The 57,091-nt window shown below is 45.0% G+C and carries 56 protein-coding genes (2 of these 56 only partly in view); 45 read left to right on the forward strand and 11 right to left on the reverse strand.

All coding sequences use genetic code 11. The features are described from left to right. The 9 genes from ACVFI8_RS12215 to ACVFI8_RS12255 form a co-directional block, all read left to right on the forward strand. On the forward strand, positions 1-607 hold the end of the coding sequence (locus ACVFI8_RS12215; protein ID WP_457871485.1) for a WcaI family glycosyltransferase. It extends 656 nt beyond the left edge of the window; the window shows 607 of its 1,263 coding nt (coding positions 657-1,263); its start codon lies beyond the left edge, outside the window; it ends in the stop codon at positions 605-607. A gap of 4 nt (positions 608-611) precedes the next feature. Beyond that, positions 612-1,739 (forward strand): GDP-mannose 4,6-dehydratase, encoded by a 1,128-nt coding sequence (gmd, locus tag ACVFI8_RS12220; protein WP_457871486.1) that lies wholly within the window; start codon positions 612-614, stop codon positions 1,737-1,739. A gap of 10 nt (positions 1,740-1,749) precedes the next feature. Next, positions 1,750-2,709, forward strand: a complete 960-nt coding sequence (gene fcl / locus ACVFI8_RS12225; RefSeq protein WP_248713202.1) for a GDP-L-fucose synthase — start codon at positions 1,750-1,752, stop codon at positions 2,707-2,709. Beyond that, positions 2,706-3,179: a GDP-mannose mannosyl hydrolase gene (locus ACVFI8_RS12230; protein WP_248713201.1), complete on the forward strand. Its 474-nt coding sequence runs from the start codon at positions 2,706-2,708 to the stop codon at positions 3,177-3,179. Before fcl ends, ACVFI8_RS12230 begins: the two co-directional genes overlap by 4 nt. Before the next feature lie 107 nt (positions 3,180-3,286). After that, a complete protein-coding gene (locus ACVFI8_RS12235; protein WP_457871487.1) occupies positions 3,287-4,045 on the forward strand; it encodes a hypothetical protein in 759 nt (252 codons plus the stop codon). A 3-nt stretch (positions 4,046-4,048) separates the two neighbouring features. Then, a complete protein-coding gene (locus tag ACVFI8_RS12240; RefSeq protein WP_457871488.1) occupies positions 4,049-4,465 on the forward strand; it encodes a VanZ family protein in 417 nt (138 codons plus the stop codon). Next, the gene (locus ACVFI8_RS12245; RefSeq protein WP_457871489.1) at positions 4,452-5,249 is read left to right on the forward strand and encodes a tyrosine-protein phosphatase; all 798 of its coding nucleotides are present in this window, start codon (positions 4,452-4,454) and stop codon (positions 5,247-5,249) included. The genes ACVFI8_RS12240 and ACVFI8_RS12245 overlap by 14 nt, the downstream gene beginning before the upstream one ends. A 3-nt stretch (positions 5,250-5,252) precedes the next feature. After that, on the forward strand, positions 5,253-6,659 hold the full coding sequence (locus ACVFI8_RS12250) for an O-antigen ligase family protein (protein ID WP_457871490.1): 1,407 nt from the start codon (positions 5,253-5,255) through the stop codon (positions 6,657-6,659). Positions 6,660-7,125: 466 nt separating this feature from the next. Continuing rightward, positions 7,126-7,356, forward strand: a complete 231-nt coding sequence (locus tag ACVFI8_RS12255; protein WP_248713196.1) for a hypothetical protein — start codon at positions 7,126-7,128, stop codon at positions 7,354-7,356. Between the two features lie 176 nt (positions 7,357-7,532). On the opposite strand, the gene pckA is transcribed toward ACVFI8_RS12255, so the two are convergent. The 3 genes from pckA to hslR form a co-directional block, all read right to left on the reverse strand. Beyond that, positions 7,533-9,158, reverse strand: coding sequence for a phosphoenolpyruvate carboxykinase (ATP) (pckA, locus tag ACVFI8_RS12260; RefSeq protein WP_248713195.1), 1,626 nt, complete (start codon positions 9,156-9,158; stop codon positions 7,533-7,535). A 178-nt stretch (positions 9,159-9,336) separates the two neighbouring features. Continuing rightward, positions 9,337-10,218, reverse strand: coding sequence for an Hsp33 family molecular chaperone HslO (gene hslO / locus ACVFI8_RS12265; protein ID WP_457871491.1), 882 nt, complete (start codon positions 10,216-10,218; stop codon positions 9,337-9,339). Positions 10,219-10,230: 12 nt separating this feature from the next. Continuing rightward, complete coding sequence (hslR, locus tag ACVFI8_RS12270; RefSeq protein WP_248713193.1) at positions 10,231-10,626, reverse strand: ribosome-associated heat shock protein Hsp15; 396 nt, start codon at positions 10,624-10,626, stop codon at positions 10,231-10,233. A 256-nt stretch (positions 10,627-10,882) separates the two neighbouring features. On the opposite strand from hslR, the gene gspC reads away from it, so the two are divergent. From gspC to ACVFI8_RS12330, 12 genes are all read left to right on the forward strand, one after another. Continuing rightward, positions 10,883-11,773 (forward strand): type II secretion system protein GspC, encoded by an 891-nt coding sequence (gspC, locus tag ACVFI8_RS12275; RefSeq protein WP_248713192.1) that lies wholly within the window; start codon positions 10,883-10,885, stop codon positions 11,771-11,773. A 19-nt stretch (positions 11,774-11,792) separates the two neighbouring features. Next, a complete protein-coding gene (gene gspD, locus ACVFI8_RS12280; RefSeq protein WP_248713191.1) occupies positions 11,793-13,892 on the forward strand; it encodes a type II secretion system secretin GspD in 2,100 nt (699 codons plus the stop codon). 65 nt (positions 13,893-13,957) lie between these two features. Next, positions 13,958-15,430 (forward strand): type II secretion system ATPase GspE, encoded by a 1,473-nt coding sequence (gene gspE, locus ACVFI8_RS12285; RefSeq protein WP_248715666.1) that lies wholly within the window; start codon positions 13,958-13,960, stop codon positions 15,428-15,430. A gap of 8 nt (positions 15,431-15,438) precedes the next feature. Continuing rightward, complete coding sequence (gspF, locus tag ACVFI8_RS12290) at positions 15,439-16,659, forward strand: type II secretion system inner membrane protein GspF (protein WP_248713190.1); 1,221 nt, start codon at positions 15,439-15,441, stop codon at positions 16,657-16,659. Positions 16,660-16,686: 27 nt separating this feature from the next. Beyond that, positions 16,687-17,127, forward strand: coding sequence for a type II secretion system major pseudopilin GspG (gene gspG / locus ACVFI8_RS12295; protein WP_248713189.1), 441 nt, complete (start codon positions 16,687-16,689; stop codon positions 17,125-17,127). Position 17,128: 1 nt separating this feature from the next. Further along, on the forward strand, positions 17,129-17,719 hold the full coding sequence (gene gspH, locus ACVFI8_RS12300) for a type II secretion system minor pseudopilin GspH (RefSeq protein ID WP_256469292.1): 591 nt from the start codon (positions 17,129-17,131) through the stop codon (positions 17,717-17,719). Continuing rightward, complete coding sequence (gspI, locus tag ACVFI8_RS12305; protein WP_248713188.1) at positions 17,716-18,078, forward strand: type II secretion system minor pseudopilin GspI; 363 nt, start codon at positions 17,716-17,718, stop codon at positions 18,076-18,078. Before gspH ends, gspI begins: the two co-directional genes overlap by 4 nt. Then, positions 18,078-18,797, forward strand: coding sequence for a type II secretion system minor pseudopilin GspJ (gspJ, locus tag ACVFI8_RS12310; RefSeq protein ID WP_457871492.1), 720 nt, complete (start codon positions 18,078-18,080; stop codon positions 18,795-18,797). Before gspI ends, gspJ begins: the two co-directional genes overlap by 1 nt. Further along, a complete protein-coding gene (gene gspK / locus ACVFI8_RS12315; protein ID WP_248713186.1) occupies positions 18,797-19,786 on the forward strand; it encodes a type II secretion system minor pseudopilin GspK in 990 nt (329 codons plus the stop codon). The genes gspJ and gspK overlap by 1 nt, the downstream gene beginning before the upstream one ends. Beyond that, a complete protein-coding gene (gspL, locus tag ACVFI8_RS12320; protein ID WP_457871493.1) occupies positions 19,783-20,985 on the forward strand; it encodes a type II secretion system protein GspL in 1,203 nt (400 codons plus the stop codon). The genes gspK and gspL overlap by 4 nt, the downstream gene beginning before the upstream one ends. After that, positions 20,982-21,452: a type II secretion system protein GspM gene (gspM, locus tag ACVFI8_RS12325; RefSeq protein ID WP_457871494.1), complete on the forward strand. Its 471-nt coding sequence runs from the start codon at positions 20,982-20,984 to the stop codon at positions 21,450-21,452. Before gspL ends, gspM begins: the two co-directional genes overlap by 4 nt. Then, positions 21,449-22,204 (forward strand): type II secretion system protein N, encoded by a 756-nt coding sequence (locus ACVFI8_RS12330; RefSeq protein ID WP_457871495.1) that lies wholly within the window; start codon positions 21,449-21,451, stop codon positions 22,202-22,204. Before gspM ends, ACVFI8_RS12330 begins: the two co-directional genes overlap by 4 nt. A 44-nt stretch (positions 22,205-22,248) precedes the next feature. Here ACVFI8_RS12330 and yrfG read toward each other — a convergent pair whose 3' ends face one another. Continuing rightward, positions 22,249-22,911, reverse strand: a complete 663-nt coding sequence (gene yrfG / locus ACVFI8_RS12335; RefSeq protein WP_457871496.1) for a GMP/IMP nucleotidase — start codon at positions 22,909-22,911, stop codon at positions 22,249-22,251. Between the two features lie 75 nt (positions 22,912-22,986). Here yrfG and nudE point away from each other — a divergent pair, with 75 nt between their 5' ends. The 3 genes from nudE to ACVFI8_RS12350 all read left to right on the forward strand — a co-directional run bounded on the left by nudE (position 22,987) and on the right by ACVFI8_RS12350 (position 24,914). After that, positions 22,987-23,553, forward strand: coding sequence for an ADP compounds hydrolase NudE (gene nudE, locus ACVFI8_RS12340; protein ID WP_457871497.1), 567 nt, complete (start codon positions 22,987-22,989; stop codon positions 23,551-23,553). A 1-nt stretch (position 23,554) separates the two neighbouring features. Further along, the gene (gene cysQ / locus ACVFI8_RS12345) at positions 23,555-24,370 is read left to right on the forward strand and encodes a 3'(2'),5'-bisphosphate nucleotidase CysQ (protein WP_457871498.1); all 816 of its coding nucleotides are present in this window, start codon (positions 23,555-23,557) and stop codon (positions 24,368-24,370) included. Positions 24,371-24,506: 136 nt separating this feature from the next. Beyond that, positions 24,507-24,914, forward strand: coding sequence for a c-type cytochrome (locus ACVFI8_RS12350; protein ID WP_248713179.1), 408 nt, complete (start codon positions 24,507-24,509; stop codon positions 24,912-24,914). A 78-nt stretch (positions 24,915-24,992) separates the two neighbouring features. Here ACVFI8_RS12350 and ylqF read toward each other — a convergent pair whose 3' ends face one another. Further along, a complete protein-coding gene (gene ylqF / locus ACVFI8_RS12355) occupies positions 24,993-25,937 on the reverse strand; it encodes a ribosome biogenesis GTPase YlqF (protein WP_248713178.1) in 945 nt (314 codons plus the stop codon). Between the two features lie 237 nt (positions 25,938-26,174). Here ylqF and ACVFI8_RS12360 point away from each other — a divergent pair, with 237 nt between their 5' ends. The 3 genes from ACVFI8_RS12360 (at position 26,175) to ACVFI8_RS12370 (ending at position 29,191) form a co-directional block, all read left to right on the forward strand. After that, positions 26,175-26,861, forward strand: coding sequence for a hypothetical protein (locus ACVFI8_RS12360; RefSeq protein WP_248713177.1), 687 nt, complete (start codon positions 26,175-26,177; stop codon positions 26,859-26,861). 129 nt (positions 26,862-26,990) lie between these two features. Beyond that, a complete protein-coding gene (locus ACVFI8_RS12365) occupies positions 26,991-28,115 on the forward strand; it encodes a M14 family metallopeptidase (RefSeq protein ID WP_248713176.1) in 1,125 nt (374 codons plus the stop codon). Positions 28,116-28,411: 296 nt separating this feature from the next. Beyond that, a complete protein-coding gene (locus ACVFI8_RS12370) occupies positions 28,412-29,191 on the forward strand; it encodes a PEP-CTERM sorting domain-containing protein (protein ID WP_457871499.1) in 780 nt (259 codons plus the stop codon). 60 nt (positions 29,192-29,251) lie between these two features. Here the strand turns inward: ACVFI8_RS12370 and gltS are convergent, their stop codons facing one another. From gltS to ACVFI8_RS12385, 3 genes are all read right to left on the reverse strand, one after another. Beyond that, complete coding sequence (gltS, locus tag ACVFI8_RS12375; RefSeq protein WP_248713174.1) at positions 29,252-30,475, reverse strand: sodium/glutamate symporter; 1,224 nt, start codon at positions 30,473-30,475, stop codon at positions 29,252-29,254. 219 nt (positions 30,476-30,694) lie between these two features. Beyond that, a complete protein-coding gene (gorA, locus tag ACVFI8_RS12380) occupies positions 30,695-32,044 on the reverse strand; it encodes a glutathione-disulfide reductase (protein WP_248713173.1) in 1,350 nt (449 codons plus the stop codon). Between the two features lie 64 nt (positions 32,045-32,108). Beyond that, positions 32,109-34,112 carry an ATP-binding protein gene (locus ACVFI8_RS12385; RefSeq protein WP_248713172.1) on the reverse strand — a complete coding sequence of 668 codons (2,004 nt, stop codon included), beginning with the start codon at positions 34,110-34,112 and terminating at the stop codon, positions 32,109-32,111. A 187-nt stretch (positions 34,113-34,299) separates the two neighbouring features. Here ACVFI8_RS12385 and prlC point away from each other — a divergent pair, with 187 nt between their 5' ends. The 10 genes from prlC to glpG all read left to right on the forward strand — a co-directional run bounded on the left by prlC (position 34,300) and on the right by glpG (position 46,104). Beyond that, complete coding sequence (gene prlC, locus ACVFI8_RS12390) at positions 34,300-36,333, forward strand: oligopeptidase A (protein WP_457871500.1); 2,034 nt, start codon at positions 34,300-34,302, stop codon at positions 36,331-36,333. 67 nt (positions 36,334-36,400) lie between these two features. Next, complete coding sequence (locus tag ACVFI8_RS12395; protein WP_248713170.1) at positions 36,401-37,486, forward strand: mechanosensitive ion channel family protein; 1,086 nt, start codon at positions 36,401-36,403, stop codon at positions 37,484-37,486. Positions 37,487-37,886: 400 nt separating this feature from the next. Further along, positions 37,887-39,302, forward strand: coding sequence for a DUF4397 domain-containing protein (locus ACVFI8_RS12400; protein ID WP_248713169.1), 1,416 nt, complete (start codon positions 37,887-37,889; stop codon positions 39,300-39,302). A gap of 610 nt (positions 39,303-39,912) precedes the next feature. Beyond that, complete coding sequence (locus ACVFI8_RS12405) at positions 39,913-41,031, forward strand: branched-chain amino acid ABC transporter substrate-binding protein (RefSeq protein WP_248713168.1); 1,119 nt, start codon at positions 39,913-39,915, stop codon at positions 41,029-41,031. A gap of 97 nt (positions 41,032-41,128) precedes the next feature. Continuing rightward, positions 41,129-42,055 (forward strand): high-affinity branched-chain amino acid ABC transporter permease LivH, encoded by a 927-nt coding sequence (livH, locus tag ACVFI8_RS12410; protein ID WP_248713167.1) that lies wholly within the window; start codon positions 41,129-41,131, stop codon positions 42,053-42,055. After that, on the forward strand, positions 42,052-43,323 hold the full coding sequence (locus ACVFI8_RS12415; protein ID WP_457871501.1) for a high-affinity branched-chain amino acid ABC transporter permease LivM: 1,272 nt from the start codon (positions 42,052-42,054) through the stop codon (positions 43,321-43,323). Before livH ends, ACVFI8_RS12415 begins: the two co-directional genes overlap by 4 nt. Continuing rightward, complete coding sequence (gene livG / locus ACVFI8_RS12420; protein WP_248713165.1) at positions 43,320-44,084, forward strand: high-affinity branched-chain amino acid ABC transporter ATP-binding protein LivG; 765 nt, start codon at positions 43,320-43,322, stop codon at positions 44,082-44,084. The genes ACVFI8_RS12415 and livG overlap by 4 nt, the downstream gene beginning before the upstream one ends. Positions 44,085-44,104: 20 nt before the next feature. After that, positions 44,105-44,806, forward strand: a complete 702-nt coding sequence (locus ACVFI8_RS12425; protein ID WP_248713164.1) for an ATP-binding cassette domain-containing protein — start codon at positions 44,105-44,107, stop codon at positions 44,804-44,806. A gap of 129 nt (positions 44,807-44,935) precedes the next feature. Continuing rightward, complete coding sequence (gene glpE, locus ACVFI8_RS12430) at positions 44,936-45,262, forward strand: thiosulfate sulfurtransferase GlpE (RefSeq protein ID WP_248713163.1); 327 nt, start codon at positions 44,936-44,938, stop codon at positions 45,260-45,262. Beyond that, positions 45,259-46,104 carry a rhomboid family intramembrane serine protease GlpG gene (gene glpG / locus ACVFI8_RS12435; RefSeq protein WP_248713162.1) on the forward strand — a complete coding sequence of 282 codons (846 nt, stop codon included), beginning with the start codon at positions 45,259-45,261 and terminating at the stop codon, positions 46,102-46,104. The genes glpE and glpG overlap by 4 nt, the downstream gene beginning before the upstream one ends. Here the strand turns inward: glpG and ACVFI8_RS12440 are convergent. Further along, positions 46,082-46,483: a flagellar basal body-associated protein FliL gene (locus tag ACVFI8_RS12440; RefSeq protein ID WP_248713161.1), complete on the reverse strand. Its 402-nt coding sequence runs from the start codon at positions 46,481-46,483 to the stop codon at positions 46,082-46,084. The two genes, glpG and ACVFI8_RS12440, sit on opposite strands and share 23 nt — an antisense overlap. Before the next feature lie 243 nt (positions 46,484-46,726). Here ACVFI8_RS12440 and ACVFI8_RS12445 point away from each other — a divergent pair, with 243 nt between their 5' ends. Together ACVFI8_RS12445 and ubiA are read left to right on the forward strand one after the other, a co-directional pair. Continuing rightward, positions 46,727-47,272: a chorismate--pyruvate lyase family protein gene (locus ACVFI8_RS12445; RefSeq protein WP_248713160.1), complete on the forward strand. Its 546-nt coding sequence runs from the start codon at positions 46,727-46,729 to the stop codon at positions 47,270-47,272. Between the two features lie 21 nt (positions 47,273-47,293). After that, complete coding sequence (ubiA, locus tag ACVFI8_RS12450) at positions 47,294-48,148, forward strand: 4-hydroxybenzoate octaprenyltransferase (RefSeq protein WP_248713159.1); 855 nt, start codon at positions 47,294-47,296, stop codon at positions 48,146-48,148. A gap of 26 nt (positions 48,149-48,174) precedes the next feature. Here ubiA and plsB read toward each other — a convergent pair whose 3' ends face one another. After that, complete coding sequence (gene plsB, locus ACVFI8_RS12455) at positions 48,175-50,568, reverse strand: glycerol-3-phosphate 1-O-acyltransferase PlsB (RefSeq protein ID WP_248713158.1); 2,394 nt, start codon at positions 50,566-50,568, stop codon at positions 48,175-48,177. A gap of 208 nt (positions 50,569-50,776) precedes the next feature. Next, a complete protein-coding gene (locus ACVFI8_RS12460) occupies positions 50,777-51,466 on the reverse strand; it encodes a GntR family transcriptional regulator (RefSeq protein WP_248713157.1) in 690 nt (229 codons plus the stop codon). Positions 51,467-51,821: 355 nt separating this feature from the next. Between ACVFI8_RS12460 and ACVFI8_RS12465 the strand changes: the two genes are divergently transcribed. The 6 genes from ACVFI8_RS12465 to ACVFI8_RS12490 form a co-directional block, all read left to right on the forward strand. Then, positions 51,822-53,009, forward strand: coding sequence for an ABC transporter substrate-binding protein (locus ACVFI8_RS12465; RefSeq protein WP_248713156.1), 1,188 nt, complete (start codon positions 51,822-51,824; stop codon positions 53,007-53,009). Positions 53,010-53,107: 98 nt separating this feature from the next. Continuing rightward, complete coding sequence (locus ACVFI8_RS12470; protein WP_248713155.1) at positions 53,108-53,977, forward strand: branched-chain amino acid ABC transporter permease; 870 nt, start codon at positions 53,108-53,110, stop codon at positions 53,975-53,977. Positions 53,978-53,981: 4 nt separating this feature from the next. Next, the gene (locus tag ACVFI8_RS12475; protein WP_248713154.1) at positions 53,982-54,953 is read left to right on the forward strand and encodes a branched-chain amino acid ABC transporter permease; all 972 of its coding nucleotides are present in this window, start codon (positions 53,982-53,984) and stop codon (positions 54,951-54,953) included. Next, the gene (locus tag ACVFI8_RS12480) at positions 54,950-55,732 is read left to right on the forward strand and encodes an ABC transporter ATP-binding protein (RefSeq protein ID WP_248713153.1); all 783 of its coding nucleotides are present in this window, start codon (positions 54,950-54,952) and stop codon (positions 55,730-55,732) included. The genes ACVFI8_RS12475 and ACVFI8_RS12480 overlap by 4 nt, the downstream gene beginning before the upstream one ends. 3 nt (positions 55,733-55,735) lie before the next feature. After that, positions 55,736-56,458 (forward strand): ABC transporter ATP-binding protein, encoded by a 723-nt coding sequence (locus ACVFI8_RS12485; protein WP_248713152.1) that lies wholly within the window; start codon positions 55,736-55,738, stop codon positions 56,456-56,458. 6 nt (positions 56,459-56,464) lie between these two features. Next, a protein-coding gene (locus ACVFI8_RS12490) for an aspartate/glutamate racemase family protein (protein WP_248713151.1) crosses the window boundary here: on the forward strand, positions 56,465-57,091 show its 5' portion. It continues 69 nt past the right edge of the window; 627 of the gene's 696 nt are visible here — the first part of the coding sequence; the start codon lies at positions 56,465-56,467; the stop codon falls past the right edge of the window.

The following is a 57,091-nucleotide window of genomic DNA, read 5'->3' on the forward strand; positions in this document are numbered from 1 at the left end:
AGAAAAATTTGGTGTGGCAGACGACCAAGTGCTAGTGCTTTACTCAGGCAATATGGGCCTAAAGCAAGGCTTAGAAATGGTTATTGAAGCGGCAAAAGTCACCCAGAATAACCCTAAAATCAAATACCTTATGGTAGGCGAGGGGGCCGCCAAACCAGCCCTTGAGCAATTGGTTATGCAATACGGTTTAACTAATGTGCAGTTTCACCCCTTACAAGCCTATGCGCAACTGCCTCAATTGTTGGCCTGCGCTGATATTCATTTAGTGGTGCAACGCCTTGGCGCGGCAGACGTGGTGTTGCCCTCTAAGCTTACCAATATTTTATCTTGTGGTGGCCATGCGTTGATCACCGCTGAAGCCGATACCGAGTTAGGATTGCTTTGCCAACATTACCCAGGTATTGCTACGCGCATAGAGCCAGAGCAACCTGCACGTTTTGTTGAAGCAGTGCTTTCACTCGCAAACGACCCCAAGATTAAACGCGTAAATCAATTTGCGCGTGAATACGCAGTAAATAATTTGGAAAAAACCTGTGTTTTACAACGCTTTGAGCAACAGCTGGATGAGCTGCTTGCAGGTAGTAATCACGCTTTACTAAAGGACTAGAATAATGGCTAAGAAAGTAGCATTAATTACCGGGGTAACCGGACAAGACGGATCTTATTTAGCAGAGCTTTTGCTAGAAAAAGGCTATGAAGTTCATGGTATTAAACGCCGTTCTTCGTCATTTAATACCGAGCGGGTCGATCATATTTATGAAGATCGTTTACAAGCCGAAAACCCAAGCTTTTTCTTGCATTATGGTGACTTAAGTGACACTTCTAACCTAACCCGTATATTGCGTCAGGTGGTGCCAGATGAAGTCTATAATTTGGGCGCTCAATCTCATGTTGCTGTGTCGTTTGAAGCGCCAGAATATACTGCCGATGTAGATGCCATGGGCACACTGCGTTTACTTGAAGCCATTCGCTTTTTGGGATTAGAAAAGAAAACCCGCTTCTATCAGGCTTCAACTTCTGAGCTTTATGGCTTGGTACAAGAAATTCCGCAATCTGAGACTACACCGTTTCACCCTCGGTCGCCTTATGCAGTGGCCAAAATGTACGCCTACTGGATAACCGTTAACTACCGAGAAGCCTACGGAATGTATGCGTGTAACGGTATATTGTTTAACCATGAATCGCCACGTCGCGGCGAAACCTTTGTTACCCGAAAAATCACCCGTGCCTTAAGCAATATTGCTCTTGGTTTAGAGCAGTGTTTATACCTAGGTAATATGGATGCGCTGCGAGATTGGGGGCATGCTAAAGATTATGTGCGTATGCAATGGATGATGTTACAGCAAGATCAGCCAGACGATTTTGTTATTGCCACCGGCAAGCAAATCTCGGTGCGAGAGTTTGTTACCTTAAGTGCTAAAGAACTCGGTATCGAGCTAGCTTTTTCAGGCGAAGGCGTTGATGAAGTTGCCACCGTGGCAGCTATTCATGGCGATAAAGCGTCAGCCCTTAAGGTTGGCGATGTCATTGTTAAGGTTGATCCGCGCTACTTCCGCCCGGCAGAGGTAGAAACACTGTTAGGTAATCCAGCTAAAGCCAAGGCTAAGTTAGGCTGGACACCCGAGATCACCGTTGAGCAAATGTGTGCTGAAATGGTGACGAACGATTACGATAAAGCCAAGCGCCATGCGCTGCTCAAATCTCACGGCTTTGATGTCAGCATGGCAGTGGAAAATTAAGGAGCGCCTTATGGTCAGAGTATTTGTAGCTGGACATCGGGGAATGGTGGGATCTGCCATTGTGCGCCAGCTTGAACAGCGCGACGATGTTGAGTTGTTGCTACGTAGCCGTAACGAGTTAGATTTACTCGACCCACAGGCCGTGCAGGCTTTTTTCAACGATAATGCCGTTGACCAAGTATATTTAGCGGCCGCCAAGGTAGGCGGTATTATTGCCAATAATACTTACCCGGCTGAGTTTATTTATGAAAACTTGATGATAGAGTGCAATATTATCAATGCCGCTCATTTAGCTGGCGTAGAACACTTGTTATTTTTGGGCTCGTCGTGCATTTATCCTAAATTGGCTAGCCAACCTATGGCTGAGAGCGCGCTGTTAACCGGTACTTTAGAGCCGACCAATGAGCCCTATGCCATAGCCAAAATTGCCGGTATCAAGTTATGTGAAAGCTATAACCGTCAGTATGGGCGTGATTACCGCAGTGTTATGCCTACCAACCTTTATGGCCCATTTGATAACTTTCATCCCCAAAATAGCCATGTGATTCCCGCTTTATTACGTCGTTTTCACGAGGCAAAACAAAATGGTGACGCCGAGGTACTTGCGTGGGGTAGCGGTAAGCCAATGCGAGAATTTTTGCATGTAGATGACATGGCCGCAGCGTGTGTGCATGTTATGGAGCTGGATAGCGCCATTTATCAGAGCAATACCCAGCCAATGCTAAGCCACATTAACGTGGGAACAGGCGTTGATTGTACTATTCGTGAGTTGGTTGAAACTGTAGCCAAAGTGGTGGGGTACAGCGGCAGTATCAGCTTTGATAGCAGTAAACCTGATGGCGCACCCCGTAAGTTAATGGATGTGAGCCGCTTGGCCGATTTAGGCTGGAGATATCAAATAGAGCTAGAGCAAGGGTTAGCCACTACTTATCAATGGTTTTTAGACAATCAACAGGCCTACAGACAATGAGCTTTTTAAGTCAACAAGCGTTTAGCCAAGTTATTGCTAATACGCCGCTGGTATCAATAGATTTGATTATTGAAAACCCTCAGGGGCAAGTATTACTGGGCCAGCGTTTAAATCGCCCTGCTCAAGGCTTTTGGTTTGTGCCGGGTGGGCGGATCATGAAAGACGAGAGTATGCGCGATGCGCTTACACGGTTAGCAAGGCAAGAGCTTGGGCTTGAGTTGACATTAGACAATGGCGAGTTTCTAGGTAGTTTTGAGCATTTTTATCACGACAATGTGTTTTATCAAGATACCGATCCTCAAAGCCAGTTTTCTACTCACTACGTTGTGCTGGCGTATCGGTACCGTTTACGTATTGATTTAGCTCTATTACCAGAGCAGCAGCACGGGCAGTATCGCTGGTTTTCAGCCGCCGAGTTACTGAGTAGTGACGAAGTTCATCAACATACTAAATGGTATTTAGAAAACTAACTGTAACGCTGGCTCGGTACCACTTAGCGGAAGTGAGGTGAATATTGAGCGTTTGTGCTGATATGAACGATGTAATGGAATGAGCAGACCAAGGGATAAATAAAAGTATGGACGCTTCTATGGATATTCCGCATTCACCCAGTGCGGTGAGCAAACAGTATGTATGGGTGCGCTACCTTGCGTTAGCGACAGTAGCTGGGCTGGCCATTTGGGTACTTGTGTCGGCCTCACAATTAGGACTCGCTAATGTGTATTCTTATGCGCTTAGAAGTTGGCACGAACGCTGGCAACAAGATTACAGCAGCCAGTTAAACCAAGATACGGTACAAATAGCAGACCAAGTAGGTTTGCAGATGCTTGAATACCGTAATAGCGACCCTTTATATCAAACCTTAATGGCCAAACAAGTTGAGTGGCGTAATTTTTATCAATTGGTTATCGCTACTGGTGAAAATAAGTCACAGCTTCAGCTAGAAAACTTGGATGAAGCCTTTGTTCACTATTTACAAGCCATAGAGCAAAGGCCTACTTGGCCAAATACCTATGTGGATATCGCGAGTAATCGCTTAAAAAGTGGTGAGTCTGCTGATTTATGGTTTGGTTATTTGGAGCAAGGTTTGCGCATAGCGCCCGCTACGCGGGCAAGTTTAGTGGGGGTGGTTAACCTTGGTATTAGTAATTGGGAGCAACTTAACCCAGATCAACAAGCCTTAGTAACACGCTCGCTAAAAACGCTTGTTGATACCCAAAGTATGAAGGCTGAGTTAGCTAGGGACTTTGGTTCTGAAATGGTCCGGCTGCGGGTATGTTATTTATTAAATTTTGAAGGTCACCCTGCGCAGCCTAATTTCTGTAAGAGTGGTTAGCTTATGTGGCATAAAGGCTTAACAGGATTAACCGTATTTATCTGGCTTTGTGTACTAGCGGCTAGTGTATCTAAAACCTTGGGTTTATTTCCTGATACTTTAAGCGCAGTTGAAACCGCAATGGGGGGTGATAAACGACTACATTTAGCATTGGCTTATGTTTGCTCACTCAGCGTGTTTTTTGTGTTTTGCCAAGGGGCCGACAGAAAGTGGCAAGCTATTTTGTCATGGGTTTTAATCTTACTTATCCTATTTACTTTAGATGAAGGCCTACAAATGATTTTTCCATTAAGGCAGTTTTCTTGGGAAGATTTAGCGGCTAATTACCTAGGTTTGGCCTTAGCGTTAATCACTTGGTTCGCCTTTAAAAAGCTAATTAGTACAAGAAATCTAAAGGAGCAGCTTAATGGGGTTCGTTGATATTCACTGTCATATTTTGCCTGGCATTGATGATGGGGCAAAAGATCTAGCCCAAAGCTTGGCGATGTTAGACAAGGCGATAAGCTGTGGCACTCAGGTAATGCTGGCTACTCCGCATATATTGCCCGGAATATTTGATAACACCGCTGAAACCATAGAGCGTAGCTATCTTACACTGATGAATGCGCTGCAGCAGCGCAATATGCCCTTGCGTATTTATCATGCGGCCGAGGTGCACCTTAGCCCTGAGATTATGTTGTGGCACGGTCAAAATAAATTGCCTTTGTTAGGTCGCTACCAAGATAAAGATGTGTTGTTGCTAGAGTTGCCACATGGTCATGTGCCGCAAGGCCTTAATAGCCTAATAAAGTGGCTCACCGCGCGAAACATTACCCCTTTGATTGCCCACCCTGAAAGAAATCGCGGGATATGGAAAGAACAATACTTGCTGCAACAATGGCGACGTTTAGGGTGTTTATTTCAGGTCACTGCCGGCGCTTTGCTGGGGGAGTTTCGCGAGCAAGCGCAACAAGTGAGTGAGCACATGCTACAACAAGACTTAATCGATGTTGTGGCCAGTGATTGCCATGGTTTGGAAAAGCGTAGCCCCGATTTAAGCAAGGCCTTTGCTAAGGTACAGGCGCTTGCGGGTGAACCGCGAGCCCAACGCCTATTTGTTGATACCCCCGGCACTATTGCCGCTAGTTGTTCAGGAAGAATGGAACCAACCTTAACGGCGGTTAATGGTCAACGCGAACGCCTAAATGTAGACAAGGAAGCCTAAAATATGATGGAACTTTCATCGCCTAGAGTTGAGCGTACAGCGTTTGGCTTAATGTTATTTTTAATCGTTTGGCTGCCCATCCCCCTAGCCAGCAATAGGCCTTGGGCCTGGTCTATTATGGAAGTGCTAATAGCAACTCAGTCTTTAATGCTGGTTTACTGCTGTAGAGGCGGGATCCCTTGGCAGTGGCTAAAAGCTTGCCGAATTTTACTGTTTGGCTTACTGCTGTTTCAGCTATTTACGGTTATTCAGTTAGTGCCCTTATCGCAGGGGGTGTTAGCTTGGTTAAGCGAAGCAGCATTAAATTTTCGTTTGTTGGGCATACCCGGCTCAAGTCATTACCCTATTTCTTTAGACCCCAATCAAACAATTGTTAATCTGGTGAAAGGCTGTAGCTATTTGCTGTTAGCGATAAATGCTTGTTTGTTGTTTAATCATCCAGATCGAATTCGCATGGTGATGTTGGCCTTTGTTATTAGTGGTACTTTTCAGGCTTTTTATGGCTCGTTACTGATTTTGAGTAATATTACTCACTCACCGATTTTTGATATGGCGGTGGGCGGAAATGCCACCGGTTCATTTGTCTATAAAAACCATTTTGCTAACTATCTCATCTTGTGTTTAAGCATGGGCTTGGCCTTAGTGGTGGCAGATCTTAACGCCACAAGTGCAAGCAGTTGGCGTCATCGTATTCAGCAAATTATTGAGGCTTTATTAAGCGGTAAAATGCTGGTAAGGCTGTGCATGATCATTATGGTGATTGGTTTGGTGATGTCTCACTCACGTATGGGGAACAGTGCATTTTTTGCTATTACTATATTGGGCGCGGTGATGGCCTTGTTGCTATTTCGCCAGCGGCCACGTTCGTTAACTCTGTTGTTTTCTAGCGTGTTGCTGATTGATGTGGTAATCGTGAGTTCCTTTTTTGGGCTAGACCAAGTGAGAGAGCGCCTAAGTGCAACGGTTTTGGTAGAAGAAGGCCGAGCAGACATAGTGGGGTGGTCATGGCCTATTGTAGAAGATTTTTATATGACTGGTTCAGGAGCAGGAAGCTTTTACACCATCTTCCAAAACTATGCGCCCGAACCATTAAACCGTTTTTATGATCATGCCCATAATGACTATTTGCAGTTTGTGATTGAGTCAGGGTTACTTGCAACCCTAATATTGGGTGGGGCAGTGCTGTGGGTGTTAGTTCAAGCGACGCTGGCAATGCGTAAACGACGAGACCCTTTATTACGCGCAACCTCACTGGGTTGTGCAATGGCAATTATTGGTATGCTAATTCATATTAGCGTTGATTTTAACTTACAGGCGCCAGCCAATGCCGCCAGCTTTATTATTATTTTATGCTTGGCTATGGTTGCAGCAAAAATGCCCAGAAAAGGCTACGTACCCGATAAGTATTAGCGGGTGTTTACCTTGGGTGTGCAATATTGGTGAGTAGTTGCACCGTAATAACCTTAGCTGTTTTGCGAGACAGAAATTTATACATAATTGCCTTAAAGTCTTAAATGCGTGAAATGGTCCATTTACTAGTGTTTATGTGTGTAAAAGTGCTATTGAGTGGCTTGTTATTAAGTGATTATGCTGCGATTGCTTGATGTTGTAGAAAGTGGTCGTAGCGGCTGAGCTTTAAGACCAAAAATAGATGTCGAAATATTTTACATGGCTCACATAAATAGATTTGACGTTTTTATAACTTGTTGTTTTTATTGGGTTTGTATAGTTGGTTCTTTATTTGCATATATTATGAGCAGTAACAAATGCAAGTTTGATTTTGTGTTGAAGTTGGCATTATTCCATTTGTCGGTGGGTGTGCTTTAGCAACAATACATATAATTTTACTTATGCCACGGTAGTTCAAGGAGGACTTATGAGGCAAAAACGGTTAACAAAGTGGGTACTAATTTTACTCTCGGCTGGGCAAATGGCGCTGGCGAGTATGACAATGGCTGCTGACCTACCTGCACCTTTTTTCCCTGCGGGTCTTAGCGCTCCTGCGGGCTTGTTATTACCGCCTCCACCACCTCCACCAGCTCCTGGAGTAGGCAGTGGCGGAAGTGGTTCTGGCGGTGGTGGTACTATATTCGCTTCACCGAGCTAAGCACATTAGCCAGTAAGGTTATTGTAAAAAGAGGCTAGCAGTTGCTAGCCTTTTTTTTGTCTCGCTATATCGCTCGCAGTTTACCGCTTATAACGCCATGTGGTTTAGTGGATAAAAAAATGCCAATGGGTATTATCCCACTGGCATTTATAACTTACTGTTTTATTGTATATTTATCAGTCTAGCTGAGGGCCAGCTGCCACTAAGGCTTTACCTTCTGCGTTGTCAGTGTATTTGGCAAAGTTTTTGATAAAGCGATTGGCTAAATCATCGGCTTTGCTTTCCCACTGCAGTGGATCTTGGTAAGTATCACGAGGATCTAAGATGTCACTGTCTGCGCCGGGTAAGGAAGTAGGCACTTCTAGATTAAACACTGGCAAGATTTTCGTTTCTTGCTGCTCAATTGAGCCATCTAAAATGGCGTCAATAATGGCGCGTGTATCTTGAATTGAAATACGTTTACCTGTGCCGTTCCAACCGGTGTTAACCAAGTAGGCTTCTGCCCCTGCTGCTTCCATGCGTTTTACTAGCACTTCAGCATACTTGGTTGGGTGTAGCGTTAAGAACGCGGCACCAAAACATGCAGAGAAGGTGGGGGTGGGTTCAGTAATACCACGTTCAGTACCGGCGAGTTTGGCGGTAAAGCCAGACAAAAAGTGGTACTTGGTTTGCTCTGGCGTTAACTTCGCCACTGGCGGAAGTACGCCAAAGGCATCAGCGGTTAAGAAAATGACTTTCTTAGCGTGACCTGCTTTAGACACAGGTTTAACGATGTTTTCAATATGATCAATCGGGTAAGAAACACGGGTGTTCTCGGTTTTAGACCCATCGTCATAATCAACACTAGCATCGTTACGCACCGTAACATTTTCTAATAACGCGTCGCGTTTAATCGCCTTGTAAATGTCGGGCTCGGCTTCTTTACTTAACTTGATGGTTTTGGCGTAACAGCCGCCTTCAAAGTTAAATACCCCTTCGTCATCCCAACCGTGCTCATCATCACCAATTAATTGGCGCTTAGCATCAGTAGATAAGGTGGTTTTACCGGTGCCTGATAGGCCAAAGAAAATGGCGGTGTCGCCATCTGCGCCTACGTTGGCAGAACAGTGCATTGAAGCGATATCATTTAGCGGTAGGTAGTAGTTCATCATGGCGAACATACCTTTCTTCATTTCGCCGCCGTACCATGTGCCACCAATGACTTGCATTTTTTCGGTCATATTGAAAACGGTAAAGTTTTCAGAGTTAAGGCCTTGTTTTTGCCAGTTTTTATTGGTGGTTTTAGAGCCGTTCATCACTACGAAGTCTGGTTCGTAGTCAACTAACTCTTCCGCTGTGGGGCGGATGAACATATTGGTAACAAAGTGAGCTTGCCACGCGACTTCAACAATAAAACGCACTTTTAGTCGAGTGTCTGGGTTGGCCCCACAGAAGGTATCGACAACAAATAAACGTTTACCCGACAACTGGTCGGTCACGGTTTTTTTGAGCTCGACCCATACCGAGGGATCAATCGGTTTGTTATCGTTTTTAGCTTGTTCACTGGTCCACCACATGTTGTCGCGGGTCGCGTCATCTAAAACGATGTATTTATCTTTGGGGGAACGTCCGGTAAAGATACCGGTATCAACCGCAACAGCACCTGATTTGGTTACAATTCCTTTTTCATAACCAGTGAGTTCGGGGCGGGTTTCTTCTTTGAATAGTTCTTCGTATGAGGGGTTGTACACCACGTCCGACACGTCTTTGATGCCGTATTGAGCCAGGTCGATAACCTGATCTTTTTCTGCAACGTCAAGCATAGCAGTCTCCTGTAGGTAGAGAGGTAAGATTTATATTATATTTTTATTGGTGTTGGCTTTGATTCTATCCCTTTAGAGGTGCTAAAAAGAGAGGGGGGTCAAATTACCAGCACTTTTTTTATGGTTATTGTGGTTCTAATCAGGAAATGCGATTGACACCGCATTTCCTTAGCTCAGTCTAATGAATTTTGGCAGGGTTTGTCGATATATTGCGCGTGAAAATGTTTTCAACGTCGGCTTCGTTAAATTTGTAGTCATGTCCACAGTAGTCACAATGCATCGAAATGTGACCGCGTTCATGGCAAATTTCGAGTAATTCTTTGTGGTCAATATTGCTTAATGCTGTTTCACAGCGCTCTTTGGAGCAGCTGCACTTAAAGCACACGTCTTGCGGCTCATATAAGCGAACTTGGTGCTCATGGTATAAGCGATACAATAATTGCTCGGCGTCTAGCTCAAAACTTTCTTGGGCTGTCGTGGTGCTACTTAAGGTGTTGATCAGCTCGAAGTGCTCACTGTCTTGTTGTTCACTGCCCGGTAACGCTTGTAAGAATAAGCCGCTAGCATGTGGGCGGCCGTCAAACATGCCGGTAAATAACCAAATACGCGTATTTAGCTGTTCAGATTGTTGAAAGTAGCTTTCGATACTGGCGGCAACCCCTTCTGGCTCAATGTTTACAATGCCTTGGTAGCGCTCTCCTTGAGTAGGGGTTATCGTAATCACGATGTGTCCCTTACCCACTAACTCGGCAAAGCTGATTTCTGGGTCTATGGCCCCGTCATAGCGTGCAATACCGCGCATCTGTTGTTGGTCTGTACCACTTACCGCTATCACCTTTAATGGCCCATCGCCTTGTAACTGCACCGTTATATCACCTTCAAATTTCAAGGTGGCGGTTAACAAGCAAGTGGCGGCGAGCAATTCCCCTAGCAGTGATTGCACTGGCACTGGATAGTTTTGCTGTTCAATGATTTCTTGGTAGCTTTGCTGCAGCTGCACCAATTCGCCACGCAAGTTGTATTCTTCAAAGGTATAACGGTTGAGTATGTCTTGCTTCATGTTTAGACCTGACTATTTTTGTTTAAACTGAATAATTTGCCGACGTTGTTTTTTATCTGGTCGACGTTCGGGGCTAGTGTTTTGTGCCATGAGCTTTCTTTGCATGGCAAATTCTTCACGCTTTTTAACGCTTTGTTCAGTCTCTTGATAAAGTAACTGAGCTTGTGGCGCGGGGCCGCGTTTATCACTGACTTGCTGAACAATAATTTCGATTTGTTGCTGCCCTTGCCAAAGGCTAATGGTAGCGCCAACTTCTACAGTTCGACTCGGTTTACAGCGCTGCTGATTGTAGTGAACTTTACCGCCCATCACCATGTCGCGTGCTAAGCCTCGCGTTTTATAAAAACGTGCCGCCCATAACCACTTATCTATACGTGGTTGTTGAATGTTAGTTATTTGAGATTTCATTCGAAGTCTTAGCTGGTTTATGTATTAACTGTTAAATTATATCAGCTTTATAGAGGCGCGCGATGTTCAAATTAAATGTGTGAAATTGTAGAGAAACCACAAAAGTGTAAAGAATCGCAATTTTTCTATCTATAGTACTTGTTCTGCGTGCAACTCTCTTTAGAATGAACTGCATCTATATTTGGCGGGTTGCCAGACATACCAATAAGGATAATCGATATTCGGTCAACGATGTCAGTTGTATTATAGCTAATAAATGGATATTAAATCTTTTTCTACTCAGTGCGCGCATTATCTGTCGTCACCTAAAAGTAGCGCATTAATTACCTTATTGCTGCTATGCCTAGCGGCTTACCAACTCGCTAACATTACTTGGTTACTTATTCCAAGTAAGTCTCAGTCTTTTAGTTGGGTGCCCCAGCAAGTAAATGCAGTAAAAAGTAGTGCTCAAGTTGATTTGAGTCGTTTAACGGCGCTGAACTTGTTTGGTGAGTATCAAGCCAAGCCGCAAGCCAAATCTGTTGCTACAACATCTACCACTGAAGCGCCAAAAACATCGCTTAAACTGACCCTTTCTGGTTTAGTGGCAAGTAGCGACCAATCTAAAGCCTTAGCCATTGTTGAACACAAAGGTAAGCAACAAACTTACGGTGTAGAAGAATCTATTAATGGCACTAAAGCGGTCATAAAAGAGATTCAAATAGATCGTATTATTTTGTTGCATCGAGGTGTTTATGAAAGCTTGTTACTGGATCCTGACGACAAATCGTCAAAGTCGAGTTCTGCCAGTAATAATCGTAAAAAGACCAGTGCTAAATCAAAGTCTGCAGTGGCCTCTAGTAAGGTAAATGTTAAAGAAGTTTTGAACGATCCATCAAAGTTGACTGATTACATTCGAATTTCACCAGTGCGTAAAGATGGAACCCTAACTGGATATCGAGTAAACCCAGGGAAAAATGCGGGTTTATTTAAACAAGTAGGCCTTAAAGCTAATGATTTAGCGGTGGCCTTAAATGGATACGACTTGCGCGACAACGCGCAAGCAATGCAAGTAATGCAAGAAATGGCCGAGTTAACGGATATTACCGTGACTGTAGAGCGCAATGGCCAATTGCAGGATGTGTTTTTTAGCCTGCCTGATGAATAAGTACCGGAGAGTTTTTTACATGAAGTTGCAAGCGTTACGCTTTGTTCGCCGCGCCCTGGTGGGTCTAATTGGATTAGGCCTATGTGGGGTGGTAGGTGCCACTGAATTTTCGGCAAATTTTAAGGATGCCGATATCAATGAATTAATTACTACGGTAGGGCGTAATCTTAATAAAACCATCATTGTTGACCCCGCGGTTCGTGGCAAAGTTAACGTGCGAAGCTATGACCTACTCACCGAAGAGCAGTACTACCAATTTTTCTTAAGCGTATTAGATGTATATGGCTTTGCTGTGATCGATATGCCAAATGGTGTGTCAAAGGTGGTAAGAGCTAAAGACGCTAAAGCGGGCGCGATTCCGGTTGTGGATCGCGATGACCAAGCCACGGGCGATGAAATGGTCACTCGTGTGGTAGCAGTGAAAAATGTATCAGTAAGAGAGCTGGCGCCTCTGTTACGTCAACTTAACGATAATGCCGGTGGCGGCAACGTGGTTCACTACGACCCTTCAAATGTGATTATGCTAACGGGGCGCGCTGCGGTGGTAAACCGCTTGGTAGAGATTATTCGCCGTGTCGATAAAGCAGGTGACCAAGAGGTTGATATTATTCGCCTTAAGTTTGCATCGGCGGGTGAACTAGTGAGAATTTTGGATTCATTAACCGCCAATACTGGTGCTAAAGGCGCCAGTGCTAGCTTGTTAATTCCTAAAGTGGTGGCCGATGAACGAACCAACAGCATTGTGGTATCAGGTGAACCCAGTGCCAGAGCGCGCATTGTGCGCTTGGTTACTAAGTTAGACAGCGAACTACAAACCTACGGTAATACCCGAGTATTTTACTTGAAGTATGCCAAGGCTATTGATTTAGTGGACGTGCTAAAAGGGGTGAGTGAAACCGTGACAGCAGAGGCTGCAGGAGGCTCTAAAAAAAGCAGCTCGTCTAACTCTCGTGGCAATTTCTCCATTGAAGCTCACGAAGATACTAATGCCTTAGTGATTACCGCTCAGCCTGATAACATGCGCACGCTAGAAGGGGTGATTAATCAGCTCGATATTCGCCGCGCGCAAGTCCATGTAGAAGCGATTATTGTTGAAGTGGCAGAAGGCGACGGGGTGAGTTTGGGCGTGCAGTGGGCGACTCAAGCGGGGGGTACTCAGTTTAATGACTCTGGTGTTTCAATCGGTGAGTTGGGTGCAGGTATTTATGATGCTCAGCCAACCAAAGGTAGCACCGTATGTACCGGCGAAACCTGTACGGTTAACCCTGACACTCCCGGCGACATTTCTGGTTTAGCCAGCTCTTTAGCTAAAATCTCGGGTGCGGCCTTTGGTTTTTACGGGGCTGACTGGGGCGTACTCATTCAAGCGGCTGCTAATGATTCGCGCTCTAACTTATTAGCTACACCGTCTATTACGACCATGGATAACATGGAAGCCTATTTCACCGTAGGTGAAGAAGTACCGGTATTAACCGGCTCTGCCTCTAGTAGTAGTAACGATAATCCCTTCACCACGGTTGACCGTAAAGAAGTCGGGATTAAGTTAAAAGTAACGCCACAAATAAACGAAGGCGATGCCGTGCAGCTCACCATTGAGCAAGAGGTGTCTAAAGTACAAGGGCAAACCTCGGTAGACGTGGTATTTGCGAAGCGCCAATTACAAACCACAGTGTTGGTTGACAGTGGTGACACCATCATTTTGGGGGGGTTATTAGACGACCAAATTGAAGAAAGTGAATCTAAAGTACCATTACTGGGTGATATTCCGGTACTTGGCCACTTGTTCAGGTCTACCAACTCGAAGAAAACCAAACGTAACCTGATGATCTTTATTCGTCCGACCATTATTCGCGATTCGGTGACTATGCAAAATGTGAGTTCGCGTAAATATAGCCAAATCCGCGCTCAGCAATTGCTACGTGAAGAGTTAGGGGTGGCATTAATGCCTGAAACTAAGGTGCCAGTATTGCCTGAGTTTAATTCGGTAGAAGACGTATCACCTGAAGTTCAAGAATATATCGATTTCTTAAAAGACAAGAACGAGCGCCTAAAGAAAGAAGAAGCTGACAAAGCCGCCAAGCAAGAAAGCGCTAATCCAAAGCAAGTGAGTGCTGAGTAATGGATTTAGAAGCAGAGCTTAATTCGCTAGAGGATGAAAAGGCGCTGGTGTCTGATACGCCTCATATGGAAGGCATTGAAGGCTGGCAGCTGCCTTATATGTTTGCTAAAACCTATGGCGTAATGTTAGAGAAACAACACAATGCTTGGCGGGTTTACCATAATTCAAGCCTTGAGCTCAATGCGCTGTTAGAAATTCGCCGAGTGTTACAACACGAGTTTGAGTGTGAAGCTTTATCTGATGATGAGTTTGAGCAACGCCTCACCGAAGGTTACCAGCGAGACTCTTCTCAAGCGCGTCAGTTGATGGAAGATATCGGCAACGATATGGACTTCTACACTCTGGCTGAAGAACTGCCAGAAAACGAAGACTTATTGGAGTCAGAAGACGACGCGCCAATCATTAAGTTGATTAACGCGATGTTAGCTGAAGCGATTAAAGAAGGCGCCAGTGATATTCACATTGAAACCTTCGAGTCTATTTTGGTGATTCGTTTTCGTATTGATGGTGTATTGCGCGAAATATTACGCCCTCACCGTAAGCTAGCCGCCTTATTGGTGTCTCGTATTAAGGTTATGGCGCGTTTAGATATTGCTGAAAAACGCATCCCTCAAGATGGCCGTATCTCATTACGTATCGCTGGGCGCGCGGTGGATGTGCGTGTATCAACCATGCCATCTAGCCACGGCGAACGGGTGGTTTTACGTTTATTAGATAAAAACAATGCTCGCTTAAACTTGGCCAATTTAGGCTTGGTTGAAAAACACCGAGATGTGGTGAGCGAGTTACTGAAAAAGCCACACGGCATTATATTGGTAACCGGCCCAACCGGTTCTGGTAAAAGTACCACCTTGTACGCTGGCTTAAGCGAAATTAACAGTAAAGACCGCAATATTCTTACCGTAGAAGATCCCATCGAATATAACATTGAAGGGATCGGCCAAACTCAGGTTAATACCAAAGTGGATATGACCTTTGCACGCGGTTTACGGGCCATTTTACGCCAAGATCCTGATGTCGTGATGATTGGTGAAATTCGTGACTTAGAAACCGCTCAAATTGCGGTGCAAGCGAGTTTAACCGGACACCTAGTATTATCTACCTTGCATACCAATACGGCCATTGGCTCGGTCACGCGTTTACGCGACATGGGGGTTGAACCTTTCTTATTGTCGTCGAGCTTGCTAGCAGTGTTAGCGCAACGTTTAGTGCGTACCTTGTGCCCAGAGTGTCGCGAAGCCCACGTGGTGAGTGAGCGCGAGCATCAGTTACTCGATATTGCCAAAGACGCAACGGTATACCGGCCGGTAGGGTGCGAGCACTGTAATAATACCGGTTATCGCGGCCGAACCGGTATTCATGAGCTATTGCCAGTTAACGATGAAGTGAGAGAAATGATCCATTCAGGCAGTAGTGAGCAAGACATAGAAGCATTGGTGCGCAGCAGTTGTCCCAGCATTCGCCAAGATGGTGTTGCTAAGGTGCTGCTAGGTATTACTAGCTTAGAAGAGGTATTGCGGGTTACCCGCGAAGGATAGTTAGCCTAATGCCAGCATATGAATATCAAGCCTTTAATGCGAAAGGTAAAAAGTCTAACGGCGTATTAGAAGCCGATACTCCTCGTCAGGTTCGCTCCAGCTTGCGTGAGCAGGGGCTTACGCCGCTGAAAATTACTCAGGTGGCAGAGCAAGGCCAAAAAGAAAAATCTAGCTTTGTCGCTGTGCGCCGCAAGGTCAGTACTTCTGATTTAGCGTTATTAACCCGTCAATTAGCCACGTTGGTGGCCGCCGCCATGCCGATTGAAGAATCATTAAAAGCGGTGGGGCAGCAATGCGAAAAACCTAAACTCAAAAGTATTATTTTGGGGGTACGCGCCAAGGTGGTTGAAGGCTATAGTTTGGCTGACAGTATGGCCGACTTCCCCGATGTGTTTGAAAAATTGTATTGCTCGATGGTGGCTGCGGGAGAAAAGTCGGGCCATTTAGATAAGGTACTTGATCGATTAGCCGACTATACCGAACAACGACAAGCAATGCGCATGAAAACCATGCAAGCGCTGATCTACCCAGCAGTGCTTACCACCGTGTGTGTATTAGTGATTGCTATCTTGCTGGTATCGGTGGTGCCTAAAGTGGTCGCCCAGTTTGAACATATGGGGCAAGAGTTGCCAAATGCTACTCAGTTCCTTATTTTTGTCAGTGAGTTAGTCAGTAATTATGGGCTAATTTTTGTGGTGGTCATTGTATTAGCCATGGTGATTTGGCAGCGTTTGCTACTAAAAGACAATATAAGAATGGCCTGGCATAAGCGCATTTTGTCGCTGCCCGTCGTGGGCAAAGTGAGTAAAGGGCTAAATACCGCTCGCTTCGCCCGCACCTTAAGTATTTTAAACGCCAGTGCGGTACCCTTACTCGAAGGTATGGGCATTGCTGGTGAAGTACTTACCAACGATTATGCTCGGGCTCAAGTACTCGATGCCGCCGCTAAAGTTCGCGAAGGGGGCAGCCTGCACCAATCACTTGAGGCGACTAAATTGTTCCCACCAATGATGTTACACATGATTGCCAGTGGTGAGCGCTCAGGAGAATTAGAAGGAATGCTTGAGCGAGCTGCCGATAACCAAGATCGCCAGTTTGAGATGCAAGTAAATATAGCGTTAGGGATATTTGAACCCGCCTTGATTGTGACTATGGCTGGGGTTGTGCTATTTATCGTAATGGCGATTTTGTTGCCTATTTTAGAACTTAATAACATGGTTGGGTTATAACCCATACTAGGATTTCGGAGTAAGAACATGCAAAAGTTAAAGGGTACCCGCTCAGCTAGCCAAGGTTTTACTTTGCTAGAAGTGATGGTAGTAATTGTTATTTTGGGTATTTTAGCTGGTTTGGTGGTACCAAACTTGTTGGGTAATAAAGAAAAAGCCGACATTCAAAAAGCGAAAACAGATATTATCGCCCTAGAAAATGCCTTAGATATGTATCGTTTGGATAATTCGCGTTACCCAACAACAGACCAAGGCTTAGATGCGTTGGTGACTAAACCTAGTTCAAGCCCAGAGCCTCGTAACTATCCAGAAGACGGCTACCTACGTCGCCTACAAAAAGACCCTTGGGGTAATGATTACATTTTAATTAGCCCTGGTGAAAAAGGCCGCATTGATATCTTCAGTGCCGGTTTTGATGGTGAAGAAGGCACTGATGATGACATTGGTAACTGGAATTTAGACCAGTAAGTTGCGCCAACCGCGGATAAGTTCTCGTTCACGCCAGCAAGGTTTTACCTTGCTGGAAGTGATTTTAGTACTGCTGTTAATGTCGATAGGCATTTATTCGGTAGTGATGTCGGTGTCTGGCACTAGTGAACAGAAAGTGATTGAGCAGCAAGCCAAGCGTTTAGCAGCCTTAGTACAATATGCCCAAGAGCGAGCCTTGCTTACCGGTTATGACTACGGAGTCTTCAGTGACGCTGAAAGCTACCAATTTGTGCGAATGGAAAAGCAACGCTGGGTAAAAATTGAAGACCGCATTTTTAAACCGCAAACATTCGAATTACCCTATTTTTTGGAACTCAACCTAGAAGATACCGATCAGCAAGAGCAAAGTTTTGGCACTGGCAGCTTGGGTTTTGAAGACAATAGCTTATTTGAAAAAGATTTTATTACCGAAGAAGTCACACAAAGCATTATTCCGCAGGTATTGGTGCTAAGTAGCGGCGAAGTCACACCGTTCACCCTGATATTTGCCTACGAGGATAGTAATAACCGTTGGGCGGTCAGTAGTGATGATTTGGGGCAACTCAGTATTTCTCGAGAAGAGTCGCAATGAAAACACAAGCCGGGATGACGCTATTAGAAGTGATGGTTGCCTTAGCGGTATTGGCCATCGCGGGAACCGCAGTGATGAAAAGTGCCTCGGAGAATTTGCGCAGCCTGAGTTATCTCGAAGATAAGTCATTTGCCCTTTGGATCGCCGATAACCAAATGGCCGAGTTAAAACTGAGCAATACTTGGCCTGGCACATCCAGTAAAAAAGGTACTACCCGGTTTGCCGATAACGACTGGCATTGGCGCTCGCAAGGCGTGGCAACTGCCGACAGCAACTTTATTGCCGTCACCATTTCTGTGTATCGCAACGCCGAAGAGAAAACAGCGCTGGCCGAAGTTACTAGTTATGTGAGTCGCTGATGAAACAACGCGGATTTACTCTCTTAGAAATGCTAGTGGCAATTGTTATTTTTGCCCTACTCACTATGGCTGCTTATCAGGTGCTGCAGGGGGTTATGCGCAGTGATGAAATTTCACAAAAACACGGAGAGCGTTTGCGTGAGTTGCAGCGGGCGATGTTCTTGATGCAGCGTGATTTTAATCAAATGGCCCCTCGCGCAGTGCGAGATGAAACCGAAGAACAGCGCCCCTTAGTCTTGGCCGGGAAATACTTGCTAGAAAGCGATGACATGGGCATCGAGTTTGTCACCTTAGGTTGGCGTAACCCGGCTTCGGTGCTAAGGCGTTCAAATGTTCAAAGAGTTGCTTACCTGCTAAAAGACGAAAAGTTAGTAAAGCGTTTTTATAACTACCCTGATGCTGTGGTGGGTTATGAACCCAGAGAAATGGTATTACTCGACGGTGTTGAAGAATTAAGTTTTCGCTTTCATGGCACTACAGGTTGGAGCGATGAGCTTTCCAATACCAGTAAATTACCTCGTGGCGTAGAAGTAACGTTTAGGCATAAAGTCTTTGGGGAGTTACGCCGCGTGTTCTTAACTCCTGAAGGAAGCCGTGCCCCAACGGCAACCCGAGCGCAAGAAGAGTTAGACAGTAATGCTAATCAAGGTGGTAACGATACGAGTAATGGTGGTGATGGCAACAACTCGGGTAGCCAACCTCCCCCGGAGGGCACCTAATGAACCAAGCTATTGGGTCTTTGCAACGCCAGCGCGGGGTTGCTTTGCTTACGGTGATGTTGATTTTGGCGGTAATGGTGGTGGTAGCCTCTCAATTTAGCCAGCGCTTACAACTAGACTTAGCCAGAGCCACCAATTTACAGCACTCGTTAAAATCAAATTGGTTATTGGCGGGTGCCGAAGCTTTTGCTTTCAAAGTATTAAAACAAGACTTGGAAGATGACGACCGGGTGCATCTTGGTCAATATTGGGCAACCGAAGGCATGGTTTTTCCGGTGGAAGACTCAGTAATCAAAGGACAAATGATTGATTTACAAGCCTGTTTTAATCTTAATGCGCTAGGTCAGCCTAATAAAACTGACGGACAGCCTCCTAAAGTTGCTGATCAGTTTATCGGTTTATTGGTGGCTGTTGGGGTAGATGCTTATACCGCAGAACAGATCACCGATGCGACTAGAGATTGGATTGATAGCGATACTATTCCACACCAACAAGGTGCAGAAGATAGCACCTACGAAGGTTTAAGCCCGGCCTATTTACCGTCGAATATGCCGATGGTTGACCGCAGTGAATTTCGAGCAGTTTATGGGGTAACTGCGGCGATTTATCGCCGCGTAGCGCCCTATATCTGTGCCATCCCTGAAGCAAGCTTAGCCATTAATGTGAATACTATCGCTGTGGACCAGCCTCAACTGCTGGAAGCCTTGTTTTATCCTGATCTAGATAACACTGGCGCGCAACAAGTCTTGAATGACCGACCCGATGAAGGCTATCGTACCTTGGATGAGTTAATGACCCATCCAGCCTTAGCGCCAATCCCCTTAACGTTGCCGGGCTTAAGGCAGACACTTTCATTGAATTCAAATTATTTTATGGCGAAACTGCAAGTAGAAAATGAACAAGGACAAGCACAAATGACCAGCGTTATTCAACGCAGTGGCACCTCTGATCTTAAGCTAATCCGCAGAAGTTATGGAGGTGAGCTATGAGCGAGCAACTGATATTGCGCTTACCCAGCAATGACAAAGATGTTATTAACTGGATTGTGTGGTCTGACAGCGAACAAGAAGTGATTGCTGCTGGGGAGCTCAGTAGCAGCGCCGAGTTAGCCTTGTTAAAAGAAAAGGCCGACCATCGCCGAGTATTGGTGTTAGTGTCTGCCGCTGATATCACTATGCACCAGTTAGCACTACCCAAAAGTGCCCAACGCTCTTGGCAGCAAGTGGTTTCTTTTATGCTGGAAGAGCAATTAGCTCAAGACCCAGATAGCTTGCACGTATGTTTAGTGGGTAAGGCAAAAGACACGATTGATATTGCCTGTGTGAGCCACCAACAAATGACGCTATGGCAAGATATGCTAGAAACGGCGGGAATCCACAGTCAAACTTGGCTGGTGGATAGCATGTGTCTACCAAAGCCCGAAGCAGGTCAAGCCTCAGCCATTCAGCTTAACCAGCAGTGGCTATTTCGCTTTGGCGATGACCATGCCATTAGTATCGACCAAAGCTGGTTATCAGTCGCTTTACCCTTGCTGGCTAACAAGTATCCAGAGTTGTCTATTCAGCATTACAGCCCAGCGCCCGAACTTGAAGTGACGGGCTTAGACTGGAGTGCTCGTTCTCCTGAATTAGCAATGAAGCTATTAGCTGATGGCAGCCATAAGAACAAATTCAATTTATTACAAGGACAATACGCCAGTAGTAATCCTTTAACCGCTATTCTAAAGCGCTGGCGTAAAGTGGCTATTGCCGCTGGTATTTGCTTTGGGTTAGCGCTAACCCATCAGTTGGTAGAGACCTATAATACACAGCAACAAATTGCTGCGGTAAATGACAACATTCGTCAAGTCTATAAGCGAGTATTCCCGGAAGTGTCGCGGGTTAGAGATAGCCGGATCCGTAGTGATTTTCGCAAGGCTATAGCCGATATAGGCCAAGAGTCTCCGCAGGATTTCCTAATGATGATGGTTCACCTATCAAGCGCGTTTGATAGACACCGAGATTTAGACCCGCTGAGTTTACGCTATGACCATAGTAAGGGAGAGATCCGCTTGCAGGCTCAGGCTAAAAATTTCCAAGTATTTGAACAATTCAGACAAGCAGTACAGCCTTTTACTACCGAACAAGGCACCTTGAGTAATAAAGCCGGTGCGGTAGTAGGTACCTTAATTATTAGGAAGTCTTCATGAAACAGTGGTGGCAAAGCTTAAATAAGCGTGAACAAGACTTGGTTATGATTGCCAGTGTGCTGTGTGCAATAGCAATACTGTATTGGGGCATTTGGTCACCGGTGGTTAACGCTAATCAAAGTGCCAAACAACAATTAATTAGCCAGCAAGAAACCTTGTTATGGGCACAGCAACAAGGGGCGCATATCATCGCCAATGGACGTTCTGCTAAAAGTGATGCTTCTGTGAAGGTGAGCCAAGCAGTCAGTAGCACGGCGCGTCAGCAGCGTATTACGATTACTCGCATTCAACCAAGAAATGAAGAAGTAGAAGTGTGGATTGACAGTATTCCGTTCAATCAGCTGTTGGCGTGGTTAGACATGCTCAGTAAACGCTACGGTATTATTGTGAAAAATGTCGATTTAGATGAAGGCAAACCTCAAGGTATCGTTGGGGTGCGTAGATTACGTTTAGGTAAGGCCGAATGAAGAAGTATATTGGTTTAGCGTTGCTATTAGTAACGGTGTATTTGGTCAGCTTAGTGGCCACCACACCCCTGGCGGTGGCGATAAATTACCTGCCCATACCCAAACAGGTGAAACTAAATCAACCGAGTGGTTCGCTATGGCAGGGTGAAATTTTGAGCGTTGAGCTACCGCAACTCACTCTAAACAGAGTGAGTTGGGACTTTAAGCCCGCCTCATTGTTGTTAGGTCGCTTAAGTGCTCAATTGACCCTCAATGATAGCAAGCAGTTGCAAGGTCAGGGTGTAGTTGGAATGAGCTTCTCAGGCTGGTTTGTTAAAGACTGGCATTTAGAGGCCCCAGCAAGTTGGCTAATAGAGCAAGTACCACTGCCTTTGCCCTTGTCCCTAGAGGGCGATATTCAATTGGATTTAGCTGAAGCGAGCCAAGGTAGCCCGTGGTGCGAACAATTGGCCGGTCAATTACGCTGGTTAGGCCCATTAGTTGTTACTCCGCTGGGCGAGTTACCGCTAGATAATGCTAACGCTGAGTTAAGTTGCATTGATGGTCAACCAAGCATTGTGCTTAATCATAAAGATGCTCAGCTAGAACTTGAGCTGCTAGCTTCTGTTGGCCAACCTAATTGGCTGGCTGAAGGCAAGATAAAAGCGGGGGCTCAGATGCCAAGAAGTATCAGCAATAACCTTAAGTTTATTGGCCGCCCCGATCCTCAAGGTTTCTATCGGTTTAAGCAGCAGGGGCGTTTACCCCGTTAAGCAAAATAGCTAGCGGCCTCTTCGCTAGCTGTTTTAATCGCTGGTTAAGCGAGTAATTCTTTCGTGAAATGGTGGTAATCGTCAATGGAGGGGTGATGCTCAAATACCTTGCTCGCTTGCATTGAATCAGGGTTACGGATCCCTAACAAATGCTTGATACCAAACTTCTTCGCTTGATCAAGCACCCGTTCATTATCATCTATAAATAAAGTGCGTCCGGGGTCAAATGGGTGGTGTGCAATGAACGTGTCCCATAGCTCTGGCGCTTCTTTGGGATAGCCGAATTGATGAACGCTGTACAAGGTATCCAAATATTTATCTAAGCCGGTTACTTTAATCTTAGTGGTAAGGCCATCAGGGTGACAATTGGTCAGTAAAATGCGTTGTTTACCTACCTGACCCAAGGCTTCTAAGAATGGTTTCACGTCGTCTCGCCACTTAATTTTGTGCTCCACATCGGTTTTCAGCTGACGAATATCTATATTGGTTTTATTGCTCCAATAATCGAAACAATACCAATCTAAAGTGCCAGACACGGTTTCATAATCAGCAAACAAGCGCGCTCTGGCTTGTTCTACGCTTACACCGTTCTGATGAGCAAACGAGATAGGCAGGTAATGCATCCAGAAGTAGTTATCGTAGTGCAAATCTAAAAGCGTTCCATCCATATCGAGTAAAACGGTGTCTATTTGGGTCCAGTCAAACATTCTTGCTCGCTAATCCTTGAGTGCTTCTAACAGCAATGTAACAATGATGGTAAGTGAATGATAGTAGGAACCGCGATGAGCAAGCATCATCCGCCTCGATTGTTAGACAGCGCAATTGCAGCCGAAAGCCGCTATTTTAAAATCGAAGAGTTACATCTTGAGTTCAGCAATGGTGAGCGAAGGATCTACGAACGATTAGTTGGTTCAGGCCAAGGCGCGGTAATGATCCTACCGATAACAGAACAAAATGAGCTGTTGTTAATTAGTGAATATGCTGCCGGCACAGAGCGTTATGAGCTAGGCTTTGTGAAAGGCTTGGTGGATATTGGTGAGCAGCCAATTGATGCCGCCAATCGAGAGCTACAAGAAGAGATTGGCTTTAAAGCCGATAGTTTGCAACTGTTGACAGAGTTATCGGTGGCGCCAGGTTATTTCTCTAGCCATATGACAGTGTTTATCGCCCAAGGTTTAACGCCCAGTGTATTAGTAGGCGATGAACCAGAGCCGCTAGAAGTGATTAACGTTCCCTTGAATGATATTGACAGCTTATATAGTCGAAAAGAGTTTTCTGAGGCCCGCAGTGTTGCGTCATTGTTGCTGTTAGAAAAATGGTTGAAGCAGAAAAAGGCGAGAAATAAATAGGATGTTTGACCCTGCAAGTGTACTGCCTGATGTTATTGAAATAGCCCGTGGTGCGGGTGAAATTATTCGTAATATCTACGAAAAAGGCGATTTTGTTAGCGAAACTAAAGAGGACGCCACGCCGGTCACCTCCGCTGATTATGCCGCCCACCATTTCATTATGGACAAACTTAGCGCGTTAACCCCCGATATTCCTATTTTGTCTGAAGAGCAAGCCGATATCTGCCTAGCCGACCGACAGCATTGGCAAACGTATTGGTTGGTCGATCCCTTAGATGGCACGCAAGAGTTTGTTTCTGGTAGTGGTGATTTCGCCACCGAAATCGCCTTAGTTCATGATAATCAACCCGTGCTAGGTGTGGTGTATGGTCCGATTGTGCAGCTGTTGTATGCAGCAGTAAAAGGCCAAGGAGCCTTTAAAGAGCAAAACGGTATCCGCACCCCTATACGCAGCCAGCATTACCAGGGTGTACCAAAACAGATCCGTGTAGCCACCAGTCGAGTGCAACGTCCTGCGCTATTACAGGCTATTTTGAATTGTGATTATCGTTATAAGCTTTACCCTCTGGGTAGTGCCAGTTTGAAAAGCTGTATGGTCGCAGAAGGTGCGGCTGATTGTTATATCAGAGTAGGGCCTACCGGTGAGTGGGACACCGGGGCGCCACAAATTATCTTACAAGAAGCGGGTGGAACATTGCTTGATTTGCACTTGCGTGACCTTAGTTACAACCTACGTGAATCACTAGAAAACCCTAATTTTATATCATTAGGTGACCCACAATTACCTTGGCGGGATATACTTAAAAACCCAAGCTAGGTAACAAGCCAGACACATCATACTAATATTCGTTTTTACAATGGTTTAACCTCAGGGTAATAGCGGGTATAATTTTGCCAATAATGACAAGGATGCCGAATACTACGGTCAGTAGGCACGATGAGGAGAGATAAGGGTGAAGCTTTTAAACTGGAAAACATTGGTATTGTCGATTGGTTTAACAATACTGCCTTCGGCCTTTGCTGCCGATATGTCAGATGACGCGATTGCAGAGCGAATTAAGCCGGTTGGTGAAGTTTACCTTGATGGTGAGTTAGACGTCGCTAAAGCTCCCGCTGCTGCAAGTGGACCGCGTGATGGTGAAACGGTTTATAACACCTACTGTACTGCTTGTCACAGCACAGGCGCAGCAGGCGCACCGAAGAAAGGGGATAGCGCTGCTTGGGCACCACGTATAGCACAAGGTGAAGAAACCTTGTTTAATCATGCATGGAACGGCTTTAGTGCAATGCCAGCCAAAGGAACCTGTGGTGATTGTACCGAAGACGAAATTAAAGACGTTATTGCCTACATGATCAAATAAACGCTTTGCTTGAATGACAAACACCACGTATAGCGTGGTGTTTTTGTTTGTGCTGTTTACTTAACGGTAGTGCAAGCGCTAACTATTTTTACGACGCCTCATGCGCTTTTTACTCTTTTGAAGCTCTTCTACCATTTTCTTACGTTCTTCTTTTTCAGCCACAATAATCGCTGTTTCCACCTTTTCAACCGCGACCATCGCAGGCGTTTCTAGGCTAATTCTCCCAATGGTGGCATCGCGTAGCTCATTGAGAATAATGGTGGCGACTTTTACGTAGTCAACATGTCCGCCGCGTACCAGACAGCCGCGTAACTTACCGATTTCTTCCATCAATACCACTTCAGACTCAGGCAGTTCATCTAGCTTGTAGCGTGTTTTAAGTGCTTCTGGATAGGCTGCTAATAAATACTCGCAGGCAAATGCGGCTACGTCATCATAGTCCATTGCCGTGTCTTTTACGGCACCGGTTGCGGCTAAACGGTAACCACTGGCGACATTGTCAAACTTAGGCCACAGAATTCCGGGGGTATCAGATAAGATGATATTTCCGTCTAAGCGGATCCGCTGTTGGTTTTTAGTGACTGCGGGCTCATTACCTGTTTTAGCAATTTGTCGACCTGCCAAGGCATTAATTAAGGTTGATTTACCCACATTAGGGATACCACAAATCATGGTATGAATAGGCTTATCTACGCCTCCTTTATTGGGTAGCATGCTACGACACAAGGCCAATAAATCTTGAGTTTGATTGCCTTGAATTGTACATAGAGGGATGGCTTTCACACCTTGCTCTTGCTCGAAGTATTCTTGCCATTGCGCTGTAACAATGGGATCGGCTAAATCACTTTTATTCAGTACTTTGATACAGGGTTTGTCACCGCGTAAGGTGGCTACCAGAGGGTTTTCACTACTATAGGGAATGCGTGCATCCAATACCTCGATAATCAAATCGATTTTTGGCATCACTTCTTTAATTTGTTTCTGGGCTTTGTGCATGTGCCCTGGATACCATTGAATGGCCATTCCATCCCCTTTGATTTCACTAAATTGGCGCTTATTGTACTCAGTAAAGGTACAAAGTGTAGTTCTTTGTGACTATTTGCTCGCAGGCCGCGACTCAGATTGTTAACTAAGTGTCTAAAAATCTTAGTTACTGTCTATTTTTAATATTGCTGCTATGTTCAAATAAGCACAGCTCGATTTGCTTTTTTTAAGGCGCTGGTCGACCCCATATACTCAGACAATCTTAGGGAAGAGATAATGTCTATGACAGACCTACCAGATGACAGTGAAGCAGGCTCATCATCTGATCTTCAAGCGGCGGAGCCTCATCGCTCTGGCGCTAGCTTACAAGTACGTTATGAACACCATAAAGCGCGTCATCAGCATTATAAAAAGGCCTATCGGCATCTTAAAAAGTATCGATGGATAAGCTTAGGGGCCTTGGTTGTGGCGTTTACAACAGGCTTTTCGCTGATGGCTATATTGCCAACCTATAGCCAACTTCAAGATGATTATGAAGGGGTATTGGTCGATGTAAAAATCAGTGAAGATCAAAACCTATTATTGAAAGAAGCTTTATTGGCAGAGCGCAAGCATAATTTTGAACTCAACAAAGAAGCGCATCCAGAGTTACGCATTTTCGCGTTTAATACCTTAATCGCTACAGACCAGCAAAATGTGCGTTCTGCCTTTTTTGAAGCGACAGACAAGATAGGTAAGCATGTCGATGTAAACTACCAGTTGTTGGTGGCAGGGCCAATAGAGCAAGATTTGTTCTTGGTGTTGATCGATCAAACCGGAGAAGAAGTACATCAGCAAGCGATTGATTTTGGTAATACACCTCCCCAGCAAGATGAGTCGCTAACCTTAGAAGGCGCACTGTCCTTGGATAAAGATATTGACGTTCGTTATTTCAGAGTGAAACAGCTTACCCCTGATAATTAGCTATTTCCTGCGCGTGAAGCGTGCGTCATTAACTATTGCACTCAACAACCGTTATTTACAGCCTCAAATTTTGTTTATGAGGCTATACTGCCTATCAAAAATTGATCCCTTAATGATTGAGAGGCAGCGATGTATATTACCGACCATTTTGATAGTGGCAATATTCGTGTGGTGGCGTTAGACGACCCGCAAAATATCCAACTTGAAATTAAACAGGACCACCAATCAGATTTTTTTCAGTGGTTCCACTTCCGTTTTGAAGCACCTTTAGAGCAAAACTACCAATTCAATATCATCAATGCGGGTAAGTCTGCTTATGCCAAAGGTTGGCAGGGTTATCGCGTCGTGGCTTCTTATGATAGAGAAGAATGGTTTAGAGTGGATGCAGACTTTGATGGAGAGCAACTAAGCTTTTCTTTATTGCTTGAGCAGCCAAGTATCTATTTTGCTTACTTTGCGCCATATAGTTACGAGCGTCATCAAGATTTATTGCACACCATGCAGCAAGATTATCGGGTAAATCTCAATACCCTTGGGCAAAGCTTAGACGGGCGCGACATGAGTTTACTGACCATTGGTGACCCCGAGCAAGCACAACACAAAGTGTGGGTTATTGCTCGCCAGCATCCAGGTGAAACCATGGCAGAATGGTTTGTTGAAGGCATGTTAGGCAACTTGCTAGATCAAGATAATCCACTGGCCATGAAACTGTTGGAGAACACGGTTTTTTATGTGGTGCCAAACATGAACCCCGATGGCTCAGTGCGCGGCCACTTACGCACCAATGCTGTAGGAACAAATTTGAATCGAGAGTGGCAAAATCCGAGTATGGAGCGCAGCCCCGAAGTCTTTTTAGTTCGACAAAAAATGCTTGAACTCGGCGGGGACCTATTCCTCGATATACATGGAGATGAAGATCTACCCTACAACTTTGTGGCTGGCTGTGAAGGCATACCCAGTTACGATCAGCGTCATCAGCAATTAGAAGAAACCTTTAAACAAGCATTTATGGCTATCTCTCCAGACTTTCAAGACCAGCATGGTTACGATAAAGACCAGCCTGGTGAAGCCAATCTCACCATCGCTGCAGCTTGGTTAGGTGAGCAGTTTAAAACCTTGTCTTATACCATTGAAATGCCGTTTAAAGATAATGCAGACATGCCCGATGAGGCCTTTGGTTGGTCGCCAGAGCGGGCGATGCAATTGGGTTGTGACGTATTGTTCCCCATTAACCAAGCTTTGAATAAGTTGTAATGTTAATGGCCAATGCTTGGGCATTGGCCTTTTGTCAGGTTTTTTTACACTCCAGTTTTATCATTAATCATAAGCTTATTGATGTTTTATCGTATGTTTAGCGTAAAACGAGAATAACTGTGATCGATGTCTCTACCGGTCTATTTTGACTGTGTCAACTATTTATACAGTTTATATTATTGATGTTGTACCTTTTAATTTACATGCTGTTATGGTGATGATTTTAAAGAGTTTATTTTCGAGGAATGATTTATGCAGTAGAGCAGCTGCAACTTACCTGACGCACGGAGCGCGAGATGAAAATAAAAACAATAAGTACAGTCGTTATTGGAATGGGGCTTATTTGGGCCGCTACTACAGCATCTGCAGCGGTTATCTATGATCAAGATGTCACTAATGAGGTTATTTTTGGCAGTGGTAACGCCAATGGAGCGTTTACTGTTGACCAACAAAATGGCCTTGAATTAGGTTTGAGGGCAAAGCTTCGCTTTGACCAGAATAATCTTCCACAAAACACCTTCAACAGTAATGGTGATGGCACTTACCGGTTTGATAATGTCGCGCCTCCATCTGGCTTTGGTTTTGCTCCTAATTCGCCATCAACAGCCATATGGAATTTTGAGTGGTCAATAAACAGTAATTTTGATGGCAGTGGGGCTAGCTTAGATAGCTTTAATTACCTACTACAAATAGACTTTGACCCCAGTGCTGGGACTAATTTTTTGGCATTTGATCCGATCAATAGTGGCGCTGCAGATCATGCTTTAGGTGATAATACGACTGCTAACGGTGCCGGAATATCTGATCCTACTAATTATGCGGCTAATATCGCTAGTTTACATTTGGCGCAAAACTCTTGGAACATGGAATTCTTTGATGGAGGCCCATATACCTTTAATGCTCTGGATGCAGGGATTTACGATATTGTACTTACAGCCTATGACGGTCAAACTGAGTTAGCAAGTACCTCGATTCAGGTGATTAACGCCAGTGTTCCTGAGCCGCAAACATTATTTACGATGAGTTTAGCCTTGTGTGCTTTAGGCTGGATGAGGCGTAAACGAAGCGCTGCATAGTCAGCTGCTAGAGCGTTAAGAAAAACGAAGCGTAATGCTTCGTTTTTTGTTTTAAGAGACTTAACTTAGAAAACTAATATAAGTTTGCAGCACTATTAAATTCACAATGTCGATGAAAAAGGCGCCAACAATGGGGACGACCATAAAGGCTGGGGGGGATGGGCCGTTGCGTGATACTAAGGCACTCATGTTCATCACCGCAGTCGGGGTTGCGCCTAAGCCGAAACCACAATGGCCGCCAGCAATTACCGCCGAGTCGTAGTCTTTACCCATAAATTTGAAGGTGACAAAACTGGCAAAAATGGCAATCATCACCGTTTGGCAAAGTAGGATGACCAGTAAAGGGAGCGCTAGGTCAAAAATTTCCCATAGGCGCAAACTCATTAAGGCCATCGATAAAAACAGGGATAAGGATAAGGTACCGAGTAAATCAACACATTCGTTGTTGATCTCATAGCGGCCACTGAGCTCACTGGCATTGGCAATGATCACCCCAAAAAATAAAGCATAAACAAAGTCGGGCATTTTGAGCCAACTTAAGGCCAGCTCCGTTTCTATTTGTTTGGCAAATTTGGCCGCGACAACACACACTAATAGCAGAAATAACACCTCTATCACTGACGTTGGTGTTACCAAATCTTCTTCTTTACGGCTATAGGTTACTAAGTCTGGGTGGTTTTTATGGTGTTTCTTTCCCTTAGAAAACGGTGACTCCAATTTATTTTTGTTAATTAGCCGCTGACCTACTGGGCCGCCAATAATCCCGCCCATGACCAAGCCAAACGTAGCGGCGGCCATCGCAAACTCCAGTGTTTGAATGCCGTATTCTTCAGCAAATATTTGAGACCAAGCTGCGCCAGTGCCGTGCCCTCCTGAAAGGGTGATGGAGCCGGCAAATAGCCCCATCATCGGCTCTAAACCTAACGCGGTGGCTAAAATAACGCCAAGTCCGTTTTGTAAAACGATATATAACGAAGCAATGCCCAGAAACACAAATACTTTTCTGCCGCCCTTTAGCAGCAATTTATAGTTGGCCACTAAGCCAATGGTGCTAAAGAACATCAACATAAGGATGTTCTGCAAGGGAAGGGCGAAACGTAGTTCAATACCCTGTAATTTAAGCAAGGTAATGATAATGGCGATGACTAAACCACCGACAATGGGTTCGGGGATATTGTATTTTTTGAGTATGGCCACGTAATGGCAAATAATCCGACCAAGAAATAACACTGTTAGTGCAATTAAAAAAGACTCAAGCTCACCAACGGCATAAACGGTGTCCATATTGACGATATCCTTTAAATAAAAATCAAGGCAATAATTTTATAGTGTAGCTGGCGAAATGCTAAGGGTGAAAAATTTATAAAAAACAAGGTGATCTGTTGTTTAAGGCGGTAAGTGTAAATGAAAATACTGCTGTGGGGCGAAATCGTTACTTGAACATTGTGTTGCTAAAGTAATGGCTAAACCCTAGGTCGGGTTTAGCCATTAAATACAGAGTGTTTAGCGCAGTGTGACGAATTCTTCACCACTGGTTGGATGTATTGCTACACAAGCGTCAAAGTCGGCTTTCGTTGCGCCCATTTTCATGGCTACGCCAAAACCTTGTAGAATTTCATCCATGCCTAAACCAATACCGTGTAGGCCTACCACTTTCTCATTTTCACCGGCACAAATGAGTTTCATTTTAGTGACTTGGCGATGCTGAGTGACAGCGGTATACATTGCCCCAAAGCTTGAGTTGTAAACCTTCACCTGGTCTTCACCAAATTCGGCAATGGCTTCTGGCTCGGTTAAACCGATGGTGCCAATGGCAGGGTGGCTAAATACTACGGTAGGGATCAAGTCGTAATCCATTTTTGCATTGGTTTGGCCATTAAATAGGCGCTCCGACAACAAACGGCCGGCTTTAACTGCAACAGGTGTTAGTTCAACTTTACCGATGTTATCACCGACGGCATAAATGCCCGGAGTGGAAGTATTCGAATATTCATCAACCTTAATGTACCCGCGGTCATCACACTCAACCCCTACACCCTCTAGGTTAATTTTGTCGTTGGCTGGCTCTCGGCCAATCGCCCAAATAACCGTATCAACGTGTAAATTGTTACCGTTTTCGAAACTGACGATTAAGCTACCATCGGCTTGTTTTTCAATGGCTTTGGGTGTGCTATTGGTGTGTAGTTTAGGGCCATCTTCAGCCATAATTTCAACTAAGGTTTCACTGAGCATTGGGTCAAAGCTACGCAATGGCGCGTGTTTACGCACTGCTAGATGAGTGTCGCTACCTAAAGAATGCAAGACACCAGCAAGCTCAACCGCAATGTAACCTGCGCCGATGACTAATACTCGTTTAGGTTGCTCGGTTAGAGCAAAGAAGCCATCTGAGTCGATACCAAGTTCTGCACCCGGTATATTAGGAATGGTAGGGCGGCCACCCGTGGCGATCAGAATATGCTTAGCGCGAATTTTCTCACCGTTGACTTCCACGGTGTTGGCATCAACAAATTTAGCAAAGCCATTGATGACAGTAACGCCGTTGTTACCTAATACTCGGTCATAAGAGCCATGGATGCGCTTAATATAAGCTTCGCGACTAGCGACTAGGGTTGACCAATCAAATTTATTTACTTGAACGTCAAAGCCGTAATCAGGGGCGTAACGATGAATTGCTTCAGCCACTTGGGCACCAAACCACATCGCTTTTTTAGGTACACAACCCACATTAACGCAGGTTCCGCCTACATGGCGAGCTTCAACTAACGCCACTTTTTGGCCATACATCGAGGCACGGTTAGCCGAGGCAATACCGCCGCTGCCGGCGCCAATGCACAAATAATCAAATTCTTTCATTAGGGGTCTTACTCCGTGTAGAGCCAAAATATTGCAGCAGTATAGCCTGTACTAGAGCCTGATGTTAATCAGCTTTTTGAGCTTGATAAGGCAAACGAATAGAGAAGTGCACACCTTCATTGGGTTTACTGTCAAAGGCTATATGGCCTTTCAGCAATTGCACTACTAGATTGTAAACGATATGGGTGCCTAAACCACTGCCGCCTTGGCCACGTTTTGAGGTAACAAAGGGGTCAAATATTCGCTTGGCTATATTGCTATTAACACCGCGGCCTGAGTCTTTGAAATCGATATGTAGTTGGTCATTTTCACGAGAGATATTGATGTCGATACGTTTCTCTCCGTCCCAACCGTCAAATCCGTGCCTGATTGAGTTGATAATCAAGTTTGAGTAAATTTGGGTAAAGCTACCAGGGAAGCTGTAAAGCTCGAGGTCGTCGTCGCAATTAACCTCTATTTGGCAACCTGAACGGCGTATTTTATGCCCTAAAGAGGTAATAACTTGATGCACGTTCTCGTTGAGATTAAAGGTGTAACAAGCTTCAGAGCTCTGGTCTACAGCAACTTGTTTAAAGCTGCTAATTAAATCAGAGGCCCGCCTTAGGTTGTTAAGGAGCAGTTCGGTAGACTGATTTAAGTTTTGAATTAGCTCTTCCATGAATTTACGGCTGAGTTTGCCGGTTTCGACATTTTGGGCGAGTTGTTTACCTTGCTCCTGCAAGTATGAGGCGGCGGTAACACTAATACCGATGGGGGTGTTAATTTCGTGGGCCACACCCGCCACTAAGCCACCAAGCGAAGCCATTTTTTCTGCTTCAACCAGCGATTGTTGGGCATTTTTTAGTTTATCGAAGGCGTTGGCTAGCTGTAAATTGCTTTCTTCAAGGCGTTCGGTGCGAGATTGTACTTTTTGTTCAAGCTCGTCGTTAAGGGTTTTAATCTCATTTTCAACCCGTTTCAGTGGAGTAATGTCATAACCAAAAGCAATCATGCGTGATACATGGTTGCCTTCGTAGAACGGCACAAAAGTCCACAGCAAGGTGTATTGATTGTTGGCTTGATCGGTGAGGGTGAGTTCTTGGTCTTGAATAACCCTTAATTGGCGTAAATCAGCTTCAATTTGCTCGCGCATATCGTTGTCGATAAACACACTTAACCAATTTTGCCCTTCTAATTCTTCTTGATGAAAGCCCGTTAGCATCACACCCGCTGGGTTGGCGGTAATGACATTCAGTTGATTGTCTAAAGTAACAATTACCGCGTTACTGGCGTTGATCACGGTTGCTGAGAAGTCTCGTTCATGAGCGAGTTGTTCGGTGGCTTTGAGTTTTTGGGCAAATTCATGATCAATTTTCTGCGTCATCTGGTTGAGCGTGTTAACCAGCTCTCCCAATTCGTCGTTACGTAGTTTTCCACCGGTTTCTAGCTCGAGTGGGGCGCCTAGGTTATCTAGGTCTAAGTTACGGGTATAGTCAACGATGGTATTGAGATGGCGAACAATCACGTAATAGATAATGAACAAGATACCAATCGATACCACTAAAGTTTTAATGGTTTGGCTAATTAGGATCAACATGGCTTTTTGCCATAAACGCTCGTAAACCTGTTCTAACGAAGCGGCAACAAACAGCTTACCTACCATCTCACCTTGGTATATCAGCTCAAACTCTTGGGATAAATCGTAGCGATCAGCCGAGCGCCCCCGAGCTAATAAGGGAACTTCCGAAGAGCCTAAAATTTCTTTTACCAGCACATACTGCATATTAGGCAAATTCATAATGCCTTCTATTTGCACTTCAACTTGTTCTTCATCTAAATTCCACAAACTGGCAGCAATAGGTTGTAAAAAGCTGACTTCGATTTGGTCAATGCTTTCTTCAATAACTTGCACATCTTGTTTGTAGTCGTAGCTGAGTTGGATCAGGGTAATGATAATGGCCAGCAAAGTAGAACAGATGAGTATATAGGACAACATGCGCAAGGAAAGGCTGCTAGAGCCTTTATGTAGTGCTAGTTTTCTCCACAAACTGTAATTATCTGCAGTAGTGGTATCTTGGTTATTATCCATTAATCGATGAGTCCCGTTGGCCTAGGTTATTGATAAACCAAGTAACCAAAATAATCCTTAAGGAAATCATAGTCTAATTCGAGGCTATGTAAAATGTTCAAATTGTGAAACGTGGGTTGATTTACAAATTAATAACCCCAGATTAAGTTATTCTAGTTATAGTTTCTTCAGTCCTAAAGGATCCCCTATGAGCAATCCCTTACTTGATTTACCCGGATTACCTCCGTTTAGCCAAATTAAGCCAGAACATGTGCAGCCTGCGGTAGAGCAAGTGATTGAAGAATGTCGCGCTACTATCGACCGAGTACTTGAGGAGCCGAACGCTACTTGGCAAAACTTCATTCTGCCCTTAGATGAGGTGAATGATCGCCTAAGCCGTCTTTGGTCGCCAGTAAGCCATTGTAACTCGGTAGTGAATAGCCAAGCCCTGCGTGAAGCTTATGAAGCATGTTTGCCAATTTTGTCTGAGTACAGCACCTTTGTGGGTCAGCATGAGGGTTTATATCAAGCATACAAGCAGCTAGCCGCCAGTGATGCTTTTGCTGAATATAACTTGGCTCAACAAAAATCGATTACTGATGCGCTGCGTGATTTCGAATTATCGGGTATTGGCTTAGAAGCCGAGCAGCAAAGCCGCTATGGTGACATAGTAAAGCGTCTGTCTGAAATATCCTCACAGTTTTCCAACAATGTGTTAGATGCTACCTTGGCATGGCAAAAACATATCAGCGATGTTAACGAGCTTGCTGGTTTGCCCGAATCAGCCTTGGCTGCAGCGAAACAAGCCGCCGAATTAAAAGAACTTGATGGTTATTTATTAACTCTTGAGTTTCCTAGTTACTTACCAGTGATGACTTACGCAGATAAGCGAGAGTTGCGTGAAGAAATGTATCGCGCTTTCAGCACGCGCGCTTCTGAGCAAGCGAGCACCGAACAAAAATTTGATAACACTGCCATTATTGATGAAGAGTTAGCATTGCGTACCGAGCTGGCCCAGTTATTAGGTTTTGCTAGCTACGCCGACAAGTCTCTAGCGACCAAAATGGCCGAATCACCTAGCCAAGTACTGGGCTTTCTTAATGACTTGGCTGCCCGCTCTAAACCACAAGCCGAGAATGAATTAGCCGAGCTGCAAGCCTTCGCTAGCGAGCACTATCAAGTTGCCGAATTAGCCGCTTGGGACATGGCTTATTATTCTGAAAAATTGAAGCAGCACACTTACTCAATTTCTGATGAGCAGTTACGCCCTTACTTCCCAGAAGATCGTGTATTAGGTGGCTTATTTGAAGTGGTGAAACGCTTATTTAAGGTGACGGTGACCGAGAAGCAAGGTGTCGATACTTGGCACTCAGACGTACGTTTCTTTGACATTAGCGATGAAACCGGCGAGCTACGCGGCTCCTTCTACCTAGATTTATACGCGCGAGAGCATAAACGTGGCGGAGCATGGATGGATGGCTGTATCGACCGTCGAGTGGACGCGCATGGAAAACTGATAAAACCGGTGGCCTATTTAACCTGTAATTTTAATAAGCCAGTGGGGGATAAACCGGCCTTATTTACTCACGACGAAGTGATTACCTTGTTCCATGAATTTGGCCATGGCATTCACCATATGCTGACTAAAGTAGACGAAGCTGCCGTATCCGGGATTAACGGTGTAGCTTGGGATGCGGTCGAACTACCTAGCCAGTTTCTAGAGAATTGGTGCTGGCAGACTGACGCTTTAGCTTTCATTTCTGGTCACTATGAAACTGGCGAACCCTTACCCCAAGCCTTGCTAGATAAAATGCTTGCGGCGCGTAACTTCCAATCGGCGATGACCATGGTGCGCCAATTAGAATTCTCGCTGTTTGACTTCCGTTTACACTATGAAGCTGCCGATGGCCGCAGTGTTCTTGAACGCTTGAACGAAGTGCGCGAGCAAGTATCGGTGATTAAGCCACCAAGTTTTAACCGTTTCCAAAATAGCTTTAGCCATATTTTTGCTGGTGGCTATAGCGCGGGTTATTACAGCTATAAATGGGCAGAGGTATTGTCGGCAGATGCTTTCTCAAAATTTGAAGACGACGGTATTTTCAACTCTGAGACTGGCTTACACTTCTTGAGTAACATCTTAGAAAAAGGTGGCTCTCAAGAGCCGATGGAATTATTTAAAGCCTTTAGAGGAAGAGAGCCGAAAGTGGATGCTTTATTGCGCCACTCAGGTATCGCCGCGTAAAGTCGTCGGCTAACTCAATCTTATTAACGCGGCTTCGGCCGCGTTTTGTTTATAAAGAGACGGATCTATGTTTGAAGAGTTTTCCCAGTGGTTAGAGCAAGAACAAGCCCAGTTAGCGACCTCTAATTGGCTGTTTGACGTGTTTGTGGTGTTAGGCATTACCTTGTTAGCGTTTATTGTGTGGCGCGTATTGGCGGCGCGTTTAAGTCGTTTAACCCAAAAAACCACAACGGTATGGGATGATGCTATTTGGTATTCGTTGTGGAAACCGATCAATTGGTTGATAGCTGTCGTCGGTCTCTCGCTGGTGGCGGTGGCGTTTGCCAATGCGCTTGATTCTGACTTGAAACCCGTGATTCCAGTCGTGCGACAAGTATTGATTGTTTTTCTACTCGCCTGGGTAGGTATGCGCTTTGTTCGCCGTGCTGAGCGCCAGCTAATTGCTGTGGGCAAAGATCAAACCACCGTGCATGCGGTAGCAAAACTGTGCCGTGCAGCCGTCATTATTTTACTCATGTTAGCCGTGTTTCAAACCCTAGGCTTTAGTATTTCAGGTGTATTAGCCTTTGGTGGGATGGGCGGCCTAGTAGTGGGTATGGCTGCCAAAGACTTGTTGGCTAACTTTTTTGGTGCCTTAATTGTCTACTTCGATAAACCCTTTAAGGTGGGCGATTGGATCCGTTCTCCAGACCGCAGTATTGAGGGTACCGTAGAGAACATCGGCTGGCGGGTGACCAAGATCCGCACCTTTGATAAACGCCCTTTGTATGTACCTAACGCGATTTTCTCTAGTATTGCAGTTGAAAATCCAAGCCGTATGAGCCACCGACGGATTAAAGAAACCATCGGTATTCGTTACGATGATGCGCCTAAAATGACCAAGGTCGTCGCAGAGGTAGAGTTGATGCTGCGTCATCACCCAGAGATCGATACCAGCCAAACTCTCATGGTTAACTTCAATAGCTTTAATGCCTCGTCGTTAGACTTCTTTATTTATACTTTCACCAAAACAACCGATTGGGTCAAATACCACCAAGTTAAACAAGATGTGCTCAATAAAGTGGTTGAAATTGTGGTTGCCAACGACGCTGAGTTTGCCTTTCCTACCCGCACTTTGCACTTGGCTTCACAAGTAGGGAGTGACGTGTCTTAGTATTCGTTACCGTATTGGTTGTCGCCTGGCTGGCAACCAATACTGCTCTATTTTTCTCTGAACTTACTCACTGCTATAACTCAACTAAGCTTCTCGTCTCCAAAATAATGTTTAAGCGGTACTTTTATCTGCCTTGAATGCCTATCTGCAAATATGGAGTTTTGGTTGAATCGACCGCTGTTGGCTTTTCGTTGGCGGGCTTGCTCAGTAATATCCAATCTTGTTTCTGCAAATGAGTTCTTAAACTAAACCAAATCAAAGGCTAGCCGAACTTAAGCGCTTAAAGATGTTTGAAGGCTTGTTGAATGCACTTTCATCATCAATCAAGTCATCCAGCCTAGGTTGCGGATGAGGATGGCAGAAATCTGACGTTTCCCCGTATTATGGAGTAGTTATGTTTATGAGTAAGTTATGGAAACTTGCGGTGTTAGTGCTAGTTAGTATCACTCTAGTGGCTTGTGATTTAAGTAACTTTCAAATCGGTGACGATGATGAAGATGAAAGCGCGACTTCTAGCACGGGTTATTTTCGATTTGTAAATTTAGTTCCAGCGTCGCCAGATATAGAGCTCATCATGGATGAAAACGCATTTGCCCAAATTGGCTTTGCTGAGTCCAGTGCTTTAACTGAGTTGAGCACGGGCAGTTATGACCTCGAGTTTAATCAGATTTTACCGAACACAGAGTATGCTCGCTTCACCGACGATGATGAGATCACAATAAAGAAACAGTATATTCATTCGTATATTCTGTATGGAGAGGATCCTTTTTCCCCAGAAGTGCTAACAATTCAAACCGATGTTGACGACCTATACGATGACGAATACGACGACGGACAAGCGAGAATACAGTTTTTTCAAGCATCCAGTGAGTTAGCGAATGTAGATATTTATCTCGTTGATGAAGGGGGTAATTTGCTTAATAAATCGGTGACCAGTTCGCTGAGCTATATGGGGGAATCTGAAGAGCTAGATGTTGACCAGGGTACTTATAAAATTATAGTCACTGAATCAGACACCAGCTCTATTGTCATAGCAGCGGATAATATCAGCCTCGAAGCCGCTAGTTCATACATTTATAGTGTGGTGAGTTATTCGGTTGCAGGCAGTAATACGCTGCGCTACGCGGTGGTTGAATGTGATGAAGATGAGGCACGATTGATTACCAATGATGCCCAACCTGCTTATCTTAGAGTAAACAATGCTATTGCTAATACCGAAGCGATAGATATTTATTTCGATGATGGCTCCGGTAAACAATTGCTGTTTACCCATCTAGACTTTGGTGATTTGTCTGCTGAAGCAGAAATTACGATTAGTGATGTGGATGACGGCGATAGCATGACATTTTATATGTATGATTTTGGAGCGGATATTGATACCGACTCAGCATTAGCAGTGGAAAGTTTTGAGATAACGACAGACTCTCAAATCACCATTATTGCAGCCGGTGATAGTGACGAAGACCTGACGCTAAATGACCAAGTAAATGATCTGAGTATCATTGCCACCCACGGTAAGCTCATTTTCACCCATGCTATTGATAATGAAGATTCAGAGTCTTTAGACATTGTGGTGGTGGCCGATGGCGCTAACCCCAGTAATTATGAAGCGGTAGTTACTCTGACTTACCTCGGCTCTGAAGAGTATCAGATTGAGCAAGGAGACTATGATATATACATATATGGTGAGAGCAGTGGTGACTTGCTGCTTGAATATAGTCTAAGCAATGTAGAGGAAGGCGATGTGGTTAACTTAACCGCTACCGAAAGCGCCTATGGCGGAGCACCCTACGACATGCAAAGAGTGTTCTATTAGTTTAAGTACAACGCTCGTTTAAACGCGCGTTTTTGGTGTCCACTTTTTCACTCTCTTTTTCACTCTACACAACGATTCATCTCGGCGGATAATGTCAGTTTACTGTGCATATTATGGTATTCACACTGGCCAGTGTTGCTCTGAATACTAGATATTGACGCTGCATAAATATTCCAAAAGTTAGCGTAATATTTCATTACTAATGGCAAGGGAAAAGCTAAAGTGGCCTGTCTACTGCTTATTGGCTGTGCATTTATGCTGCAAAGAAAACCAAAATCCCGTATCAATATTAGTAATCCACCATAGTTGTAGCATATTTACAAAAATTAAGGGTTAAATGCCTTATTTGTGATCCGTTGTGGGTTAAATCTCTACTTTTTTGGTTTTCTATGCTGTTTGTGGCTGGTGGTTCGCTTGTTGAGCAGAGTTATGGTCGGCGAAAAAACCAGTGCGAACCTACTCTGCTGATCCTTCCTCTTGTTAAACACTGTGAGTATAAGGTAAAACAGGAACCACTGAGGTGATTACTGGGGATAGCTTGGCTTTGCCAGCTAGCGCATCATCTCTGCAAACATACATAATATAACAAAAAGCTAACATGGAGTTTCTAATGACTAAATGGAAAAAATCAGCTTCCGGCTTAGCGGTTTCGCTAGCGTTATTTGGTGCTGTGTCTGTAGCTAACGCTGCTGATACTATCAAGGTTGCAATTGCAGGTCCTGTAACCGGTCCGGTTGCTCAATATGGTGACATGCAATTTGCTGGTGCAGGTATTGCTGTTGAGCTGCTTAATCAAGCGGGTGGCATTGAAGGTAAGCAAATTGAAGCGGTAGTGTACGACGATGCTTGTGAACCAAAACAGGCGGTAGCCGTAGCCAACAAAATCATCAATGATGGTGTTAAATACGTAATCGGTCACCTGTGTTCTGGCGCGACCCAACCCGCGTCAGACGTTTATGAAGACGAAGGCGTATTAATGATTACTCCTGCGTCAACTAGCCCTGATATCACCAGCCGTGGCTACCAACTTACTTTCCGTACTATTGGTTTAGATAGCGACCAAGGCCCAACTGCCGCTCGTTACATTATCGACAAAGTTAAACCTGAGCGTGTTGCGGTTATTCATGACAAACAGCAATACGGTGAAGGTATTGCCACTTCAGTAAAAACTGAACTAGAAACTGCGGGTGTTAAAGTGGTGGCCTTTGAAGGTGTAACCGCTGGCGATAAAGATTTTTCTGCGCTTATTTCTAAACTAAACAAAGAGAAAGTGGATTTCGTTTATTACGGTGGCTACCACCCTGAACTTGGTGCTATTTTGCGTCAGTCAGCAGAGAAAGGCCTTAAGGCTACCTTTATGGGTCCAGAAGGTGTGGGTAATAAAGACATCTCGGCTATTGCAGGTGAAGCCTCAGAAGGTTTACTGGTTACCCTTCCTAAGAAATATGACTTAGACCCTGCCAACAAGCCTATTGTTGATGCCTTAGTAGAGAAAGGTGATGACCCAACTGGCCCGTTTGTATGGACAGCCTATGCGGCTATGCAATCTATTGTTGCTGGTGTGAGTGCTGCGGGTGATGATCCTGAAGCAGTCGCTGAATACCTACGTAACAACAAAGTTGATACGGTAATGGGACCACTACAGTGGGATACTAAAGGCGACCTTAAAGGCTTCGACTTTGGCGTATTCTCTTGGCATGCTGACGGTTCTTCGTCTGCCGCTAAGTAATTCCGTAATGATGCACCGACTAGCTTTTGCCTAGTCGGTGTTTTCCGTTTTAAAAGACACTTAATTGGTGGTCTAGAGCCACTAGATTGGGGCAGCTATGTCTGAGCAATTTTTCTATTTTTTTCAGCAGTTAGTCAATGGATTAACCATTGGTAGTACCTATGCGCTGATCGCCATTGGTTACACGATGGTGTATGGCATTATCGGCATGATTAACTTCGCCCACGGTGAAGTGTATATGATCGGTAGTTACGTCGCATTTATTGTGCTCGCTGCTTTATCACTCATGGGATTAGATTCCTTACCGATTTTGTTATTTGGTGCGTTTGCAATAAGCATCATTATTACCAGCGCCTATGGCTGGACCATCGAAAAAGTCGCTTATCGACCGGTACGTGGTGGTAACCGTTTAATCGCCCTGATCTCGGCGATTGGTATGTCTATCTTCTTACAAAACTTAGTGCGCCTCTCGCAAGGTAGCCGAGATATTGCCATGCCAAGCTTAATCTCTGGTGGTTGGTCTTTCGGCCCCGAAGATGGCTTCAATTTAACGATTTCATACATGCAGTTGGTTATTTTTGTGGTGACCTTTGTCACGATGATTGTACTTACCACTTTTATTACTCGTTCACGCATGGGGCGTGCTTGTCGAGCATGTTCAGAAGATATTGGCATGGCTAATTTATTGGGTATTGATACCAATAAAGTCATTTCATTGACCTTCGTTATTGGTGCTGCGCTTGCGGCTGTCGCGGGGGTATTGCTAGGCATATATTACGGGGTGATTAATCCGTATATCGGCTTTATGGCTGGGCTAAAAGCCTTTACCGCAGCAGTATTAGGCGGCATTGGTTCGATACCTGGAGCGGTAGTGGGTGGTTTGCTACTGGGCATAACTGAAGCGATTACCGCTGGTTATTTTAGTACTGAGTACAAAGATGTGGTGTCGTTTGGCCTGCTGTGTTTTGTATTGTTGTTTATGCCAACCGGATTGCTAGGTAAGCCGGAGGTAGAAAAAGTATGAGTAAGCTCAATCTTTCTGGCGCCTTGATTTCAACCATCACGTTTATGTTATTGGCAGGCTGGTTACTGGGTATTCGTATGGAGCCGAGTAGCAGTGGTTTAAATTTAGCTCTCGCAGATGAGCAACACCTAAAATGGTTGTTTATCGGTATGGCTGCAGTATTTATCAGCCAGTTATTACACCCGTTGTTGTTTGGTAAGGCTAAACCTCGGGGCGCAGTCAAAAAGTTCAACTTTAAACTGCCTAGCCCAGAAGAAAGCCCCAAAGCTTATCGCTTAATGGTGTCATTTGCGCTAGCGGGCGCCATTGTATGGCCCTTTATTGTCAGTCGTGGCTCGGTGGATTTAGCCACCCTAACCTTAATTTACGTGATGCTTGGTTTGGGCTTAAACGTGGTGGTAGGTTTAGCGGGTTTGCTTGATTTAGGTTACGTGGGCTTTTATGCGGTTGGTGCATACACCTATGCGTTGTTAAGCGCCGATGGTTTTGGCTTTTGGACATGTTTACCTATTGCGGGTGGCATGGCAGCCTTGTTTGGCTTTTTACTGGGCTTTCCTGTCTTACGCTTACGTGGCGATTATTTAGCGATTGTGACCCTCGGTTTTGGTGAAATTATTCGTCTATTGCTGAATAACTTGACCCACCTTACTGGTGGTCCTAATGGTATTAGCGGGGTGCCGAAACCTACTTTGTTTGGCTTAGAGTTTAACCGAAGACTAAAGGGTGAAGGTTTCGATACCTTCCATAACTTTTTTGGTATTAGCTACAACTCGCAGTATAAAGTTATCTTCTTATACTTGATGGCTTTATTACTGGTCGTGCTCACTATTATTGTGATTAACCGCCTATTGAGAATGCCCATTGGCCGCGCTTGGGAAGCCTTGCGTGAAGATGAAATTGCTTGCCGCTCTTTAGGCTTAAATCCAACCGTGGTTAAGCTTACTGCGTTTACTATTGGTGCTGGTTTTGCTGGTTTTGCTGGGAGTTTCTTTGCTGCCAGACAAGGCTTCATTAGCCCAGAGTCTTTCACCTTTATTGAGTCAGCCATTATTTTAGCGATTGTAGTACTAGGGGGCATGGGCTCACAAATTGGTGTGGTACTCGCGGCAATTATTATGACGGTATTACCTGAAATGGCGCGCGAATTTAATGAATACCGTATGCTGATGTTTGGTTTAATGATGGTATTTATGATGATTTGGCGACCACAGGGTTTATTGCCGATGTCTCGTCCTCACATTGAGTTAAAAGAGGGGGCCAAGGCATGAGTAATATATTAGAAGTTAATGGCCTTACCATGCGTTTTGGTGGCTTACTGGCAGTAAATAATGTTGCACTAACGCTTAAAGAGAAAGAAGTCGTATCGGTCATTGGCCCCAATGGCGCGGGTAAAACGACGGTATTTAACTGCCTAACTGGTTTTTATAAACCAACCGCCGGCCAAATTTTATATCGCGGTGAAGCGTTGCAAGGTCTTGCGGGGCATCAAATTGCTCGTAAAGGCATCGTGCGAACCTTTCAGCACGTTCGTTTGTTCAAAGACATGAGCGTGGTTGAAAACTTGTTGGTTGCTCAGCACCGCCATTTGAATACTAATTTCATCGCGGGTTTGCTGAAAACGCCGAGCTTTAAGAAAAGCGAAGCGGACGCCTTGGCATTTGCTGAGTACTGGTTAGCCAAGGTGGGTCTTACCGAGTTTGCTAACCGTAAAGCCGGCAACTTGGCTTATGGCCAACAGCGCCGTTTAGAAATAGCACGCTGTATGGTGACTCGCCCTGAAATTTTGATGTTAGATGAGCCGGCAGCGGGGCTTAACCCTAAAGAGACCGACGATCTTGATAATTTGATCATGGATTTACGCGCCAATGAGTCCGTATCTGTATTGCTGATTGAGCACGACATGAAACTGGTTATGGGAATTTCTGATCGGATTTACGTGGTAAATCAAGGCTGTCCTTTGGCAAATGGTACGCCAGAAGATATTCGTAATAACCCTGAGGTTATCAAAGCCTATTTAGGTGAATTTTAAGGCTGAGGGACAAGCAACTAATGTTAGAGTTAAAAAATGTTTCAACGCACTATGGCCCTATTCAAGCCCTGCACAATGTAAATGTGCAGGTGAATGAAGGCGAGATAGTTAGCCTTATTGGCGCTAATGGTGCAGGCAAAACCACTTTGCTTATGACCTTGTGTGGTGATCCAAGAGCCAGTAGCGGCCAAGTATTGTTTGATGGCAAAGACATCACGCATAGCCAAACCCATGACATTATGCGTGGCGACATAGCGGTAGTGCCAGAAGGGCGTAGAATATTCTCTCGTTTAACCGTGGAAGAAAATCTACGTATGGGAGCGTTTTTTGCGACTAAGCAAGAAACAGAAGAGCGTATCGAAGAGATGTATAACTTGTTTCCACGATTATTGGAGCGAGTTAGCCAGCGTGCCGGAACCATGTCGGGTGGTGAACAACAAATGCTGGCCATTGGCAGAGCGTTAATGAGTAACCCTAGGTTGCTGTTGTTAGATGAACCTTCACTGGGGTTAGCGCCGATCATCATTCAGCAAATTTTCGATATTGTGGAGCAACTGCGGCAACGTGGAATGACCGTATTCTTAGTTGAGCAAAATGCTAACCAAGCCCTACGTTTAGCCGATCGTGGTTATGTGTTAGAAAATGGCCGCATTGTGTTGGAAGATACCGGAGATAATTTGTTGGTAAATGAAGATGTTCGCAAGGCCTACTTGGGCGCCTAAGCCACAAATGGATTAATACTAAGCAAGCTTCGGCTTGCTTTTTTTTATCGCTTATCCACGTAAACGATGTGACTTTTTCTTTGCTATAAAACCAGTTAAAGTGAAGGAAATATTCAGAAGAGAGTTGCCATGGAACAGTTTCAACAAATCGATGTGAGCGGTGCCCAAGATAAGATTGCGAATGATGGCGCTGTGTTATTAGATATGCGTGATCCTCAGTCGTTTTCGCAAGCCCACCCGGTTGATGCTTTTCACCTGAGCGATGGCAGTTTAAATAAGCTGATTTCTGAAACAGAATTTGATACCCCGCTGATTGTGATGTGTTACCACGGTATCTCTAGCCAAGGCGCTGCTCAATATCTGCTGCATCAAGGATTTGAAGAAGTGTATAGCCTACAAGGCGGCTTTGAAGCATGGCGCACTGTGGCGCCTATTGAAGCGGGTGAAGCTGAGTGAAGCAGCTTATAGTAATGAACAACCCAAGGGTTGCCCAAGCCTACGTTGATTACATGGCGGTGCTAAAAATAGAATGCTTGTTAGCGCCTGCAGAGCAAGGCGTAGCGATATTTCTAAAAGATGAACAACACTTAGAAAAAGCTGAATACGAGCTTAAGCAGTTTTTAAATAACCCCAACGACCAGAAATATTTAGCCGCATCTTGGAAAGTGGCTGATAGCCGTAAAGCGTCTTTTTCTTATGGTGGCTCAGGGGTTGTTAAGAATGCATTTTTAGCCCATGCGGGGCCTGTTACCTTAGCGGTGTTAATCATATCGGCGCTTGTATATGCTTTTATGAGTTTAGGTTTTGAACGCTACCTGATTGAGCATCTCACGATTACTCCCCGTTTGGAGCAATTGGCCTCAGTCGAATTTTGGCGAGTGATTACCCCCATATTTTTACACTTTTCTATTATCCATATTGTGTTTAACGGTTTGTGGTGGTGGCAACTCGGCGGTGAAGTCGAACGTCAGTTAGGTAGCTCTAAGCTGCTACTTATCACCTTGGTGGCGGCCATTATTCCCAATGTGGCGCAACTGTTGGCTAGCGGGCCATACTTTGGTGGCTTATCAGGGGTAGTTTATGCACTGTTAGGCTATTGCTGGTTTACGGGTTGGTTAAGGCCTAAAACGGGCTTGCAACTTAGCCCAGCAATAGTGGGCTTTATGTTGGTTTGGCTAGTGATTGGTTTTATGGATATAGTCGGCCCATCTACCGCTAACTTAGCCCACTTGTTTGGTTTATTCGTGGGCTGTGCTCAAGCAATATTTGACAAGATTACTGATAAAGGTACTTCGTAAATAACAGCTTGCTAACCAATTTTTTACCGGTTTCTTGAACGAGTAAATCATTGACCGCCTCTTGGCAAAGCACTCTTATTTCTTCGCGGCCTTTCAGTGACTTGATATCTTCTTCGCGCTGGTGGCCCAAAATTTCTATGATCGCGTCACGAATCAGTGGCGCGTGATGTTCAATACTGCTTAGGGCACTTTGATTCTCTACCATGACTTCAGCAGTAACGCGAACATAACCGAGCTTCTTACCACTACTTATGTAGTTAGTAATAATGTCTGGCTCAAACCCAAAGTAGGCATAACTTGGGTTACCCGCTTCTTGGCTATTGGCGAGGGCTGAGAAAAATAAGCTACCGCATAACAGCAGTGTGTGGGCAAATTTCATGCGACGTTCTAATCCTTTGCTAGTCTTGGTTTTATTGTTTCTACTATACGATGATAGGTCAAGCACTAAGCGCATATTTAAACTATAGCTTCTCTTTAGCTCAGCATATCTACTACAGGCTTAACTATTGATAATGCGCCTAATATAGACTTAGCAAGAATAGCATAATAGGGCGAAAGGATAGTTTACTTTAATCCTTGAATTACCGGATAATATGACTATAACTCTTTTACAAGTATAGCCGTGAACCTAAACAAGAATCCACCTTGTGGCGCCGAAGGCGTTTGGCATTTACCCCAAAAGGTGGAGTTAAGTAGTCACGTTTTAGCCGATTGGCTGCTCTATCCTGGGTCGCTTACTGCCCGCTTGCGTGAACATTGCCAACATTTTTCGATAAATGTGTTGTTTGAAGGTTACCAAGAAATTGCTGAGCATGAGCGAATGTCATTAGCCTGTGCAGGGCCCTATTGGATAAGAGAAGTACTGCTGCTTTGTGATGGCAAGGCATGGGTGTTTGCACGAAGTATTATCCCCCAAAGCTCCTTGGAGGGCGATGCTGCAGCGGTGAGCCAGCTAAATAATAAACCTTTAGGTGAATTGTTATTTACTGAAAAAGGCCAAAGACAAAGCTTAGAGATAGGCCTAATCGACAAAGCGTCAAGTATTTATCAGTATGCTAATGACAATGTTGCGCTGTGGGGCAGACGTTCTCGGTTTATACTCGATAGTGCGCCACTGCTAGTTGCAGAGGTTTTTCTTCCCGATAGCTTGGCATATAGCAAGGAGTAGTAAGTGCAAGGAGTGGCAAGAATGCGTCCCTATTGGCAGCTAATGCGGGCCGATAAACCTATTGGTACCTTGTTGTTGTTGTGGCCTGCGTTGTGGGCTCTGTGGCTGGCAGCTGATGGCGTACCTGATCTGTCGGTATTAGCAGTATTTGTATTGGGCGTTTTTCTAATGCGCTCTGCAGGCTGCGTAATTAACGACTATGCCGATAGAAAGGTAGATGTTCATGTTGAACGTACTGCTCAGCGCCCCTTAGCGACCGGTGAAGTGACTGAGAGAGCCGCCTTACTGTTGTTTGCCGCTCTTGTCGGCTTGTCTTTTTTATTGGTGCTTACTCAAAATACTTTAACCATTGTATTGTCAGTCGTGGCGTTGGGCCTTGCCGCTTTATACCCATTTATGAAACGGGTTACCCATTTGCCGCAATTGTTTTTGGGCTTAGCGTTTAGCTGGTGTATACCAATGGCTTATGCCGCTCAAACTGGCCAAATCGCAAACGAAGCTTGGTTATTAGTATTCGCCAACGTATGTTGGACCATTGCTTACGATACTAAATATGCAATGGTGGATAGAGAGGATGATTTAAAGATCGGTGTTAAGTCTACCGCTATCTTATTTGGCCGATTTGATAAGTTGATTATTGGCGTTTTGCAGCTGGTCTGTTTGTTGTTTTTTGCTGCGATTGGCTACTATAAACAGTTAGGCTTGAGCTTTGATATAGCATTACTGGGAGCCGCCGCTTTATTCGTTTATCAGCAAAAGTTAATTCGCTATCGGCAACGAGAAGCCTGCTTTAGTGCATTTCTTAATAATAACTACGTAGGTTTAGTATTGTTTGCTGGTATAGCCAGCCACTATTTGTGGCTGGCATATACCTGATAATGTTATTGCTTGGCTTGATCGGGCTAAGCCTCTAAATCCAATAATTCACTGATTGAATCATAAACGCCATCGGCCAGTAATGGAGACAGCTGAGCAAACAAATTATTGGCGTGTTCTGGGGCGGTGTAGCCTTGTTCACGAGCCAGTGCCAACAAATTGGTGGTGATGCGCTTGTCGTAGTATTCAGGGGCATCAATGTTATGTAGCTTGGCAAGGCGTTGAGCCCCCGCTAATGCTTGTTGTTCTAGCTCTGTGCGCTCTAGATGTGGACATTTAGCGAGTAACGCCGCCACAATCGCATAGCGGTGTAAGCTTTCTTGCGCTATTTGAGCAAGCAGCAATAAGCGACCACGCCGATGATTATCAATTTTAAAGCAATCATCACTTTCACTAATTAATTTAAGTGACACAAACTCAGCCAAGTAACGCTCGATAAGTTCACTCATATCACTAGCTTGATAGTGCATAAACAGCTCGCCTTTTAATAAAGGGTAAAGCTGCTCCATCAGTGTTACCAATTGGCTGCGGCCTAAACGGCGATGCTGAAGCAAAGCCGTGGCGATAAACGCAGGAATAATCAGCAAGTGAATAATATTATTGCGATAGAAATTCAGTAATACCTGCTGCTTCTCATCTAAGCCCACTATCTCACCAAGGTAATCACTGCGAATTTCAAACTTATCTAAGCTAATCGCTTGGTCTAATAGGCTTTCAGCGTCTATGTCTGGCAAAGTGACATGGCTGCTGTAGGGCACATTTTTGATCAACGTGGTGCATAGTGTGAGTTGCTTAACCAGCTGTTTGCGCGGCATGGCGCGGTTTTCGGCCGCCAGTAAAATAATGGCGCTCAAGCACAAGCCGTTGACCGCCGCAGCACTGTTAATATTTTCCATCAGTTGGTTGGATATGTCGTTTACTGCAGGCACTAACCAGCTGGGTTTTAGCCCATCTTCAGGGTGGTCTCGCCACTCGGGTGCCAGTTTATTTAGGCTATGATTTAGATTAATCGGTTCGCCAAAGTTGACGTAACCATGGCCAAAATTGCGCAGTTTTCGCAGCATACCAAATAATGACAGTAACGATTCTTTGTCTTTGGTTTTGCCTTTTAGTTCTTTGTAGTAAGTACCAACTTCCATAACGTGCTCGTAACCGAAGTAAACCGGCACAATCGTCACTGGCCGTTCTAAACCGCGCATCATCGCTTGCACTGTCATGGCTAGCATGCCAGTTTTAGGCGGTAATAAACGTCCGGTTCGGCTGCGGCCACCTTCGGTGAAGTATTCAACCGAGTATCCGCGGCTAAATAATAGGCCTAAGTACTCTCTAAAAACCGTGGAGTAGAGTTTATTGCCTTTAAAACTACGGCGAATAAAGAAAGCACCAGCGCGGCGGAAAAATGGGCCTGCCGGCCAAAAGTTTAAGTTAACTCCGGCTGCGATATGCGGTGGTACCATGCCTTGGTGGTAAAGCACATAAGATAATAGCAGGTAGTCCATGTGGCTACGGTGACAAGGTGCGTAAACTATCTCATGCCCTTCTTGAGCTAACTGGCGTACTTTTTCAGCATGGTTAACCTCAATGCCAGAGTAAATTTTGTTCCAAACCCAACTTAATACCGAATCGGCCATGCGTAGATTACGATAAGAAAAATCTGCGGCAACTTCTTCAAGATATTTTAACGCGCTTTGTGTTGCTTCAGCCTTGCTGATTTTCTTAGCGTTAGCTTCATCTTCGATAGCATTACGAATGGTCGATGAAGCGAGCAACTGCTCAAACATATGACGACGATTTGGCAGTTTAGGACCCGTAGCAATCATTTGCATACGGCTAAAATGGATACGTGCAACCCGGGCGAGTTTATGGCCTATCCGCTTATCTGAGCCCTGTCTTTGCGCCATGTCTTTTAAGGATACTGGCCGACTAAAGCGAATGAGGTTTTCCCGCCCTTTAAAGACCACTTGGTATATTTTCTTCAGGGTTCCCGCGGGGCGAGTAGGCTTACCCCCCATCAGATCTTCAACACTCTCTCGGCCAGGGTAACGGTCCCAAAATAGTTTCACCGGAATGAGCTGAGCATTGTGGCTCTCATCACTTCGGTGAATGCTTAAGGCTGCTGTGAACTGCTCAATGGTCGCCTCGAGGGTTTCGCCATTGCCATCAACCAAAAAGGCCACCCGTTGGTGGGCTTGGCCAGCAAACATTACCGGGTCAAAGGGATCGGGCAGGCCTAGTTGCTTACAAGCGAGTTGCAAGGTGAGTACGTCGGCTAACGAATTGCTAGGGATCACGTAAATGATTGGTTGAGATAAATCTAAATCAAACTCGTTAATCGGATTCTCTGGAACAAATTTTCCGCGAGTAAAGAAACCAATAATTGTACGTAAAACCGCCAATATTGGAGAAGGCAAATGTAACATCTGAAAGAGCTTATAGTGGTTAATTAATACAAGGCATAGGGTAGCAGACTTATCAAATTTTGGCTTTGATTTGATGCAAACCCTCAGCAATTCATGTTGAGACAATTCTCTCAGTGTGGTCGATATTAGATACCTTTAGTTGGCTAAAATGCGGGTCAAAATATGCCAAAGGTAGCGCTGAGGCTAATCTCTTGCTTAATCCGCATGCTTATGACGAAAAAATGCTGGCCAAATCGGGGGTTCCTTCTTGGCGATGGTCTAAATTGATATTGGCCTTGATATGGTGAATATGCTCACGCATTAAACTCACCGCTAGGTCTTCATCGCCCTGGCGTATAGCTTGGATAATTCTAGCGTGCTCATCATCTCGGCAATTGCTCATACCCACCGAGCCAAACATAGCAATAATCAATGATGATTGGGTGACTAAGTCTTTTACTAGTCGAAGCATCACTGCGTTGTCAGCTATTTTCGCTAAACTGATATGAAACTGCCCTGATAGAGTAATGGCTTTACGCCGATCGCCTGCGTGATGGGCGTCAGATTCTTGCTGCAAGTGTTGTTCTAAACCATCAATGTCTTTAGCGGTGGCGCGTTGCACTGCTAAGCGGATCAGCGATGGCTCAATGGCTAGCCGAGTTTCAAACACATCATGTGCTTGCTTGGCGGTAGGGCTGGCTACAAATGCGCCTTTATTTGCATGAAGCACCACCAACTCGCGGTTTGCTAACATCAATAAGGCACGACGCACTCGCATTCTTCCCACACCAAAGGCTTCGCATAACTCTGATTCAGCCAGTTTAGTTCCGGGGGCCAGGCGTTGATCGATGATGGTCTGGTAAATGCGCTCTACGATCATTTCTTCTTCAGCGGTATCTGATGTTTTATTGTTGGTCATGAGTTCGTATTAACCATCCTTGAGATTAAAGCTGTGCTGCATTTTAAGTCACTGTGCACTATTTTCATCCAAATTCTACTCCATTTATCTTTGGTTTTGTTGATTGCTGATGTTGCCTTAGTATTTGATTCCCTTCAAATCGCCCGAATATAAGGGCTTCAAGCGTAGATTTCGAAAACTCATAACGAGAAGCTAAGTATGGCATGTGGCTTGCTTGTTAACAATCGATATGATTAATCGTTAACAATACTTTATTCATTGTTAACAATCATTGTGTTTCAAGGAATATAAAGAACCATCACTTTTTTGTTGTTTAAATTTAACCATTAATGTGTGCCTAAAAGGAGTTCATACAATGCAATATCGTAATTATATAAAGTACGGCCTGCTAGCGAGTGCTATCAGTATGACTTGTTCAACCATCGCTTTTGCCGCTAATCCAGTACTTAAAGTTGGCTTTGTCGGAGTAACATCAGGCCCTGCAGCAGCTTGGGGTATTTCTAATCAGCGCTCAATGGAAACGCGCGCAGATTGGATCAATGAAACAGGTGGTTACACCATTGGAGGCACCACTTACGACATCGAGATTGTTGCCTTTGATGACCAGAAAGATCCTAAGCGCTCAATTGCTGGTATGGAGAAAATGGCGCAAGAAGGTATTCATTATGTGGTGGGACCGAACGTAGATGATGGCGCCGCGGCAGTGCGCCCAGTGGCTGAGCAAAAGGGCATTATGTATTTCCCTTACGCTTTCCCTAAGTCGCTATATACCAAACCAGCTTCTAATGCAGTACTAGGCATGGTGGCCAACTACCAGTCTGGCCCCGCGATTTACCAGTACCTGATCGACGAGAAAGGCATCAAAAAAGTCGCCTTTGTTGCAGCCAACGAGTCAGACCCCTTAAGCCAGCGTGATGGCGGTGTTGCAGCAGCTAAAGCACTTGGTTTAGAGGTGGTGTCTAGCAGTGTGACTTATCAGGTGGATACCACCGATTTTACCCCGGTGTTGCTGCCGGTGATTAAGTCTCGACCTGAGCTGTTGGTATTATCGGGTGTGTCGCCAGCAAATGCACCGCAGTTAATTCGTTCAGCGCGTGAGTTGGGCTATACCGGGCTTATTTCAACGGAAACGGCTCAAGATGCTAACGTTTTGAAAGAAGGTGCGGGCAAACTTGCCGACGGTTTTATTTCAGTGGGTGGTGCGTCAACGCCTGAGCTAGCGTCAGATAAAATGCGTGAGTTTGTAGAGCGTTACACCAAGAAATTTGGTGAGTATAACGATGAGTCAAACACTAAGGTTTATGCGCTTGAGTACATCCTTGAAACGCTAAAAGCTAACCCGGCAGCGATGAAAGACGTAGCGGCGTTCCAAGCAACGATGGATACCTTTGAAGCGCCTAACCCTTACATGGTGGGTGATGCCAAGTTGAGCTATGTGGGTATGTCTTCATTTGGTCAAAAACGCCAAGTAGCGGTACCACTCGTGGTCAATGTTTATCGTGATGGCCAATTTGAAACCTTGTTTGTAGCCACTGTTGATTAAATCAAAGGTGGCAGCTATATAGCGGCTGCCACCGATGCTTGGCGACTCATACTGAGAAGCCAAGCATTCTATAGAGAATGCTTTGTGAAGGGTTAGTTATGGAACAGATTGTCGTTAATGGTCTTTATCTTGGAGCGCAATATGCCTTGATTGCGCTAGGCCTAACACTGATTTTTTCGTTGATGAACGTACTCAATTTTGCCCATGGGCAAATGTATGTGTTAGGTGGCTTTGTTACCTACACCATCGTGGTGCAGTTTGAATTGCCTTTCTTAGTGGGCTTAATTTTGTCAGCCGTTACCCTTGCGGTGGTGGGGGGCTTAATAGAGAAATTCTTATTTCGGCCAGTGATTAAGAAATCCAAACGCGATGAGAGCTCCATGCTACTGGCTGCGGGTATCGCCTTCTTTCTCGACGCGGTCATCTTGTTAAGTTTTGGAGAAAAACAGCGCGGTGTTCCCAAAATAATCGACGGGGTGTTTAACTGGGACTTTCGCATCATCATGCCCTACGACCGAATAGTGATTGGCTTAATTGCTATTGCGATGATCGTGGTGTTTATCATATTTATGCAATATTCCAAACCTGGCCGCGCCATGCGGGCCTTGGCACAGGATAAAGTTGCCGCCCAATTAATGGGGGTGAACGTTGATCGCTACCAAATGATTGGCTTCGCTTTAGGTGCCAGCTTGGCCGGTGTGGTGGGTGGCTTATTGGTTACTATCACCGGTATTAACCTTGGCATGGGCGGGCCCGCTTCAATAAAAGCGTTCATGATGATTATGATTGGCGGGGCTGGGGTTATTTCTGGGGCGATCGCCGGCGGTTTTATCTTAGGCATGTTAGAAAGTGTTGGTTTGTCGGTGTTATCGGAATATGGCGATATCACTTATTTGGTGATTTTTGCATCGTTGATGATCTTTTTAGCCATTCGCCCACAAGGGCTAATGGGCAAACCATGGGGCTAATAGCATGAACAAAAAAATGGTGTTTCGAATAGCGCTTTTTTTGCTCGCGGTTTACTTACTGGTTCCGTTAGTGATTACGTTAACTGGGCGCAGCGATTTTTATTACACGCTAACTTCAGTGGCTTTGTTGTCGATTGCATCGGCGGGGGTATGGTTAACCTTTTATATTGGCCGGATAAATATTGGCCAAGGGGCTTATGCTTTAGCCGGTGGCTATGTATCGGCTATTTTAGTGACCCAAGCAGGGCTTAACTTTTGGCTTAGCTTGCCTTTAGCTGGGCTATTTTGTGCCGTATTATCGGTATTTATCGGGCTGCCGATTTTAAGGTTACGCGGCGTGTATTTTGCCATGGTGACGTTAGTGTTAACCGAAGTGATGCGCCTAACGGCTTTGGCATTACCTGTGACACAAGGCGCCAAGGGTATTACTTCTATTCCGCTACCTAAGGCGGTAGAAATATTCGGCATTACCCTGATCCCCGATTTTGCTAGTCTAGACAATCCTAAAATTGCGTTCTACCTGATGGCTGTGACCCTCATGATCATCGCTTACGCGGTAGTGTGGCGCTTGGTTAACTCGCGTTTGGGGCATCTGTGTCGCTCATTGCAGCAAAATGAAGAGTTATCAGCCTCTATTGGTGTAAATACCGCTTACTTGCGGATTGTAACCTATTCAATTTCGTCCTTTTTTGGCGGCATTGCTGGGGCGAGTTTTGTTGCCATTTCGCAATCAATTTACCCTTCATCTTTCCAAGTCGCCGACAGTGTTAACTTCATGTTGAACTGTTTCTTGGGGGGCTTAGGTTATGTATTTGGGCCGATGTTAGGCACTTTAATGTTGTACTTCGGTTGGGATTTATTATTTACCGCTGGTAAGTATCAAATGCTGATTTTTTCTAGCCTACTGATCATTTTGATGTTGGTGTTACCCAACGGCGTATTTAGTCTGCTGGAACGAAAAAAGGAGCGCTTATGACAGCCCTATTAGAACTGCATGGAGTGACTAAACGATTTGGTGGCTTAACTGCGGTGAATAACATTAGCTTCTCAGTAGAGAAGGGCGAGATATTGTCGGTAATAGGTCCTAACGGGGCGGGTAAGTCGACCTTATTTCAGCTGATTTCATCATTTTTGAGCACCAGCAGTGGCGAAGTGTTATTAAAAGGTGAGCGAATTAATAACCTCGCACCGCACATTGTTGCTCGTAAAGGGGTGGTTCGTACTTTTCAAGAAACCACGGTGTTTCGCTCAATGACGGTGCGCGAAAACATTATTGCGGCGCATCACTTACGCTCCAAAGCCTCCTTATTCGGCTTTTTTCTCGGCAGTGCGGCGGCCCGCAGTGACGAACGCATATTTGCTGAGTCAGCCGATAAAATTATCGAATTTTTAGAGATGCAGGCAATTAGCGGCGAGCTAGCGTCAAATTTACCGCAAGGCCATTTACGCGCTTTAGGCATGGCCATTGGCTTGGCCACTGATCCCGCTATTTTACTGCTAGATGAACCATTTGCAGGCATGAACCACGACGAAACCATGAAAATGGTCAGCTTGGTGAAGCGCCTAAGAGACGAACGGCAAGTCACGGTATTGCTGGTAGAACATGACATGCCGGCAGTCATGAAAATATCAGATAGGCTGATTGTGATTAATTTTGGCGAGAAAATTGCCGAAGGCACACCTAGCGAAATTCAAAATAACCCCAAAGTCATCGAGGCTTATTTGGGCTCAGAAGATGCAGCTATCGGGATGTAAGCTATGACCGAAATACTTCGTTTTGACAATGTAGAACTTTATTACGATCACGTTTATGCCCTAAAAGGGGTATCGATTAATTTGCATCAAGGTGAAACCGTGGCGCTTATTGGGGCCAATGGCGCGGGGAAATCCTCTATCTTGCGAGCCATCACCGGTTTAACTGACATTAAGTCGGGGGCTATTCACTATCTAGGTGAGCGTCTCGATGGCACTTCAGCACCCGATATTGTGAAAAAGGGCATTGCCATGGTGCCAGAAGGGCGACGGGTTTTCCCGTTAATGTCGATTAAAGACAATTTATTGATGGGGGCATTTACCCGGAATGACAAAGCCGGTATAGCCGATACGCTCGACAGTGTTTTAGAGCGTTTTCCCAGGCTGCGTGAGCGTTACCAGCAGCAGGCTAGTACTCTATCAGGGGGCGAGCAGCAAATGATGGTGATTGGTCGAGCCCTGATGGCAAAACCTAAAGTGTTATTGCTCGATGAGCCTAGCTTAGGTATTGCGCCCAAGTTAGTACAAGACATAGCTCGCTCTATTGTCGCTATCTCTAGGGACCAAGACGTAAGCGTATTGTTGGTAGAACAAAATAGTCGCATGGCGATGTCTATTTCCAATCGCACCTATGCCTTATCTACCGGCTCGGTAGTGCTTGAAGGGCAGTCCAGTGAGTTGATGAATGATCAGCGGATTAAAGCCGCTTATCTCGGCGGAGAGGTGTAACCAACGATGCGAATTCTGGTAGTTAATCCTAATACCTCAGCGGCCATGACCGACAAAATCGCCCTGTCAGCCAAGCAGATTGCGGCGACTGGCACTGATATTATTGCAGTGCATTCGCAACATGGACCTGCGTCTATAGAAGGTTATTACGACGAAGCCTTAAGCATTCCCGGTATGTTAGCGGCGATTCAGGCTGTGGTGAATTACGATGCCATTGTGATTGCGTGCTTTGATGATACCGGCTTGGATGCCGTGCGCTGCTTGACCGATAAACCGGTGCTGGGCATTGGTGAAGCGGCTTGTCATGTGGCGTCGATGCTGGCTAATAAGTTTTCGGTGGTCACCACCTTGGCCCGCTCGGTACCAGCATTAGAGCATAATTTGCTGGGCTATGGTATGGACAGAAAATGCGTGAAAGTGCGCTCATCTGAAGTTGCGGTATTAGAGCTTGAAGAGAATAATCCTGCAGCCTTGTCAAAAATTTCTAGCGAAATTGAACAGGCCATTATTCAAGATCGCGCCGAAGCAATTGTATTAGGTTGTGCAGGTATGACCGATTTAGCCAACGCTTTGTCTATAAAATACGGTTTACCAGTGTTAGATGGAGTGTCTTGTGCGGTGTCGTTATGTGAA

The sequence above is a fragment of the Agarivorans sp. MS3-6 genome (genome assembly GCF_054112545.1).

Excerpts from the sequence above, each read along its gene's own strand:
- gorA (WP_248713173.1), bottom strand. The coding sequence starts at position 32,044 with ATGAAAGAATTTGATTATTTGTGCATTGGCGCCGGCAGCGGCGGTATT.
- ACVFI8_RS12370 (WP_457871499.1), top strand. The coding sequence starts at position 28,412 with ATGAAAATAAAAACAATAAGTACAGTCGTTATTGGAATGGGGCTTATT.
- cysQ (WP_457871498.1), top strand. The coding sequence starts at position 23,555 with ATGTTTGACCCTGCAAGTGTACTGCCTGATGTTATTGAAATAGCCCGT.
- gmd (WP_457871486.1), top strand. The coding sequence starts at position 612 with ATGGCTAAGAAAGTAGCATTAATTACCGGGGTAACCGGACAAGACGGA.
- ACVFI8_RS12365 (WP_248713176.1), top strand. The coding sequence starts at position 26,991 with ATGTATATTACCGACCATTTTGATAGTGGCAATATTCGTGTGGTGGCG.
- ACVFI8_RS12415 (WP_457871501.1), top strand. The coding sequence starts at position 42,052 with ATGAGTAAGCTCAATCTTTCTGGCGCCTTGATTTCAACCATCACGTTT.
- ACVFI8_RS12230 (WP_248713201.1), top strand. The coding sequence starts at position 2,706 with ATGAGCTTTTTAAGTCAACAAGCGTTTAGCCAAGTTATTGCTAATACG.
- gltS (WP_248713174.1), bottom strand. The coding sequence starts at position 30,475 with ATGGACACCGTTTATGCCGTTGGTGAGCTTGAGTCTTTTTTAATTGCA.
- ACVFI8_RS12385 (WP_248713172.1), bottom strand. The coding sequence starts at position 34,112 with ATGGATAATAACCAAGATACCACTACTGCAGATAATTACAGTTTGTGG.
- ACVFI8_RS12405 (WP_248713168.1), top strand. The coding sequence starts at position 39,913 with ATGACTAAATGGAAAAAATCAGCTTCCGGCTTAGCGGTTTCGCTAGCG.
- gspC (WP_248713192.1), top strand. The coding sequence starts at position 10,883 with ATGGATATTAAATCTTTTTCTACTCAGTGCGCGCATTATCTGTCGTCA.
- ACVFI8_RS12395 (WP_248713170.1), top strand. The coding sequence starts at position 36,401 with ATGTTTGAAGAGTTTTCCCAGTGGTTAGAGCAAGAACAAGCCCAGTTA.
- ACVFI8_RS12440 (WP_248713161.1), bottom strand. The coding sequence starts at position 46,483 with ATGAAATTTGCCCACACACTGCTGTTATGCGGTAGCTTATTTTTCTCA.
- plsB (WP_248713158.1), bottom strand. The coding sequence starts at position 50,568 with ATGTTACATTTGCCTTCTCCAATATTGGCGGTTTTACGTACAATTATT.
- ubiA (WP_248713159.1), top strand. The coding sequence starts at position 47,294 with ATGCGTCCCTATTGGCAGCTAATGCGGGCCGATAAACCTATTGGTACC.
- gspM (WP_457871494.1), top strand. The coding sequence starts at position 20,982 with ATGAAACAGTGGTGGCAAAGCTTAAATAAGCGTGAACAAGACTTGGTT.
- ACVFI8_RS12255 (WP_248713196.1), top strand. The coding sequence starts at position 7,126 with ATGAGGCAAAAACGGTTAACAAAGTGGGTACTAATTTTACTCTCGGCT.
- ACVFI8_RS12330 (WP_457871495.1), top strand. The coding sequence starts at position 21,449 with ATGAAGAAGTATATTGGTTTAGCGTTGCTATTAGTAACGGTGTATTTG.
- glpE (WP_248713163.1), top strand. The coding sequence starts at position 44,936 with ATGGAACAGTTTCAACAAATCGATGTGAGCGGTGCCCAAGATAAGATT.
- ACVFI8_RS12245 (WP_457871489.1), top strand. The coding sequence starts at position 4,452 with ATGGGGTTCGTTGATATTCACTGTCATATTTTGCCTGGCATTGATGAT.
- gspK (WP_248713186.1), top strand. The coding sequence starts at position 18,797 with ATGAACCAAGCTATTGGGTCTTTGCAACGCCAGCGCGGGGTTGCTTTG.
- ylqF (WP_248713178.1), bottom strand. The coding sequence starts at position 25,937 with ATGGCCATTCAATGGTATCCAGGGCACATGCACAAAGCCCAGAAACAA.
- ACVFI8_RS12425 (WP_248713164.1), top strand. The coding sequence starts at position 44,105 with ATGTTAGAGTTAAAAAATGTTTCAACGCACTATGGCCCTATTCAAGCC.
- ACVFI8_RS12480 (WP_248713153.1), top strand. The coding sequence starts at position 54,950 with ATGACAGCCCTATTAGAACTGCATGGAGTGACTAAACGATTTGGTGGC.
- ACVFI8_RS12240 (WP_457871488.1), top strand. The coding sequence starts at position 4,049 with ATGTGGCATAAAGGCTTAACAGGATTAACCGTATTTATCTGGCTTTGT.
- gspD (WP_248713191.1), top strand. The coding sequence starts at position 11,793 with ATGAAGTTGCAAGCGTTACGCTTTGTTCGCCGCGCCCTGGTGGGTCTA.
- livH (WP_248713167.1), top strand. The coding sequence starts at position 41,129 with ATGTCTGAGCAATTTTTCTATTTTTTTCAGCAGTTAGTCAATGGATTA.
- gspL (WP_457871493.1), top strand. The coding sequence starts at position 19,783 with ATGAGCGAGCAACTGATATTGCGCTTACCCAGCAATGACAAAGATGTT.
- ACVFI8_RS12235 (WP_457871487.1), top strand. The coding sequence starts at position 3,287 with ATGGACGCTTCTATGGATATTCCGCATTCACCCAGTGCGGTGAGCAAA.
- yrfG (WP_457871496.1), bottom strand. The coding sequence starts at position 22,911 with ATGTTTGACTGGACCCAAATAGACACCGTTTTACTCGATATGGATGGA.
- gspF (WP_248713190.1), top strand. The coding sequence starts at position 15,439 with ATGCCAGCATATGAATATCAAGCCTTTAATGCGAAAGGTAAAAAGTCT.
- gspI (WP_248713188.1), top strand. The coding sequence starts at position 17,716 with ATGAAAACACAAGCCGGGATGACGCTATTAGAAGTGATGGTTGCCTTA.
- fcl (WP_248713202.1), top strand. The coding sequence starts at position 1,750 with ATGGTCAGAGTATTTGTAGCTGGACATCGGGGAATGGTGGGATCTGCC.
- ACVFI8_RS12485 (WP_248713152.1), top strand. The coding sequence starts at position 55,736 with ATGACCGAAATACTTCGTTTTGACAATGTAGAACTTTATTACGATCAC.
- livG (WP_248713165.1), top strand. The coding sequence starts at position 43,320 with ATGAGTAATATATTAGAAGTTAATGGCCTTACCATGCGTTTTGGTGGC.
- gspG (WP_248713189.1), top strand. The coding sequence starts at position 16,687 with ATGCAAAAGTTAAAGGGTACCCGCTCAGCTAGCCAAGGTTTTACTTTG.
- gspJ (WP_457871492.1), top strand. The coding sequence starts at position 18,078 with ATGAAACAACGCGGATTTACTCTCTTAGAAATGCTAGTGGCAATTGTT.
- ACVFI8_RS12460 (WP_248713157.1), bottom strand. The coding sequence starts at position 51,466 with ATGACCAACAATAAAACATCAGATACCGCTGAAGAAGAAATGATCGTA.
- pckA (WP_248713195.1), bottom strand. The coding sequence starts at position 9,158 with ATGCTTGACGTTGCAGAAAAAGATCAGGTTATCGACCTGGCTCAATAC.
- ACVFI8_RS12465 (WP_248713156.1), top strand. The coding sequence starts at position 51,822 with ATGCAATATCGTAATTATATAAAGTACGGCCTGCTAGCGAGTGCTATC.
- nudE (WP_457871497.1), top strand. The coding sequence starts at position 22,987 with ATGAGCAAGCATCATCCGCCTCGATTGTTAGACAGCGCAATTGCAGCC.
- gspE (WP_248715666.1), top strand. The coding sequence starts at position 13,958 with ATGGAAGGCATTGAAGGCTGGCAGCTGCCTTATATGTTTGCTAAAACC.
- ACVFI8_RS12360 (WP_248713177.1), top strand. The coding sequence starts at position 26,175 with ATGTCTATGACAGACCTACCAGATGACAGTGAAGCAGGCTCATCATCT.
- prlC (WP_457871500.1), top strand. The coding sequence starts at position 34,300 with ATGAGCAATCCCTTACTTGATTTACCCGGATTACCTCCGTTTAGCCAA.
- ACVFI8_RS12400 (WP_248713169.1), top strand. The coding sequence starts at position 37,887 with ATGAGTAAGTTATGGAAACTTGCGGTGTTAGTGCTAGTTAGTATCACT.
- hslR (WP_248713193.1), bottom strand. The coding sequence starts at position 10,626 with ATGAAATCTCAAATAACTAACATTCAACAACCACGTATAGATAAGTGG.
- ACVFI8_RS12475 (WP_248713154.1), top strand. The coding sequence starts at position 53,982 with ATGAACAAAAAAATGGTGTTTCGAATAGCGCTTTTTTTGCTCGCGGTT.
- ACVFI8_RS12470 (WP_248713155.1), top strand. The coding sequence starts at position 53,108 with ATGGAACAGATTGTCGTTAATGGTCTTTATCTTGGAGCGCAATATGCC.
- hslO (WP_457871491.1), bottom strand. The coding sequence starts at position 10,218 with ATGAAGCAAGACATACTCAACCGTTATACCTTTGAAGAATACAACTTG.
- ACVFI8_RS12250 (WP_457871490.1), top strand. The coding sequence starts at position 5,253 with ATGATGGAACTTTCATCGCCTAGAGTTGAGCGTACAGCGTTTGGCTTA.